This window comes from Brevibacillus sp. BC25, assembly GCF_000282075.1.
Lineage (GTDB): Bacteria > Bacillota > Bacilli > Brevibacillales > Brevibacillaceae > Brevibacillus.
This window is the reverse complement of the sequence record NZ_AKIX01000009.1, coordinates 1-50,629: the sequence shown is the minus strand read 5'-3', so window position 1 is coordinate 50,629 and position 50,629 is coordinate 1. Positions and strand designations below refer to the sequence as shown.

Here is a 50,629-nt window from a genome sequence, read left to right as displayed (position 1 = left end):
ACCCCTGTATGACAGCGTGAAAGGCTGCTGTGTTAAACCGCTTCACCAACGGGCCAAGTATGATGGCGGATGGAGTGGGATTTGAACCCACGAGACGGTTCGACACCGCCTACACGATTTCCAATCGTGCTCCTTCGGCCGCTCGGACATCCATCCATCGAGCCTGCAAGCGTTCGCTTCGGCAAGAATTAATCTATCATATTGGCAACATGATTTCAAGTGATATTTTGAAAGTTTTCCCCTTGGTCGAGCTCCTTGCAGTGCAAATCAGGCGATTATCTATCGAAACGAAAAAAGGGAGATTGCCTAAAGCAACTTCACGTTCTGTTCAATATGATACAAGTAGTATTCCTTCACAAGACGGAGTGATGTCAGTTGTCAAAAAGAAAACGCCGTTCAGTAGGCTTCCCCTGTTTGTACGGAAACTGGTGTGGGCCTGGATGCTCCGGGCCGGGTGCTCCGATTGATGACGTCGACAGATGCTGCAAGAGGCATGATGATTGCTATCAAAAGCACGGCTATTTTTCTTGTCATTGCGATCAGGAGCTCGTACGCTGCCTTCGAAATAAAGTAAATAACTCAACGGAAAAAGGGAGAATGGCCGGACTCATCTCGAATTTTTTCTCTCGAACAGGATGCTTTCCCAACAATCCCCGCTAGTTATTTCTAAATCGTTTTCCTTGTCAGTTTTCATCCAAAAAACGGTAACAACTTGGACATGAATCAGACATAATTACCTTGTTTTTCCTTGTATTTTTTTGGTACTCTATTGAATGTCCAAGGAGGGTACGCAGCGTGGAATTGCACATACGAACAGACGCCAGTGTGGCGCTGACGTTAAAGAGAGAAATTATTTGTCATGGTATTTCCCGTTTTTATGTCCGTCCATACGATGATGATCAAGTAGAATTTATATTCCTAGCACTATCAGAGCACCAGAAGAAGCTGCTGTCTTATTCACTACGAAATTACAGCTACTGTCTAACATATCTAGCTTAATCGTTCTACGGCCATTTTCCTCCCCTTTTTTTAAAGGGGAATTTTTATTGTTTTTTTTCGATGTACCCAAAACGGCGAACATCGTCTGCGGTCAAGTTATGCAAGGCATTCAAAAATTCGACTTGGAAACTGCCTGGACCTACTCCTGCTGCTTTCTCTGCTGCCAGCTGCGCAGCAACACCGTAGCATACCAATGCTGTAGCACCTGCGATCAGCTTGTCATTTGCAGTGGCTGCAAACGCTCCCATAACAGACGTTAACAAACAGCCAGTTCCGGTCACCTTCGTTAAAATTGGATGACCATTATGGATCGAGTAAGTCGTTTCTCCATCCGAAATCACATCGACCTTACCTGTAATCGCAACGATTGTCCTTAGCTTTTTCGCTGCTGCTCTCGCTAGGTCCGCGACATCTCCACCGGATTCCTTCGCATCTACACCTTTAATCTCCCAACGCTCCCCGATGACATTGGCAATCTCGGCAGCATTTCCTCTAATGAGGGTAAGATCCAGTTCCTGCGCAAGATGTTGACTTGTTTCGGTTCGGTACGATGTTGCTCCCGCTCCCACTGGATCAAACAAAACAGGAACGCCATGCTGATTCGCCGATTTTCCTGCGATCAGCATCGCTTCGATCTCATGCTCATTCAATGTCCCTATATTCAATACAAGAGCTCCAGCGATCTTTGCCATGTCTGCCACTTCTTGTTTGGCATACGCCATGACAGGTGATGCACCAAGAGCTAACAAGCCATTCGCTGTAAAGTTCGTGACAACTACGTTCGTCATGTTATGTACAAGTGGATTTTCCTCGCGCACTTTAATTAGTAATTGCCCGATTGTCTCCAGAATCATGATCGTTACCCCTTTCCTCTTGAACGGCGAATCGTGGAATCATCTTGTACACCTCGATGACTTCCCCTAATATAGAATGCTCTTGCATGACGCCAATGATGATATACGAGTGTTTTAAGAGGGGTAATTCGCGCATGTTAGCTACGATGTTCCACACTTTCCCATCATCATCCGTCACGCTAGCACTGAAGGAGACTCTTCCCGCCCCTTCTTTCAAGATGTTCAAGGCATCAAGGACTCCACATATTTTCATCCGATCATCTGGATGCATGATCCGGTTTTCCTCGACCCATTTTATCTTCATTTCTTCTACTTTTAATGTTTTCCATCGATCGAGGAACTCCCAATCTTTGGAATGCGGAAATATATGCTTCGTTTGCTCAAGGAAGGTGTTGTACTCTCCGTGCAACTGATCTACATAATCATCTACGTCCTCAGAAATCACGCGAATCGAATCTTCTCCGCATGTACGGATGTGGTGAGCCAGGTATTTGAAGGACTCGATCATGTCAAAGTTCCCCCAGCCCCAGGCCTGTTCGCCGAAAACTCCCCCCCGGGTTCGGCATTTTAGGCAGGTGAAGTAATAGTATGTAGGCATATCTGTTCCCCTATCTCCCCTATTTTGTCTCTCTTTTGGTATCGGTTGAGGAAGCAAAGCAATTTATGTTACATTCGAACCTATTTTTTAAACTTCTCACGCAATTTGTTCACATTTTAAATTCTAGTATTTAGTGTGAGTTAAATCGCAAAAGGTGGCTCCCCCAAAATTTTTCAGGAAGCCACTCTTCATTATACTCCTTTTATGGCAATAAGAGGGTTACATTTTGCTACGACTGATGCAAGATTTGCTCCCACAACCGAATCGATGATTTGATCTACATCTTTATAGGCTTGCGGGCATTCATCAAGGATGGAAGCGAGCGAACGGTGATTCACCATGATCTCATCTTCCTGTCCTACGCGCATTGCCTGCTCGAATTGATCGATGGTCACAAGCTCCTTCGTTGCTTTGCGGGAACGAACTCGCCCTGCACCATGACAGATCGAATAAAAGTTTTTGGCTCCGGCGTCCGATCCGACCATGATATAGGACGATGTTCCCATAGAACCTGGGATCAAGGCTGGATGTCCCGTTTCACGGTAAGCCTTCGGATTTTGGAAATGTCCTGCTGGCAATGCCTTCGTCGCTCCTTTGCGGTGGACGAGCATCGGTGTGTTGCGATGGAATTCTTTCAAAGCGTAATTATGCATCAGATCATACAGGACTGGTGTACGCATCTCACTACCAAAAACATCCCGAAACGCCTGCTCCACTGAAAATCCGATCATATGCCGATTCGTTACCGCAAAGTTCAGCGCGGAGTACATCAAATTCAAATACTGTTGCCCTTCCTCGCTTTGGATCGGAGCATATACCAGGCTCGGCTCGGGATTATGGATCCCCCATTTGTACATGGCTTCCTTGAAGCTTTTGGTATAATCACGTCCTAGCATTGCCCCCCACGCACGCGAACCGGAATGAATCATGATGACGACCTGGCCGTCGAACAGTCCCCACGCTTTCGCAATCTCCCTGTTCTCCTCCGCGATGTCGATATGCTGGATTTCAATAAAGTGGTTACCGCCCCCCAATGTTCCCAACTGGCCCCACCCACGACTCCAAGATTTTTGCGGTATTTGCTCCAGGAAGGAATGGTCGAATTCAAATGTGTACTTTTCCACATGCGAGAAAGAACGACGTAAGGTCTCAGGCGCTTCTTCTGTATCCGGAATGTAGTTGCTCGGCAGTCCTTTTAAGCCATGCTTCACGACTTCCTCCAAGCGAATATCTGTAAAATGCGTATTTCCCCGTTCGTTTGTCGGGACGTACGCTTCGATCGCTTCGATTAATGCACGTTTCAGGCTCTTGTCTTTGAGGTCGTCTCGATGCAACGGAGTCAGATGCACACGCATTCCACATCCAATATCTGATCCGACGATGGATGGCGAGACAAATCCATCGGCAAGATTCCAAACCGCTGTCGTCCCAATGCAGGTCCCAACGCCCACATGCGCATCGGGGGTATACGAAAAATAAACATTTCGCGGAATACGCAAATTATTGTCTGCCATTTGATATACGCGTTCACCGAAGCTCGCAAATACTTCGTCATTCGCAAAAACGTGCACATCTCCATGCTCCAGCTTCACTTCACGATGGTTATTTCCATGCAAAATTGTGTTCATCATCCATTTCTCCTGTCTCTCACAGCCTGCGCTGTTTTTCATACCCTTATTTTCCATCCGCGCATGTGGTTTGAACATGGCAAAAGTATTACGAACCTCTTTTTTCATTGACTTCTCTTCAGCCTCTTCGTAATATGAGGACTAATTTGGAAATAAATGACGAGTGAATAAGGATGAATGTAATGGCACGCGAAAGCTTTGACAAAGAGCTGCAATTGCTCCGTCTCCTGTTTTTGACCGCTGGTGCCTACAATCGGCAGCAGTTAGCCGAGCGGCTCGGGATCTCCGTTCATACGCTTGATAAAACGATAAAAAAGCTGAAGGACATCCAATCGACCTTTTATCAGCATGTCGGCGATGAGGAGAAAAAAGAGTATTACGCGCAGCTTCGTTACAACTATTTTGAGGTGACCGACAATTTCTTGATGTTTTTGTACCATGCAAAATCATTGAAGGATTCGGAAGTAGAGCGACTGTCGCACATCTTGGAAAAGCTCAGACAACAGCCTCTCTCCATTAAAGGCTTGCTGGATACGTTTGTGGACACAGAGCCCGATGAAAAAACGATTCGCCAGGACATGAAGTACCTCGAAGAGATTGGCGTGATTAAAAATGTTAGTGAGGTCAGACCATACGTTTATCATTTCGACGGTGAGCTACTGGACTCGCTGACGGACGACGAGCTATTGGATCTGTATGATTTCATCGATTTCATGGCCAATACACAGCTGCCGGCCGTCCCTGGTTATCTTCTGCAAGAAAAAGTGAAGCGTTATCTCAAATTTCGCTTGAAGCTAACCGATGCATCTGCGTTTTTATACAAATATCATTTCGTCTCACGTATTCTCGATGAATATCAAGCTTTGCTTCTCACGGAAGCCATTCGTCAGCGAAAAATCGTTGAATTTCACTACTACACGCCCAAACGCCTAAAGTTTTACGATTCCCAAAATACGAATCCGGCTTTCCAACGGGATACATCGGGGCGACATCAAAAAGTGATTCCACTCCGGGTTATTTTTGATCATCAATACGGCAGATGGTACTTGCTGGCACAAGGATGCGGCAATGGTCCGCTGCGCAAATACCGTGTGGAAGGTATGACCAAGCTCGTAACAGGTAGGTCCGTTACGCCGGAAATCTTCTCTTCCTTGCAAGCAAGTGCGGATGAGCGCATTGCCCATAGTTGGTTGATTGATACCGGAAAACTCGTAACCGTACGCCTTCGCTTTTTTCAGCCTAGGGATACGCCTCATTCCTTTATCCAAGAGCGAGTGGAGGCACAGGGGCAATGGGGGATTGTGACAGAGGAATCACGGGAAAGCTTTGTGTACGAGATAAACGTGAACAGCACGATGGAAATTACACCGTGGATTCGCAGCTTCGGTTCAAGCGTCGAAGTTCTTGAACCGCTGTTTCTTCGCAAGCAATTCCAAAAAGAATGGGAGGAGCTGCTCGCCTACTATGAATCTGTTTGATAAGATACATAATTACCAGCTAGTGACACGGCTAGATGAAGCGGGGGTTTATCCGGTTACCTCACACGAAAAAGCGTGGCTGGCCCTGATGCTGACGAATCCGTCTGCGGCAGAAATTTTCGAGCCCGCTACACTCGATAAGCTTCACCGTTTGACACACATGCCAGAAAGTGAATCGACCGAACAAGAACGATTCGTGGAAAAAGCGCAAACACAGGCCAAGCAGCTCTGGAGTCCACTCGTGCGAACACTGCGGCGAATCATTCTCGGCAAGAATCACATAAAAATAACCGCAGCCACGAACAAAGGCCCGGTTTTTCGCAATCAACGAGGGGTTCCCTACAAGCTGGAATATTCACTTGCTAAGAAGGCCTGGTACCTGATTTGGCTAAACATGTCTTCCAATCGCCTGATCACGACTCCACTGCATCTCATTCGCTCCGTCGATGAGATTTACATAGAAGATGCATGGTATGACAGTTTTTTGCCGACTATTTCGGAACAGATCCAACAGCGCAAGCAGATGGCAAAAATTGTGATCATTCGTCGTTACAACGCTGAGCTCCAGCGCATATTGTACGCCTTTTCCTGCTTTGACAAAGAGGTCGCTTTTGATCCAGAATCACAGGTGTATACGATCACCCTGCACTTTCTATCTGACGAGCAGGAGTTTATTTTATCGCGCATTCGTTTTCTCGGCCTGCGGGTCAAAGTAGTAGAAAACGATCAACTCAAACAGCGAATGGCAGAGTCAGCAACGAACGCCTTGGCAAGATATACAGAAACTCCACTTTGATTGTCCCAAAAAATCAGGAAATCATACCCTATTCGATTTCCTGCATTTCCCTTATTATAGTTCAGGTGAGATAGTAGCTAATCCAAGGCAGAGGTAGAAATGATGAAAACAACATGTAAAAAAGCGTCTCTCATATGTGGGCTATGGCTTAGTCTGTCATTGCCATTTATTACGGAGCCGGCGCAAGCAGCAGGCGTCATCCAGGCAAAAGTGGTTGCAACCTCTCTGAACGTTCGCAGTGAACCAGCTCCCAATGCTTCTGTTGTCGCTACCGTACCGTATGGAGCGGTCGTGACGATTACCGATGAAGCATACGGTTGGGCAAAAATTAGATACAATCAAAAGGTAGGCTGGGTCGCGGGGTATTACTTGCAAAAAGGAGCGGTAACAAGTGCAGGTTCAGCTTCATCACCAGCCAATACAGCCACTGTCAAAAGCAAGCAAGGAACGGTTTTGGCCGATTCGCTTCGAATGCGGAAAGGGCCAAGCACGAGCCATGAGATTATCCTTTCGCTGCCCAGAGGAACCCGTGTAGACATTTTGAAAAAGCAAGGAGACTGGATCCAGGCGCGGACTTCCAATGGACAAGCAGGCTGGGTGTCTGCGACGTATATTGGCGATGCCAAGGCCAACGCTCCAGTGTCCAAAGGCTCCAAAACGCCAGGCTTAAAAGGAAAAGTCATCGTCATCGACCCGGGACATGGTGGTTCTGATATCGGGACACAAGGAACCAAGTGGAATAGCATGGAAAAAACGTTGAATTACAAAACGTCCATGCTGCTTGCCAGCAAACTGCGACAACGCGGTGCGCAAGTCTACATGACGAGGACAAGTGACACAGAAAAGCCTTCGCTATCGCAGCGTGTCGTTTTTAGCGAATCCAAGGCGGCAGATGCCTTCATCAGCATCCATTACAATTCTTCTCCGAAGCCAAATAGCGGGACACTTACGTTTTATTATTCGCAAGACAAAGATGAGCCATTAGCTCGAGCGATTGAGTCTCGCTTGGCAGGTGGCATTGGTTTAAGAAGCAACGGCATTTCATTCGGCAATTATCACGTCCTGCGCGAAAACGATGATCCATCCGTCTTAATTGAGCTTGGCTTCCTATCGAATCCAAAGGATGAAGGTATCGTCCGTACATCGTCCTATCAGGACAAAGCTGCACAGGCGATTACAGAAGCTCTGGCTGATTACTTCGGTCGATAATCGTACGGCTGGACACTGTAGGAGAACAGCTTCCGCTCGAATTTCCCTTTGGCACCAATGATCTGATACCAGGTCTCTCCGATCAACAAGTCGGTTGCGAAATCTTTCTCCAGCAGATTGGTAATCATCTCTATGACCGCTTTCTCATTGTCTTTTTGGATTTTCAACGACAAGGCCAGGACGAAATACGCCTGGTCTTCTTCCATTTCCAACAAATGCAGACGGGCTGTACCACGACGTTTGGCGTTAAAACCATCAATCACATTCGACAGACCTTTTTTTGCCTGTACTTTATACTTTGTCGCTTCCCTCCAAGAGGAAATAACCGCATCGTACAACGAAAACGTCAGGATGAAATGGCTGGCGAAATCCTTCGGGTCAAAAGGCTCCGGTCCCATTTGCTTCTCATCCGCTGGTATGACGACGAATGCTTTGTAGTTGCTAAAAAACGGATCGCTCATGGCAGGTCCTTTCCTTGGATATTATCTGTGTTGGTTAGTATCCACTAGGAAAGCAGGATATTATGTACAAAAACGGTCATAAACGTTCAAAAGACCAAGTCGACATGAAAACCGACTTGGCCTTTTGCTTGCTTTTGTATAGGCATGTTTTTCAACTGAATATCTACTCATTACCGGTGGGTCATCGAGACGCTTCCATGCCCGTGCTCCTCTTCCATGACCTCCATTCCTGCACCATGATTGACGGTCCAGGTGATGACTTGGCTGGAAATGACAACGGCCAAAATGGTATACATCATCTCTTTCATCGGTACGAACCAGAACGACATGCAAAGCACAATGACGTCCAGTAAAAGAAAGACCGTACCAATGGACAATCCCGTGTACTTACTGATCAACAGGGAGAAAATATCGTCTCCACCTGTCGCAGCTCCATAGCGCAGAACCAATCCGGTACCCAGCCCGGTCAATACACCGGACAAGACAGACGCCAGCGGCATCATTCTGCTCATATCCATGACAATCGGTGAAAATCGTTCAAACAAATCGTAAAACCCGGTAAAAGCAAGTGATGCAAAGATCGTGTCCCAAATGAACTGGCGGCCTCTTACTAACCAAGCAACCAAAAACAGTGGGATATCCAGCAAAAGCATCACCATCGCTGGCGACAAGTCAAAGGCGTATTTCGCCAATAACCCCAAGCCAACAAACCCACCTTCAGATAAATGGTTCTGAAAGTTAATGTGATAATACGCAAAAGCAAGTAAACAAGCTCCAAACAAAATCATACTGTAACGCTTAGATAACTGCAGCGCTCTCTTCATCATGGTTTCCTCGCATTTTTGTCGGTTTAGGCACAGACGACCAACCGACTACCGAGGAACATCGCAAGTATAAGTCGCTACTCATACAAAGGGCCTCGCTTTCGTAGTAGATTAGTCGTCTTCAGTGACGATCGACTACTACGAAGCTAGATGTAGGAGAGGTCAAAACGTTTCCAGATCGTCCTATGGGGACGCATGGTATCCTGATCCCTTCCATGGCTTTTCTTGTATTATACCATAAAAAAGGTGAAAAGACGACTCGAAAGCGTCTTTTCACCGAGTTAAAATCGGAAAGCTTGTCCTTTTAGCTCCACCGGAATCCCTGCTGTGACAAGAAAAACTTGATCGGCAACCGCTGCCACGCGTTGATTCATCAAGCCCGCTAAGTCACGGAACTTACGGCCCAACGGATGTTGTGGGACGAGTCCGTCGCCTACTTCGTTTGTCACCAGCAAAACCGTCCCTGGGTAGTCTTTTAGCTTGTTTACCAGCACATCAACCTGCTGGAGCACTTGCTCAAACGGCTGCTCCTCTCCATCATGCAGCAACCAATTGGACACCCAAAGGATCAAGCAATCAACCAAAATCACTGTCTGCTGTTCTTGTATGTCCTTTTGTGCTCCCAGCTTCGCTAGCCACTCTGTCAATGCGTACGGCTCCTCGATCGTTTGCCAAGGAAAGTTGGACTGCAAGCGGCGGTCGCGATGGTGCAAGATCCGCTCTTCCATTTCCTCATCAGTGATTGGTGCGGTCGCGATGTAAACACCCGAGGAGCCCAAATGAGCCGCGTATTTTTCGGCAAACGTGCTTTTTCCGCTGCGTGCTCCGCCTGTAATAAGTACGATCATGCTTCTGTCTCCTTAAACAACCTCTTATACTTGCGATTGCAAAATAATTTGCGGCAAATGATGGACAGGATGCTCCATGACAATCGGTCTGGTTCCGTATACAGCCTCTATTCTGTCGCTTTGCAAGATGTCTTTTGGCGCGCCGACGCTTATCTGCTTTCCTTTATGCAGCATCAAAATACGATCGCAGTATAGGGAGGCCAGATTCAGATCGTGCAGCACAGCAATGACCGTCACCTGCGTCGTTTTTTGCCATTTTCGCACGATGTCCATGAGTTGAATCTGGTACCCGATATCGAGGTAAGTCGTGGGTTCATCGAGCAACAGCACCTGAGGTCTTTGGATCAATGCCTTCCCCAAAGCTACGCGCTGCTTTTCCCCACCACTCAACTGATCCAGTGTGCGCTCTTCCAAATGGTCAAGACCGAGCATCTGTACGATTTCATCAATGAGCGATGCGACATCCTGCTTCTCTTCCCCTAGCCAATTTTGGTAAGGAAAGCGACCCATCTCCAACACCTCTCGGACACGAAAACCGACTGGCGGCAGACCCTCTTGCTCCAAAACAGCCAGTATTTTGGCAAGCTCTTTGCGTGGATATGAATGAAGCTTTTTCTCTTGAAGCAAAATGTCTCCTGCATCTGCCTTGATGACGCCTGAAATCATTTTCAGCAAGGTGGATTTACCGCTTCCATTCGGTCCGATGATGCCAAAAAATTCTCCCTTGTCCACGCAAAAATCGATGCCGTGCAAAACAGGCGTATCTTGATACGATTTTTGCAAGTTGCGCACATTGATCATTGCTTACGTTACCTCTTCCTAAAGCGTTTATTTTGCTTCAATAAATAGGCGAAAAACGGTGCTCCCAGAAATGCTGTCACGACACCCAGCGGGATTTCCGTTGGACTCAGCAGCATTCTGGCAAGAGTGTCGGCCCACAGCACATAAATACCACCACAGATCGCAGCCATCGGAAGTAAAATACGATGGTCAGGACCAACCAGCATTCGGACGAGATGCGGTACCACCAGGCCAACAAACCCGATAATTCCCGCGATAGAAACCGCCGCTGCAGTCAGGAGAGTCGAGACGACCAGAACCACCAGCTTCGTGCGATCCACATGCACGCCGAGATGCGCAGCCTGCCGCTCCCCCAACGCAAATAGGTTTAAGGAACGCGCATAGCTAATGAGCACCATGCCTCCGATGATCAAGTACGGAATCAAGACGTACGTAAAGGCCCAGCCGCGAAATGACAGGCTGCCCATAAGCCAGAACACGATCTCATTAACCGTCTGGTCAGATAGCGACACCATAAAGGAAACGAGGGAGCCGAGAAAAGCCTGCACCACTACCCCAGACAAAATCAGGGTCTCCGTTTGCAGCTTTCCTTGCGTGTTCGCGAGTCCAAGTACGATCCATAAACTGAGCAGTCCCGTAAGAAAAGCGACGACAGGCGTGCTCCATGCACCCAAAAAGGTGATTTGCAAGCCAAAAAGGATCAAGAAGGCTGCTCCGACAGCAGAACCGGATGCCACGCCCATCGTAAACGGATCGGCGAGCGGATTGCGCAAAACTCCCTGAAAGCCCGCTCCCGCAAGTGACAAGCAGGCCCCAATCAAGACAGCCAATACAACGCGTGGAAAACGAACTTTCATGACAATTTGCTCAGATGACTCCGGCCACGTTACGGTGATCCACTCAGACAAGCCCGGGATTTGATGGAGCAGGATGAGCCATACTTGCGAGATCGGGAGGTGTGCCGCCCCCATCGAGATGCTGATGACTATTGATGCCAGAAGGACGAGACCGCTGACTCCTCCCCATATGAACAATCGTTTCTTCATTTTATTTCACCAAGTCAGGGTAAATCGCCTTGGCTACTTCGATCAAGCCTTGTGTAATACGCGGACCAGGACGGGACAAAATATTTTGGTCCATGCCAAAGATTTGTTTTTCACGAATTGCCTTCATTTTATCCCAGCCATTACGCTTGGCGATCATATCCTCCAGCTTGACGCCAGTCTTTTCATCGGTAATTCCGCTCGCATACAAAATGACGTCTGGATCGTTTTGCAAAATCTTTTCTTCACTGATCGGATTCCATCCCTCGGTGTCGGAGGCAATGTTTGTCGCCCCAGCCAGTGTGATGAGTTCGTCCATGAATTCGCCTTTTCCGACTGTCCACCCTGGGGAAAATTCCAGGTATACCTTTTTCTTCTCTTCCGGTTTTACATTTTTCACTGCTTCTTGAACGTACGCGATATCCTTCTTCATTTGCGCGACGACTTTTTCGGCTTGCTCCTGTGTGTTGGTGATAACGCCCATCGCCAAAACATTGTTTAGGATGTCGTCCATCTTTGTCGGATGGGTAATATAGACTGGCATTCCGAGAGATTTGAGCTTGTCAGCCACTGGCTTTTCCATCGAAATCCCACCAACGACCATATCCGGCGTTTGAGCGAGAATCGCTTCTTCATTTGGTTTGACGACTCCGCCAATTTTCGGCTTTGCCTTCGCCGCATCTGGATAATCATCATAGTCTGAGACAGCTACGATCCGATCTTCCAAGCCTAATGCGAACAAAATCTCTGTCTCGGCAGGTGATGTCGAGACGATTCGCTCAGGAGCTTTTGCAAAGATTACTTCTTTTCCTGTCGCATCCGTAACTGTCAACGGATACGTTGTTTGTTTTGCAGGCTGCTTGGCCGCATTCTCTTGTGGTGCTGTCTGCGGTGCACTTGTTTGTCCACCTGGTGCTGGCTGACTGTTATCGTTACCCGCACAACCCGCGAGGCTCGCCGCAACTAGTAGTGGGATCATGAATCGCAATGAACGTTTCATATGTAGAACTTCCTTTCTGCATGTCTGATTGACTGTACCTTCCAATAAAAAAATCGACCCTTGCTTCCATTCGGAAATCAAAGGGTCGGCACCTCAGGGCAAACAGACAGGATGGTCTGCTTCCTGAAATAGGCCGATCCTTTCCGCGAAGGCAACAGGCACTAAAACAAACAGGCAGGTCTCCTGGCTTACGGCTGAGGAACGAGCCGATTTACAGTGGCGGGACCGCGTCGGATTTTCACCGACTTCCCTTTTCACCCGATCTTTTTGTTAAAAAGACGAGGCACCTATTTGTTGTTACGTTTGAAATTGTCACAGTCCATGACTCATCCTACATCATAGCATTCCTTGGATGAAAAAAGAATGACAAACACATAAGCCAATACTTTCTTGCCTCCTAAAAATGAAAAACGCCTGAACAAAAAGTTCAGGCATATGTAAAGCTTTTTGGAGGCTATTACCCTCGTTTGTGCAAATAATCTAGAATGCCCATCGAGCATACTTGTAAATCGAGCTTGAGTACCTCGAAAACTTCGTGGTCACCACTGATGCCTTGTGACCGTAGATGATCCGAGACTCGTTCAAATAACTTACGAGACAGTTCGTCATAGGTTTGCCCAGCAGCAATCGTTGATTCTCCTTCCGCCACAAACACGGGGAGCCACTCACGTATTTGGCGGTACACGTCGTCTACCTGCTCTGACATCCCAAAATGACCAAAGTAAATCCGACTAAGCTTCCGCGCTTCAAAACGACTTAGAGACGCTAACATGGCATCCGGGTCAAACTGATTCGGCGAAGTAGATGGCAGCACGAGGTGTATGCCATCCTTTTTAAGCTGTGGATAGAGTACCCCTGCGGTATCACCTGTGAACATGCCACGGCTTACTGGATCGTAGATGCTAAAGTGATGATTGGCATGCCCTGGCGAATCCAGAAACTCCAACACGCAATTCTCTCCGATCTTTAGTGTATCCCCATCCCCGCGAATCAAAATCCGCTCCTCGAGAACCGCCTCAATCGGATCAAACAATCGATCAAAATCATCATGATACACCGCTCTCGCCCCTGCGATCAGTCGGCTCGGATCTACGAGATGACGTGCACCTTTCGGGTGGACGACAACCTTTGCGTTCGGACAATCTTTCAGAAATAGTCCTACTCCTCCTGCATGATCCAAGTGAATATGCGTCACGATGATGTATTTTACTTGTTCCGGCGTATAGCCGAGCTTGGCAAGACCGGCCTTGATGTATGGGACGGAGGGGCTTGGCCCTGTTTCGACCAATGTGAGTTCCTCTTCCGCGATCACATATGTCCCCGTGCGTTCCGCCCAGCCCATATCGAAACCGTCTATTAAATGGATGCGTTCCCCTAAGTAAATTGGCTGTGATGATTGCATGTAAATGCTCCTCCTTTTCAAAGGTCATTTTGTAGCGCGAATATTTACACTTTATCACCTATTTTGGACTACTGGGAAAAACAACACAAATTCTTCATATTTTTATCGTAATATGAGGGGAGCAAAAACAATTCCATTACCTGGAGGGGTGCAAAATGGGTCAGCTTTTTTCTGAGTTAAGACCTGAGCATGAGAAGTTTATCAAGAAGCAACGGATGTTCTTTGTTGCCTCTGCTCCTTTGGATACAGATGGTCACGTGAATCTTTCACCGAAAGGGTACGATTCTTTTCGCATCATATCGCCTACGGAGGTCGCCTATTTAGACCTGACTGGAAGCGGAAATGAAACCAGTGCACATCTACAGGAAAATGGCAGGATTACTCTCATGTTTTGTGCATTTGAGGGCCCCCCTCTCATCATGCGCCTATTCGGCAAAGGAACGGTTATTCTCCCAGATTCACCTCGGTGGGATGAGCTCGTAAAAGACTTCCCGCTTCTGCCCGGTGCTCGTCAAATCATTACCGTAAACGTACAGGAAGTTAAGACTTCTTGCGGCTGGGCTATCCCCTTCTATTCCTACTCAAAAGAACGCGACACCCTTCAGAAATGGACTTTGGCTAAAGACGAGGAGGAACTGCTTGATTATCAAAAGGAAAACAACGTAGTAAGCATGGATGGATTGCCAACACCCTTGGGACAAAAGCTTTTTCCCGCAGTAGGTGGGGATAACTAAGCGTAAACGCAAAGAAGCTGCCTTGCTCGCAGCTTCTTTTTTTGAAACCTCTTTATTTGCTCGTATAAATGACCACTGCATCTCGGAGAAACTCGGCAACACCAGGCTGCTCCTTGTCATAGTAAGCTGTGAAGCGCGGGTCATCGACATACATCTGGGCCACACCTGCGTGCGCTTCCTTACTGTAGCTGTCCCAATAAAAGCTCAGCCATTGACGGTGAAGATCAGCTGCTTTTTGCGCCAATTCATGAGCAGGATCACCTGTCGAAAAAGCCTGCGCCAACGTCTCGTGCAGCTCTGCGTTTAATTTCTCCAGCCCGGCATACTGTTCTTCTGACATGCCTTTGACCTTCTGATTCGATTTTTCGATTTGGTCATTTCCGTATTTCGCTCGAATTTCTGCCCCGTACTTCTCTTCATTCTCATCAATCATTTTTTGTTTGAAGCCTTCGAATTTTTGTTTGTCACTCATCGTTTTGGTCCCCTCTCTTTGTGCTAATGTCAAATCGACATTGGCGATTAACGCATCCAATTGCGCACGCCTTTCCAGGAGCTTCTCGCGGTGCTCCAGCAGTGCCCGTTCAGCATCAAAGGTTGGTGAATCCAGGATCTCCTTGATCTCCTCCAAGCTCACCCCCAGCTCGCGGTAAAAAAGGATTTGCTGCAATCGATCCACCTCTTGCTGTCCGTAAATGCGATACCCTGAAGAATTGATTCTCGCCGGCTTGAGAAGATCAATTTCATCGTAGTATCGGAGCGTCCGGGTGCTGACACCCGCCAGGAGTCCTAGCTTTTGCACCGTATATTCCATGTTCATTCCTCCTGACAAATTGATCGTACACATTTACGGACCGTCAATGTCAAACACAAATTCCTAAAAAATTGGCGTTACTCTATTTTTATTATTTGTTAAAATATAGGAAGGACATTACAAAGGGGGTTATGCGATGCTCTATGTCATCGGCTTTATTGTAGCCATACTTGGTGCTGGCTGGGGATTGACAGGGCTGCTCAGTCTCAAAGCCAGAGACAAACATGCCATCACCCATTACTCTGACGATGCTTACGCCCAGCAAACCTTGTTCCAAATGCACAACAACCCTACCCAAGGAATGTAAAAACAAAAAAATGGCTGCCAGCATCGTGTGCATGGCAGCCACTTTTCTTTTTTACAGAGCTTGGAACGTATCAGTCAATACCGGTACGATTTGCTTTTTACGGGAGACAACGCCCTTCAGAACGGCTTTGTTGTCTACCAATGTTACTTGGTACGCTTTTTCTACTGCTTGCGTTGCGCTACCAAGAGCGATCGCAACAGAATCGTTGTTCAAGATATCCGTTACAACAAACACGAACAAGTCCAGACCTTTTTCAGCGATGTTTGCATTCATAGCCGCTTCCAGTTCGCCTTGGCTTGCGAGTACATCATTTACATCCACTGCATTTACTTGTGCGATTTCTACTTTCGCATTGCCCATTTGGAACTCTTTTGCATCCAATGTGAGCAGTTGTGCGATTGTTTTGTCGCTCAGGTCTGCGCCTGCTTTGAGCATTTCCAGACCGTATACTTGCAAATCAACACCCGCGATTTCAGCCAGCTCATGAGCAGCAGCTACATCTTGCTCTGTGCATGTTGGAGATTTCAACAGTAATGTATCAGAAATGATCGCGGAAAGCATCAAGCCCGCCATCTCTTTTGGAATGTCTACGCCGTTTTCTTTGTACATTTTCTTCAAAATGGTTGTCGTGCATCCAACTGGCTCTGCACGGAAGTAGAGAGGATTGCTCGTCTCAAAGTTCGCAATACGGTGATGGTCGATCACTTCTACCACTTGCACTTGCTCAATGTCATTCGCGCTTTGTTGGCGCTCGTTGTGGTCTACTAGGATGACTTCATTTACTTCATTCGCCACTGTTTCTACGAGGCGCGGCTCTTTTACTTGGAAGTAATTCAACACAAATGCTGTTTCACTGCTGATTACACCCAGGCGTACAGGCTCTACATTCGCGCCCAGTTTTGTTTTCAAGTCAGCGTACACAAGTGCTGAACAAATGGAATCTGTGTCTGGATTTTTATGACCGAAGATTAATTTTTTTTCCATCATCCATACTCCTTAATCGTAATTTGGCGTCAAAATTATACCATAGCTTAGAGGATATGCCCAAGATACATTATAGGTTCAAATTGGATCGTTGGAAATAAGGTTTTGAAGATCATCCGGAAAAAAATGGGAGGCGAAGTGAAATGAGAGTGGCAGCTTTGTATGACATTCACGGGAATGTACCTGCTCTACATGCAACATTAGCAGAACTCGAAGTTGTGAAGCCTGATCTTATTGTCATCGGGGGTGATATGATCTCAGGCCCGATACCCGTCCAAACACTTGAAATACTCTTCCAATTGGATACACCGGTGCAATTCATCCGTGGTAATGGTGATCGTGAAGTCGTCCTCACTTTTGACGGTGAGGCTCAGGCCTTGGAAATGTCCGATTCTGTGCGAGAAATCACGTCATGGGTTGCGGAGCAATTGAGCCGCTCTCATCGTGACTTTCTGTCGCAACTCCCTCTTACGTACACGTTAACACGAGAGAATGATGAGGACGTACTATTCTGCCACGCCATTCCCACCAATGATGAAGATATTTTCACTCCCCTTACATCGGATGCGATCGTTGCCACTTACTTCGAGGGGACACAGCAGCGAACGGTCATCTGTGGACATACACATGTCCAATTTGAACGTCGACTTGGCGAGCTGCGTATTCTCAATGCTGGAAGTGTGGGCATGCCGTTTGCCGACGAGAATGTCCGAAAAATACCTACGGCTCAAGAAGCAATGGAATTTTTGGAGGCCGTCGCACGAAAAAACCGACCCTCTACTTATTAAAGGGTCGGTTGAGAAAGATAGCGGAATCGATTAATCGTCCCAGTCTACATCCAGTACAGCGCCTGTCGTAGCGGAAATCTCCAAATCCACTTCCTGTCCTTTAGCTGTTTTCACTTCCACTTCATACACATAGTGGTTATCGTCAACATCCAGCTTGATGGATTTGATGTTGCCGCTCACTTTAGCCAAAGCGATTTTTTTCGCTTGCTCTACACTAATTTTCACTGGTTGGTTTTTCCACTTATCGTCGTTGTCGTCGTCATAATCATCGTCATCATCGTGGTCAACTGTTTGCCACACATCTCCAGTCATCGCATCGACGTACACGTCAATCTCTTGATGCTTGTTTTTGATCTCTGCTTTGTATACGAGGAAACCGTCCTCTTCATCCAGCTTCCACTCCGTAATGACACCAGACTGTGCATCCCGAACTTTTTTCAGTGCTTTTTCAGGCGTGATGCGCACGAGCTTCGCCCAGTTGTGTTTCACATCATCGTCGATTTGCAGGTATACGGTAGAAGTGTTCTTTTGCGGTACGCTGTAGTATTGGTTGCTATGTGCAAACGCTGTTACGCTGAGGCTCCCTACAATCAGTGCTCCTACCATGGTCATGACTACTTTTTTCATATGATCTCGCTCCTTTTTTCGACTGGTTTTGTTTGATCTCCTTTATCATAAAAAGGACAGATGAAGGAAAAAAAAGAGAGAGATTAGAAATTGATGAGAAAATAGATGAGACCTCTCACAGAATTCATGTTTGCCGGTGAGCCACAGCGATTAACAAAAAGAGCGAGTGTTTTCTACTGGCAAAAATGATCCATTCCGGCTGTAAATCGACGTAAATGAAACATCCGCGCTTTTGCGTGCTTTCCGCCTTTTTCCGTATAATAAAAGCAATCGAGAGGACAACCGTCGACTCGATCACATACGAAAGAGAGCGTGAATGACAGTGTAATACATATCGTTTCTAACTACTTTCTATTTTTCTTACATGAGAAGGAGAAACGATTTTTCCGTGGAATCACCACTTTTGAAAAACATCTTTTTTTGAATCTATTTTCTCGTCACCATGCAAACGGTCGTCATGTCGGTTATGACCTTGGAAGTAAAAAACCCAGCACGTATCCAATTGACTGCACAAGCAACCCAAGCTATCACCTATGCCTATACAGAATCAGGCAATCGGAAATGAAAAAAGGCACTCTACTAATCTTGTAGAGTGCTTCTTATATTTCTGCTAGAACCATTCATGTGAAAAAGGAGTGACAGCAGGAATGGTTACGAACCTCGGGGAGAGCTCGGTAGGCGCTTGTATCGAAATTCTCAGAATGAGCAGTAGCAAATTTCTATTTTCCGAGATTGTTCTTAATGGCTTCCAATCCAGCGATTTCTCCCAGGAAGAACGTATCGCCCGCGAGTGTATCCATCGTGTATACATGGTTGTTTTTCACTGCTTTGAGGTTTTTCCAGACAGGATGATCCTTCCAGATATGAATCAACCCTTCCGGCTCCTCTGCTTTTGCCGAACGGCGGTTCTCAGCAATAAAGATATGATCGGGAGCGAGCTCACTCAACGCCTCGATTCCGATACGCCCCCCAATCTTTCCATCCTCGGGCAATCCTGCTATCGGTGTTAGTCCCACTTCCTCATAGTAAATCGGGAAGTTTTTGGGATGCATCACCGTAAAATCCTTGCCATTGGAAACGAGGAATAGCACCGTTTCTCCTTTATGCTTGTCTGCTATTGCTTTTGCTTCGTTTTTCAGCTTATCAAAATCGGCCAAAACTTGCTTCGCCTTATCTTCTTTGCCAATAACTTCAGCTATTTTCATGAGGCGGGTGGGTGCATCCACTGAGAAATCAATGACGATCGAATCAGCCATTTTGTTGAATTCTTCAAATCTGGAGCCTTTTCCGGTGCTTGTCATGACAATAACCTCTGGGTCCATCTCCAATAAAGTCTCCAAGTTCGTTTTTCCACCCAGATCCTTCACTGTTTTACCTCCCGCATACTTTGCAAAAATTGGTGACTTACTTTTCGTCGACTCAAAGCCTTCCGATACAATCGGAGCAAAATCTAGCACGAGGAAGTAATCTGTTCCCATGATATCGACAGAAGCGACACGCTCCGGCTTTTTCTCCAGTGTGACCTCCCCCATCGCATGCTTGATGGTTCGAGGATACACTGGCTCCCCTGTCCCTTTTGTATCGGGTTGTGATGCTCCTGCCTCAACCGTTTGCGTTTTATTGTTAGCGTTTGTGTCTGTAGTCGACTGTCCTGCTCCGCAACCCGCTACGACGGCTGCGGCTAAGATTACGGACAGAATGCCTGATAATTTCTTTTTCATATGGATTGAACTCCTTTTTTCATCTCCTGCTTTCAAACATGACCTACCCTTTTGTCCGGATCAACAAATACAGAAAATAGGGCCCCCCAATGAGGGAAATGACTATACCCGCTGGTACTTCTGTAGCTGGCATGATGCTTCGCCCTATCGTATCCCCGGCCAATACGAGCAATGAACCGACAAGAGCCGTAATGGGCAGCATGTATTGATGCTGGGGTCCGACCAATCTGCGCGCGATATGCGGGCCGAGCAAGCCGATAAAGCCTATGCCTCCACCTGTCGCTACACTCGACGCAGCCAGACCAACCGCTCCCGCCATCAAGGCAAGTCGCTCCCGTTGAAGAGATACGCCCAGACTTGCTGCAATTTGTTCGTTCATACTGAGCAGGTTCAGCACATTTGCCTTCCGATATACGTACGGCAGCAGAATCACCACCCACGGCAAAAGTGCCAGCACGAACTTCCAATTGGAACCCCACAACGATCCCATTTGCCAAGTGACGACAAACTCGAGGTTTCGCGGATTCAACTGAAGTGTCAAAATAATGCTGATGGCGCTAAGTCCCGCGCCTACTGCAATCCCTGTAAGCAAGAGACGGGTAGGAGATATGCCGTGCCCCTTCTTGTATGCAAGCATATAGATTATGGCTGCTGTGACAGTGGCACCGATGAGTGCGAGAAACGGCATCAAAAAAGGCGGAGCCATGTTCGTCGCGGGATAAAGAGAGACGAACAACAATACGGCCAGTCCAGCACCTGAACTGATTCCAAGAATGCCGGGGTCAGACAGACCATTGCGAGAGATTCCTTGCAGAATCGCCCCCGATACAGCCAGCCCAGCCCCAATCATGACCGCAATCACCATCCGAGGAAGCCGCAGCTCAAACAGCACGAGATTCTGCTTTTTCGAGCCCTCCCCCAGCAACGTCTGCAACACCTCGAAGGGCCCAATACTGTACGGTCCCGTGTTCAAGCTCAGGACAAAACCGACAAGCAAAAGTACCGCGAAAAGAAGGATCAGTCGGACACTACGATTTTTTCTTTTTTGGGAAAATAGATCAATGTCCACTACCACTCCCTCCTTTCCTTACGTGCCAGGTACAGGAAAAAAGGGACTCCGATGACCGCGATAATGGCGCCAAGCGGTGTCTCGTAGGGCATCGCTATCATTTTGGCTCCGATATCTGCAAAAACAACCAAAACGCCTCCCATGACTGCCGAGCAAGGAATAATCCAGCGGTAATCAACCCCGACCAGAAAACGGACGATATGTGGGACGACGAGACCGACAAACCCAACACCGCCAACCGTTGAGACCGAAGCACCTGCCAGCACCATGACGACAACCGCCGACAACCCCTTCACCAGCCTGGTCTTTTGTCCGAGTCCCGCTGCGATCTCTTCTCCCAGACTCAAAATGGTAATAGAGCGAGAAAGGATCATGGCCACAATGATTCCTCCCACAATCCATGGCATCATGACGGATACTTGAAACCACTCCGCTGTAGAGATCCCCCCTGCTGACCAGAATGCCAGATCGTAGTTGATCTGAAAGAGGAGGGAAATCGCCTGACTAATCCCTGATATGATTGAGCTGACGACTGCCCCTGCCAACGCGAGTCGCAAGGGGGTCAAACCGTTTTTGGAAAAATAGGCCAGTCCATAAACAAGCCCTACCCCCAAACCCGCTCCGATAAAAGAAAAGAGAATAATAGACTCAAAAGGGAGTCCTGGTGCAAAAGCAAAAACGAGTACAAGCACGAATCCAGCCCCTGCATTAATGCCCATCAAGCCCGTATCGGCAATCGGATTTCTCGTGACTCCTTGCATGATGGCTCCCGCTACGGCAAAAGCAGCTCCTACTAGCACTCCTGCCAAGGCACGCGGCATTCGCAGTGTTTGAATAATGACGTGATGCTCGTTGCTTGAATCATAGTGAAAAATCGAGTTCCATACGGTGGCAAACGAGATGTTCGCCACTCCCGTGATAATGGATGAACCTAGCCCGAACAAGATGGCGCAAACCCCCGCAACAATCAACACGGTCGCCATCCACGGCCTGGTTCGAAGCGAAGCATTTTTAGCGATCGGCTGTGACAGTGACATTTCCCTTCTTATCCTCCAGAGCAACGTTCGAATGAATCACGGTCAGCTTGTCGTTTGCAGCCGTTCTCGCTCGTGCTACAGGGATGACCTCCGGAAAGCCAAGCTGAAGCATGCCTACGAGTTTTTCCTCCGCACGTACCCCTACGGCTTGCAAAAATCCTGCTTGATACGTGAACGGTTCCGTTTTCCAAACGACGCCCAATCCCCGCTCCCACGCCGCTAGCTGAAAGTTTTGAATCAAAGTGCAGGCTGCCGCATAGTCCTCTTCCCGTTCTCTTTGCCGAGAGTCTTCGTTGACGATAACCAAAAGATATGCTGGGACGCGTAAAAGCAATTCCGGATCTCTTTTTTTCATGGCGTTTTGAAGAATGGCATCGACGACAACCCGCTTCCCTTCTTCCATATAAAGGACGAATCGCCAAGGCTCGCGTAGTCCGTGGTTAGGTGCCCAGACAGCTACATCCAGTAACTCACGAATCAATTCCAGTGGAATCGGGTCTGGCTTGAATTTCTTTATGGTTCTGCGGTCACGGATCGCTTGTGCAATCGGATACAATGATGACTCCATCTCGTTCCCTCCAACAATATTGATACTCATTCTCAATCATTATCACAAACTTGTGGGCGCAAGAAAATTGAAGAACCTGATTCCTTTTTTGTACATTCCTGTGACTCTGCAAGATGCGTGAGCGCCTCTGATATGGCCTGCTCATGGCCTAGTGCGGAATAATGCAGCCAAGGATATACCCCAGCTCGATGTACATTCCCTTTCAAACGATGCTTCCGTACATCCGTTCGAATTTTCCTTTCGTCGAAAAGCAGAATATGATCAGCCTGAAAATCTTGAAGCTCATCCAGGCTCTCGATATCCAGAAAGGCAAAATGATCTGTTCCCACCGGAGGTCTTACCTGAAGGTCTCCGTACAAAATATCGGAAATTTTCCGCCTTCTCGCACCAAATATACGGGCTCCACCATCCCAAGCCCTCACTGCCATAACGGTTTCATTCCCAATTTTTTTGCGGATACGCTCGCGGGCTGCAACTGCTTTCAGATCATAATAATAGAGCCAACTCGTCGCCACTTCTGCAATTCCCAGCATAGTAGCTATCTGCTGCAAATGATCCCGCCAGGTCGTTGTTTTGAAAGGAATGAGCTGTGTCGGTGCAATGGCTTCCAATTGTTCAAGCCAGGGTGCAACCTGATCTGTACCGACAATCAAATCCGGCTCCATCTGGCGCAGACGGTACAAGTCAAATTCCAGCGTGGCTGCTTCCATCTGGGAGTACGGCCTCTTTTGCCGATGCTTTTCCCAAACGGGGATCAGATGTTGGATCGAAACTCCCAATGCGAGCAGATCACCGATAATTGCTGGATGGAGTACGGCGATTTTCTTTTGTAACGATTTCTTGAAGCGATAAGGGGGAACGCCAACGATCTTTTTAAACATCCGACTGAAATAGTACACGTCCCGATATCCCACTTCACTAGCTACCTCAGGAATCATCACGTCCTCCGCCACCAGAAGCTGACAGGCCTTCTCCATTCGTTTCCGATTGATGAATTGCAAGGGAGTGAGCGAGGTGTACTCCTTAAACTGCTGATAGAAAAGGGTCGGCGTCATTCCTGAGTAGCGAGCCATCTCCTCGATCTGAAAAGTCTCCTCACAATGCTGCTCCATATGCTCTGCGATCCCTTGAAGAAGTTGCTGACGATCTGTTTTTTTCTCTTGCAGCGTAATTCCAGCCATAATAGCTTGCCATAGCTTCCAAAAAAGAATTTGCATGGTTGCCTGATCGAAGTGATCTTTTCGCCATGCCAGATGCAATTGTTCGATGTGATGGTGAATCAAGGAGATTGTTTCGATATGGTGCTTCCCCTGGATCGGTAGCATCACTTCGTCTATGAGCCAGCCATCCCTTTCTTTTCTGGCATGAGCAGCAAAAAGCGCCACGTAACAAACATAGATGCTCTCCGTAATGGGCAAAAGGGCGAGCCCTTCCTGCATATCCTCTGGAGATATGACCATGAAATCTCCCTGGTTAAGCATGCCTCCTGTCTTATCCAACCGAAACGACGCCCTGCCCTCTATTACCAAAATGATTATTTGTTCGCTTCTATCTCTCGCTTCTACAAGCTTCCATTCTTTTGAAATGGACAAAACTTGCACATCATTTACAGTGATGACATTCGGATCACTATATTTGTCTGTTTTTCCCATAGCTAGCTCCTCATAAATCATGATGTGGCAATCTGTTGATAACAATTCTCACCAATTGTACGAGAGACCTGACAAAACTGCAATTCCACTTGAATGTGAAAAAGCAAAAAAACGCCTAACGATCATCAAGATGACCACTCGACGTTTTCTCTTTCCACTTAGGCTATTCACATGACTCAAGCACTTATCTGCGGTAATAGCAAAGGGGCTTTAGTGCCCTACCATCCAAGGGCGTTTGCCCCCACGACTGTGGCTATGTCCCCGATGCGCCTGACTACCGTGACTATGGCTGCACCCTACTCCTTCATGGGAATGCACTTGTTTCCGTACAACTTTCGGTTCCACACCACGCTCGATACGTTGGCGCAGCGCTTGCGGTGTCATGATCAATCCTGGTGCAGCATACAAACGCTTTGACGGTAGCTGGCAATTGGGGCAAGCAACGCTATCTGTCAGCTCGCTCATTTTCAACCACTGTACAAATGGACCACATTCCTCGCACATGTAATCGTATCTCGGCATCGTATTTGGCTCCTTCTTTCGCGGTCTTTTTCTTGGCTACTTCGGCAAAATATCTCGATCAAAAATGCTTGTCGGGATAGACAAGGTGCAGCACGCGTTCGGAATATCTACGATCCCCGCAATTCTTCCCTCCACTGGTGCCGTCCCCAACAGCATGTATGCCTGCTCCCCCGTGAAACCCATTGCTGTTTTCAAATACTCGATAGCATTCAGGCATGCATTGCGGTAAGCCACATGCGCATCCATGTACAGCTGCTGCCCTGTCGTTTCATGGACGGAAATTCCTTCGAAAACGAGGTATTCCGTATAGCGAGGCTCCACTGGGCCTGGCTTGAATACAGGGTTGTTCACGATGTTATACTTCGCCATCCCGCCCTTGATGATGTCCACATGAAGATCCAGCCAACCAGCCATTTCAATTCCGCCGCAGAAGGTCACTTCTCCGTCTCCTTGTGAAAAATGCAAATCGCCCATCGACAGCTTCGCTCCATTTACATAAACCGGGAAGTAGATGCGAGTGCCTTTGGACAAGTTTTTAATATCGCAGTTTCCGCCATGCTCGCGAGGGGGAACTGTTCGAGCCGCTTCTCTGGCAATCCGATCAAACTCTGCTCCTTTTAGACTGCCCAACACGGCACTGTGCGAGGTCGGCAAATTCGCGAGTGGCGGCATTCGTTCAGGATTTGTCGCTACGAGGTCGCTCTCTCTTCGGTTCCAGCGATCCAGTAGCTGATGGGACGGCGCCGTACCAATCAAGCCTGGATGAAGAATGCCAGCAAATTTGACTCCTGGCAAATGGCGAGAGGTCGTGTAAATGCCGTGGAAGTCCCAGATCGACTTGGCCGCTTGCGAATAATGATCGACGAGGAAGCTCCCGCCGTTTTCTTTGGCGAAAATCCCGTTAAAGCCCCATTCCGATTGGGGGAGTGCCCCGATATCGAGAATATCGACAACCAAGAGGTCGCCTGGTTCTGCTCCATTCACCCAGACAGGCCCACTGAGCACATGGACGCGATTGAGATTGACATCGCGAATGTCGGAAGGGTCATCGTTGTTCGCGATCTGCCCGTCCGTCCAGTCCTTACATTCCATGCGAAAAACAGCTCCTGGATTCACGGAAACGGTAGCTGGAATGTCTGGATGCCATCTGTTGTGACCAGGTGTATCCTGCTCCTCCATCGGTTTGTTCAAGTCAACTCGAAATAAAACTTCTGGCATGCTGCTTCCCCCTCACATGTTCAAAATGGCGTATGCCGTACATACACCAAAAGAAGCAAATGACATGCCAATGCTTGCCGGCCCCGATAAAAATTTGATGATACCGATTCTTTTGGCTATTTTCTCCTGTATACTTATACAAAGAGCTTGTCGCAAAACAGGTCATGCCGTTGATCCGTCTTTGATCGGAAAATTCTCTCATCTCTTGTATCACTTTCGTCATTGTGTGTCGTTTGTTTCCCTGCTTCCTTGTCGGACACATGTCCCACGATCGAACAAACAAACTATTACCAAGAAAGGATGCGAGAACGATTTTTGAAGCCGGCATACTGCTCTCGTCTTTCGATTCTTCCTCCGTAATCGAGCGTTCCCATCATCGCGCGATCCCTCATGCAGTCTTTCATTCTCTCTATCAGCAATTACAGGCCTCTGCGAATCTATCACCCTATGAATTTTCTCTGATCAGAGATGCGCTAATCCACTTGCTACAAAATAGCTCTTTGCCACTTTTGCCGCTATCCCTTTCCACTACGCGACGTTCTTCTGCACTCCAAACTGATCCTATCGTTCCAGCTTTCAGGCATACCTCTCATTCTGTTCCCAATTGGAAGAGTCTTCTTTTCGCATGGGCCGAGTATAGCCAAGAATACCTCATCGCACTTAGTGACGAGCGAGTCGTACTTTTTGCTAACAAGCGGGCACAAGAACGATTTTCGTTAGTTGAAGGCCTTGTGCTCGAGTCGGACTGGGAACAAGACCGCTTAACCAATTGCTTCTTGGAGGAACTCGATCTGGGGGAAAAGACGTGGTATCGCCTCTTTTTTATTCGCCCATGCACGTCAGCCTTGTCAAAGACAGCTAGCAGTTACTCGTTTTCAGAGATTCATACGAATAGTCCCCTCTATCACGACCAACTACATACAGCGCGTATCGCAGCACAATCTCTATCAAATACGTTATTGCTCGGAGAAACAGGCTGTGGCAAAGAAGTTCTGGCACGTGCCATCCACTCCTCTAGTTCACGAAAAGACGGCCCTTTTCTTGCGGTCAATATCGCAGCACTTCCGCGTGAACTGATCGCCAGTGAGCTATTTGGATATACAGAAGGAGCTTTTACTGGAGCAAAAAAAGGAGGACAACCGGGAAAATTTGAAGCAGCAAATGGAGGAACGCTATTTCTCGATGAAATCGGGGAAATGAGCATGGAGCTACAAGTGCTTTTGCTTCGCGTCCTCGAAGAACGCAAAGTGACGAGATTGGGCTCTCACGAAGAAAAGTCATTGGACATTCGGATTATCGCTGCCACTAATCGTTCCATTGAAGAAGAAGTACGAAATGGGCAGTTTCGTGCAGACCTTTACTACAGGCTCAATGTCCTGCAAATACGCATCCCTCCCCTACGCGAACGAAAGGAAGATATTGCAACATTGGCTGACGAGTTCCTCCAGCAGCTTCATACCCAATATGCTTGCGGTCCGACAGGCATCTGTGAATCTGCCCTAGCAATCTTGCAGCAGCATTCATGGCCAGGAAATATTCGTGAGCTGCGCAATATCATAGAGCGAGCCTTTTTACATGCGTACTCCGATTCGTGGCTCACCTCTCACCATCTTCCGAGTGAATGGCAGCAACAGTACGGACTGCAAGAAGCATCCGGTGAACCTTTGCCATTATTGCGCGAATTAGAGAGACAGACGATCCAGCAAGCCATCACACAAGCTCCGTCCATCAGCGCAGCTGCCAAAAAGCTAGGAATTGCACGAAGCACCCTGTATCGAAAAATGGAAGAGTTAGGAATCGGATAAGAAATCGGGGGATGAGCGTAAGCAGCTTGTCCCCCGAAACATTTTACCGATGCCCTATTCGTCAGCGAGTGCTCGCCTTATGGTCATTCTTGCTTCTTCTGCCACTTCTTCGTCCTTGTGATCAATAGCTTGCATCCAGAGCAGCATCGGAATGTACACCGCCATCATCCTGGCCAATATTTTTGTCTCTTCATCCACTTCTCCATACGCATGAAAAAATGACTGGCGGGCTTGTGGCGGTAAAAAACTGTAGGCCACATTTAAATCCGCTCCCGGGTGACCCACATTGAGATCTCCCCAGTCGATGATGCCTGATATCCGCCCAGCTTCATCTACCAACATATTTTTAACATGCAAGTCTCCATGCAGGAGCACTTCACGCGGACTTATTCGGTCTAACACGATTTGTCCTAAATAATTCGCGATCGCATCCCGATCCTCTTCAGAAATATGTACAGCTAAGGTAGACAAGAACGTCTGCATCTTTTCTTTTCTCTGTGCAATGTCCAGGAGGTTCCTGTGATCATGTTCGATCCCGTTCTCGTGGGCACGCTGGGGCGGAAACGTGTGCAAACTTTTTAAAAACGTCGCAAGTGCCACTGCCGATGAAGCACGCTGCTCGTCGGTCAAGCCTTTTGGAAACGTTCCCGGTACATACGTGTACCCCAAAAAAGGGAATGGATAATCGTCGTCTGGTTTTCCATAAAAAACTGGCTTCGGATACGGTATCGTCAGGAATGCCGCAAGCATTGGCAGCAGCACCCCTTCCTTTTTGATCAATTCAACAGCAACATTCCGCCTGGGAAAACGGAAAACATATTCGCCCCCCACTCGAAAGACCACGTTATCCCAACCACAGCCGATCAGCTTGATGGGCATAGAAGATAGCTGCGGAAACTGACGGAAGATGAGTGCGCGTGCCAATGGTTCAGATACTTCCCAGTCAGCATCCCATGGATTCGAGTTGGTCATTGTGTTCGTTCCCTCCCATTTGTCATTTCATCTGCCGGGATGGTGCTTTGCAGCTACGATTGCGTAGCACGGATCTGATAGACACATCTCTTTCCGCCGATTGCCACACATTCCGTCCGTTCTACACTCGTCTGGAGTAACGCTCGGTAACAATTAAGCTCTCTTGTACAGATCATCTGATACCGATCTGCTACTTTAAAATAGGGACAATTGTGCTGCGTGATCACATATTCCTGATCACTTACCTGTTCCCATCTCGCCATAAATCCGTTCTCATCTTGGATGCGTGCCATCTCTGCCACCTTTTCAGATAGCGCTTTTCCTTCCATTTGTCCCTCGTATTTCTGGATAATCTTCTCTTGCTGTCTTGCGAAAAATTGATCCACTCGGTCTTCCCCGTCTGCCAGCACAATATGCTCCATCAAATCCACGGCCAATTGCCCGTAATCATTCGGAAATTGTTCGTTACCTTGCTGTGTCAACGAATAGTAGTGCATCGGTCTGCCTGCTTTTTGACGACCTACTCTGCACACAACAAAACCGTCTTTTTCCAAGTAGATCATTTGCCTGCTGACAGCTACCTTTGTGAGCTCCAGCCTGTTTTGCAAATCCTTTGTGCTGAGCTCCCCTTCCCTTTTCAGCAACAATAGAATGTAATCACGTGTTGATAGATGTCTATATCTCTCCATTTTCTCTTCGCCCCTTTATTGGAAAAGAACGATACGCTCACAGTATATGTCCTTTGTATAACTAATTCAACAAACATGTTTATAAAGTAACACTCTTTGTTCATCGCGAAACCTACGCAACTGCAATTTACTAAACATTTTAGTTGAATATATATAAAATAGTGCATATACTGTGATTGTAGTGCAAGGTGCTTTTTTCCAAGAAGGATAGGTGAAACGAATGAAACCTGTATTCTCCCTTCTCCGTGAACGACAGGTCGAAGTGACTTATCAGGAGCCTTTGGCCGCACATACTACCTGGAAAATTGGCGGACCTGCGGATTTACTGATTACACCGAGCAGTAAATCCCAACTGATCATGGTCCTACAAATGCTGAATGAACATCATGTCCCATGGATGGTGATGGGAAAGGGCTCCAACCTTTTAGTCACAGACAAGGGTTATCGTGGCGCGGTTATTAAATTAAACAAGGCTTTGGACTATGCCCGAATCGTGGGCAATCAGATTTACGCAGGGGCCGCCTACTCCTTGATCAAGCTTGCAGCATTGGCAAACAAGCACAGGCTCAGTGGCTTGGAGTTCGCAGGCGGAATACCCGGGTCTGTCGGCGGCGCTGTGTATATGAATGCAGGCTCAAACGGATCGGATATATCGAACATTTTTCACTCAGCTGAAGTGATCACGCAAGCTGGAGCCATTCGCTCCCTGCGTGCTGTAGATATGGATTTTTCTTATCGCCACTCTTCCTTGCAAGAGACTGATGTCATTATCACGGAAGCGATTTTTGAACTGACTCCGCGCGACAGCGAAAGCATCAAGCTCCAGTGGAACCACTATAAAGAAAAACGTTTAAAAACACAGCCTCTGCCTTTTGACTGTGCAGGCAGTGTATTCAGAAATCCCCCAGGCCATTTTGCTGCAAAGCTCATTGAAGATGCTGGCCTAAAGGGCATGCGGTACGGTGGCGCGGAAGTATCGAGCAAGCATGCCAATTTTATTATGAATACCGGTAATGCCACCGCACTTGATGTATGGACACTCATGAGGAAGATTCAGGAAAAAGTTCACAGCCAATCAGGGATTCACCTTGTTCCTGAAGTTGTAGTCGTGGGTGAACAGTAAGCATAAAAAGGGAGGTCTCACGATGATTCAAATTAGTGAAGCTGCCGTCACTCGTATTCAAAATATGCTCGAACAAGAAAGCTCTTCTCTCTTCATTCGTTTTGGCGTGAAGGACGGAGGGTGCTCCGGGATGACCTACGGACTCGGTTTTGATGATACTTATCAAGAAGGCGACACCACAATCGATATTGATAGTGTGAAGCTGGTCGTCAATCCAGAAAGCTATCCCTATGTCGATGGCGTCGAAATCGATTACAAAGAGACTGGAATGATGGGCGGGTTTACGATCCAAAACCCGAATGCGATCGCTACCTGCGGCTGTGGAAGCAGCTTTCGTACAGCTTTACAGCGAGGGAAAAGAGAAAAGTGTGAGTAAACCACCAGACGAAAATGACTTGTCACCGATTCCCAACAAATGCTATTCTATTGAAAAATTCCCCCTATTACTTATGTAAGGTGACAATATGCTTTCATTTTCTAGGCTAATCAAATGTAAACCCCCCATCCCGTAATCTCCCTCCTACGCTGTTTGAGATTTTCGGAATGTAGGGGGAATGGACAAGTGAATAGAAAAATCTCAACACCATCTTTGCTACTGTTGATCATCCTGGTGGGTTTTCCGCAAATTAGTGAAACGATCTACACACCTTCGTTACCTGATATCGCCAATAGCCTTCATGCCAGTAACAATATGATCCAACTGACGCTCAGTATTTACTTCCTCGGTTTTGCGTTTGGTGTATTTTGCTGGGGAAGACTCTCTGACTCTATCGGTCGACGCCCTGCCATGCTCTGGGGAATTTTCGTTTACGGACTTGGCAGTTTGGGTTGTTACCTCTCCGATTCGGCTGACTGGTTGTTATGGAGCCGGTTCATTCAAGCTTTTGGCGCGAGTGCAGGATCGGTGGTAACCCAAACCATCTTGCGAGAGAGTACCGACACCACCAAGCGTCATGCTGTTTTTGCTCAGATTTCAGCTGCTCTCGCTTTTACGCCTGCAATTGGCCCCTTAATCGGCGGTTGGGTGGATCAATCGTTTGGATATCAGGCTGTTTTCTTCACGCTGATTGCGATGAGCGTAGCGATTTTTGCTTACGCGTTTGTATCGTTGCCTGAGACCAAAACGTCTACAGCTTCAAAAATAAACACGTTCGCTGTAGCCAAACGACTTTTTACGGACAAAAGGATTTGGGCTTTTGGCTTCTTAATTGGAGCGACAAATGGCATGTTGTTCAGTTACTATGCCGAAGCGCCATTTATTTTCATTGCGTTTTTCGGCATGACGCCTGGTGTATTTGGGTTCTTGGGTATTTTCGTAGCTTTGGCTTCTGTGATCGGGGCAATACTCTCGAAAAAACTGCTAACCAAATACCCGGCTGAGAACATTATTCTAATCGGCTCGCTGGTTACGACGTTAGGGGCAGTATGCCTCACAAGCTTCACTATGTATGGCGTGAGTCCGTCCGTTGTTTCGATGGCGATCATGGTAGCCTCTATCTTTACCCTTTTGCTGGGGATTGGGATCGCGATTCCAAACTGCCTGAGTTTAGCTCTTGTCCACTACGGCGATGTACTCGGAACTGCTGGCGCTATTTTTGGTTTGGGTTACTACCTCATCGTCAGCCTCATCACGAGTGGAATGAGTTATTTTCATAACGGCTCGCTGGTTACCATGCCAATCTACTTCTTGCTATTGGCGATCATGATGGTGCTTGTTAGTAAACAAATTATGGTTAGCCATACAGCCAAGTAGCCTATTCGCTCTTTTCAGCAACTTCAACATCAAAAAGCCGATTCTCTCTTAGAGAAAATCGGCTTTTTTCCTGTACTCATCACTCCTCCCGCTTCGTCTCGATCGATAATCCTTCGACATGCTTGCGGCTCATCATTTTACGTTTCTTCCGGTTCTCTTTTGTCTCGAAAACGATGTCCATGTCATAATCGGCCGGATACAGTTCTTTGCCCTCAATATGCAAGACGAGGCGCTTTTTGTTGATTTTATATTTCTGATTTTGAATCATGACGCCAACGATACCTTTGGAGTCCTCCGCAGCAAACACAATGCCGGTTCTCCCCAGATAGGAAATGAATACACAATCACCAACAGCAAATGGTTTGACACGCTCAGGCGTGGCTGGCGTATCTGCTGCTTTTTCGGAAATCTCCTGTGAAAGTGGCTCACGTCTCTCCTCATCTCCTTCTGCTTCTACTGCTACTTCCGCTTCCGCTTCTTCCGGCTTTTCTATCACCCGTGTCTCCACATAACTCGGAGCCTCATCCGCTTCCTGCTCAACGTCTTGGTATTGTTCCAGCCTTTCCGTAGTGGTAGTTATAGTCGCGAATCCATTCCGAGTAATTTCCCGAGAACGCTGAATCATCTCAGACGGGATACCCAGCTTCAGTGCGATCAGGAATGCATAGCTCTGGCCAGCTTCTCCAATTCGCAAACGATACAGTGGCTGCAAGGTCTCCTCGTCAAATTCCATTCGTGCATTTTGGAACCCGGCAGTTGCGGAGGCAAAATTTTTGATCTCGTTAAAATGTGTATTCACAATCACCGTCGCCCCTCTTCTGTGCAGCTCCTCCAAAATCGCAATCGACAAGGCGACACCTTCTCCTGGATCTGTACCGGTAGCCATCTCATCAATCAGAACGAGGGTCGAAGCGTCTGTAACCTGCAAGATTTCCAGGACATTATGAATATGTGCGGAAAACGTGCTTAATGCTTGCTCAATGCTCTGCCCATCACCAATATCTACCGCGATGTTGCGGAAAATGGAGAAGCGACTGCCTTCCTGCACAGGTACGAGCAAACCCGACTGTACCATCATGGTTAAGAGCCCAATTGTTTTCAGCGTCAATGTTTTCCCGCCTGTATTTGGCCCTGTAATGATAAGCGATTTGTACTCTCGACCAATCTTCATATGCAGCGGCACCATTTTCGGACCGAGTAGCGGATGCCGTGCTTCTTTGACATCGATGATCCCTTTTTCGTTTAGTTCGACATTCGCGCCTCCGATTGCCAATGCGTACTTCGCTTTTGCGAAAAGGAAGTCGTACATACCAACGGTCTCGACATTCACGGTGAGTTCATACGTATATTCTTCTGCGAATGCGGACAATTGCATCAGTACTTTTGTTACTTCGCGTTCTTCCTCTGCCTTGAGTGCTGTGAGTTCAAACTGTACAGTACTGATCTCCGTCGGTTCCATATAGACGGTTTGACCGCTCGCCGATTCATCTAACACACTGCCCGCCACTTGCTTACGATGTTCTTTTTTGATGGGGATGACATAGCGTCCATTGCGTGTACTAATGACATTTTCTTGCATGATTGAACGATATTTGTTCATGATCGAATCCAGTTGTCTTTTCAGGCGCTCTTCAAATACGACAATGCGTTTACGCACCTTCAACAAGTCTTTGCTGGCGGAATCGACAATTTGCCCATGACGGATGCATTGTTCGATTTCATTTTTCAATTTTTGGACGTCGTACATCGATGCTGAGTAGGTGCTCACGCGTGGCGCCAATTGTGCTTTTGTCGCCATGTACTTCATTAACTGTGAGCAACTCGTTAGGAACAGGTACAGATTCGTAAAATCGTTTACGCCAAATACATATCCCGTCCCCAGGAGGGAAAGGATCTTCTCCATCCCTTCCAGCGCGGGAATCGGTACACTAGCTCCATTTTGCAGGATGTTCTTGGCTTCTGCTGTTTCGTCCAACTTACTTCGCACTACTTTGACAGAGTCCATCGGCATCATTTGTTCTACATGCTTTTTCCCTACGTACGATAAAGCGTATTCCATTACCTTTTCTTTGATTTTGTCGTATTCGAGACGCTGCAATGCTTTTTCATTCATGACTGATTTCTCCTTTTTTATGAAAAATAAAAAAGGGCGAAGAATGAACAAATGTCATTCTCCGCCCTTTTTTTGGGATACCTAAACAAAACGCAACCAAATAAAAAACCGCGCTGAACACAGCACGGATTTTGGGCGCAATGATAGGGTTTTCACCTAAGGCATTGTATGATATCCGTTGTTCTTAACTAATCCCAAGGCCGATTATCATCCAGCACAAAGAAACTTTGCTACATGGCAAAATTTCGAAAGATGAATCAAGACCTTCTGTATGGAATTGCTTTAGTTAAGAACGACCGCCGACATCAACATCTCTCCCTAGATATGGTTCTTTTCACTATAGCGCATGTGATCCTCTGCCGTCAATCCGCTTCGAATTTGTACACCTTTACGCCATAGCCAGAAAAAATATCGTCAAGCTGTTTACGTACCACATCCCAGTCTCCACCTGCTAATCCGCAGCCGATTCCGTATGGAATGGCGAGGGTCAGCTTTTCTTTTTTCGCGTTGGCCAGAACCTCTTATACGATAAGCGCAAAAAAAGAACGGGGCGCGGCGGTTGTTGATACTACGTTGAATAAAGTTGATATACTGTTGTTAATTGATGTACTGTGTTGTACGATGTATATACAGGAGGTAGGCGTGAGAGGCAGAACAGATATAACGTATATATGAAAAACAAACCCGTTTACAAGAGTATTTCAAGGAAAAGAAGGCATTTAGGGGGAACCTACATGTGAAAAAAGAGGAATTTACCGATTGTTAGGACAGAATGGCGTTGGTAAAACAATTATGAAGATGATTACAAACTTAATGATGAGATTTTGTCATTGGTGGAGATGATAGCTGTGTGATTAATAGGGAACAACAAGCAACCACCTATACAATATGAATAGAGAAGAGGAATGTCTTATGAAAATACATAGTCAAATTATATTTGCAAGTATGACCCTTGTAATAACTGGAAGTTCCCTGCTATACACATCGCCAACCTCAATTGTAAAAGCAGAGCCCACTCAAAATGTATCTAGTTCGTTACAAACAAGCACTCAACGAGATCATAATTCCGTCGAGCAAGCAATGCGGGAAACATTGCTACTGGGATTCCCGGGGATACTTGCTAAAACTTCTGAGGGTGGAAAAACGTGGGGTTATGCGGCTGGGGTAGCGGATCTGAGCACAAAGAAACCAATGGAAACAGATTTTCGCTTTCGCATTGGTAGCGTGACGAAGACTTTCACCGCAACGGTTGTACTTCAATTAGCTGGAGAGAACCGCTTGAATCTAGACGACTCCATCGAAAAATGGTTGCCTGGTGTCATTCAAGGAAACGGATATAATGGTAAACAGATTACCATCCGGCAAATATTGAATCATACAAGTGGGATCGCTGAATACTCAAGGTCAAAAGACGCTGATTTTATGGATACAAAAAAATCGTATACGGCTGAAGAAATAGTGAAGATGGGGATTTCTCTGCCCCCAGACTTTGCCCCAGGAAAGAGATGGTCTTATTCAAACACAGGATACGTATTACTGGGGATTCTTATTGAAAAAGTAACCGGAAACAGCTACGCGGAAGAGATTGAAAATCGGATTATTGAACCGCTTGAATTGTCGGATACATTCCTACCTGGCAATTCAAGCGTTATTCCAGGCACCAAGCATGCTCGGGGATATTCTCAACCAGACGAAGCAAGTGAGATAAAAGACGTTACTTTTTATAACCCAAGTGCAGGTAGCTCGGCTGGAGATATGATTTCTACTGCTGACGACATAAATAAATTCTTCTCTTCCTTGCTCGGTGGCAAATTACTAAAGGAACAGCAACTAAAAGAAATGCTTACTACAGTTCCTACAGGAAAAGCAGGAATGGATGGATATGGTCTTGGAATCATTGAATTTAAGCTTCCAAACGGTGTCTCGATATGGGGACACACAGGTGGCATTCTAGGGTTTTCTACTTTTGCTGGAGGTACACCTGGAGGCAAGCATACGTTGGTCGTCAGTTTGAACAGTTTAGGTAGAGATAACAGTCCTAATCCTTTTACAAATATTTTACTTGCTGAATTTAGCAAGTAGGAAAAAAGGGAAATTTTGTCATAGTTTTCATAGTTAAAAATATACCTTTCTGGTTCAAAATCCCCAACTTACTTTTAAAAAAGGATTGGGGATTTTTGGGATTTCGTCGGCAACTTTTTAAACCTTGCCCCTCTCAAAACGCGTCCGGAAAACCCGCGCTATACAAGGGCTTATGCGCCACTAATGCGTAACATTGCCCGTTGTTTCTGCTTGCGTTCGGCGGATGTTGGTACTGTATTTCTTTCAAAATATCTCTATTACGTTGAATAAAAAAATTCTGATATACTATTGATTAACGAAGTACTGTGTTGTACGATGTATATTCAGGAGGTACAATACATGAATGTAGAAGATTGGAAATCACAAATTAAGCGAGGAACACTCGATTTTTGTATTCTATTGCTAATAAAGCAACGACCATATTATGGGTATGAAATCATAAGTAAGTTAGAGCAGTATCCTATTATTGCTGCAAAAGAAAATACAATTTATCCCTTGCTTAGAAGATTATTGAAAGAAGAATATATTTCTTCATCTTGGCAAGATAGTACAGAGGGCTTGCCACCGAGAAAATATTATACCATTACAGAAAAAGGAAACGAATACTTAAACGCTATGTCCTTAGAATGGGATAATTTATTAACAGCTATATCAGAAATTAAGGGGAGTTAAATTATGGATAAAATTATGAATGACTATCTTGAAAAAATCGGAAAACATTTGAAGCCTATGTCCACTCCTGAGCGTATTGACATTGTAAAAGAAATCAAAAGTGTAATGCTTGAATTGCAACATAATGGTGTATCTTCTGAGCAAATCATCGAACGGTTAGGAAACCCAAAAGAATTAGCGAAAGCATACTTAGGTGAAGCCATTTCAAAGAACAGTACATTTAGTTGGCGTAAATTCGGCGCTGTATTTGCATTTTGTAGCAGCTTTGCAGGCGTAAGCGGTATTTTTGTTTTGCCGATTATCAGTACTCTTTCCATTGCTTTAATGATTAGTGGAGTTATTACACCAATAGGCGGAATTATTAAATTTATCGGGTATCTTATGGGACATGATATTACCGGAATAACATTCGAATTTGGAGCATTTACAGCAACCCGCCCAATGCAGTACTTGCCAATTTCTATTGTGAGTGGTGTGTTGATGTTTTTGTTGGGGAAAGTGTTATGGAAACTTACAATGAAATATATACACGCAATTAGTCAGAAAAAGATAAAATTGTAATAATAAAAAGAACGGGGCGCGGCGGTCATTCATAGACCAACCGCACCCCGTTTTTACTATGGGTATGTCACGCAGTAGAACGCTGATTTTGAGGGAAAAGGTATAAAACCCTTACCCCTTTCCTTTGCTTCCAAAATGTTGCCTGAGACGACTTGAACCCATTCAGTCATAACGATCACTTCTTGTCTCGTTACAACTGCTCACGCAAAAACAGTTCGGGATAGATCAGAACAAGTCCGTTCGAATCTACTGTAATGTTCTCCATGAATGTTCCTGCCCGGTATTGATAGACAGAAGAGTCACCTTTGCTTTCTAGCAACGTATATTGCTGCTGCACTTGTCTGTACGTCAGCTCATGGGCTGAGAAATAGGCTACTTGTATATACTGAGGTTCTAATTGGGTATACGACAACCGGCGGATCGGCAGTGTATTCGTGAAAGGTGTACAAGAAATATCAATATCGATACAGCCAAAAAGCTCGGAAATGGGCTCACCCGTTTCGTTCGTCCAATTTCCCTTGCCATCCGATGAAAGATGTAAAGCGCCTTCTTCCCCCATGATTCCCATTGAAACCTCTCGCGTGACCCAATTTGAGTCAAGGACAATTTCATACTGGATTCTTGTTAGGCTGGCGTCATCCAGCCTCCCGATCACTATGCTATTTACGTGGATTCTGTTCGAGCCCTCCCGTATTCTCAAGTGCTCATATCCGACTCCTGTCGCTGGTTTCCAAATAACATCCATTGGTAACATGCAAGCTCCTCCGATCATTTGTTCCCCTTTTCTCCATCCTATCATTTCTTGGATGAAAATGGTAGAGCCCTGTAAGATCGGCTTACACAACGCATACCTGAGTCATCCATGGAATAGGATCATAGTACCGGAAAAGAATGGAAAGGAGACAATCTATGAATAATCCCTCCTTCTCCTTAACACAACCTGACATGCTGTCCATTATTCGCAATGGTCTCCCACAAACCCACTCCCCCCTCAATATCATCATCGTCGGGGCTGGAATGGCTGGTCTTGTTTCTGCCTCGTTGCTAAAAACAGCGGGACACAACGTAACGATTTTGGAAGCAGCGAACCGGGTAGGCGGCAGAGTTTACACATTGCGCTCTCCTTTTACTCATGGCCATTATTTAGATGCGGGCGCCATGCGTATTCCTCACACGCACGAACTTACCCTAGCATACGTGACGAAATTCGCTCTTCCCCTTCATCCGTTTATCAACAGCTCTCCGAACGACATCATCTCAGTAAATGGCATCAAAACAAGACGTTGGATCTATCAACGCGATCCCGACATCCTCCGCTTCCCTGTAGCCCCACATGAAAAAGGCCGTACTTTCAATGAATTAGCCGGGCAAGCCATTAAACCAGTCATCGACTTCATCAAACTCAATCCAGCGAAGAACTGGCCCATGATTGTCAAAAAATACGATCGTTTTTCCATGGATCAGTTCCTGCGCTTCAATCCTGTTGGCCCTTCCTTATCTGCGGCCGCTATCGATATGATCAAGGTCATGACTGGCTTCGAAGGATTCCCTGAGCTCGCCTTTCCCGAAATTTTACGAGACTTCATCTTGTTCGATCCTTCTACACGCTTTTACGAAATAGCAGGGGGATTTGACCTGCTACCACAGGCATTTCTCCCTCAATTACAGGAGAATATTTACTTCCAGCATAAAATGACGCGAATCATCCAGACAGGAAATCAAATTACCATTTCTGGCGTGCGTACCGACACAGACGAACTGTTTCAGATGACTAGTGATATCGCGATTATTACCATCCCTTTTACCCGTTTGCAGTTTGTTCAGGTTGATCCGTACGACCTGTTTTCCTATCAAAAGTGGAAAGCTATTCGTCAACTCCACTATGTTTCCTCATCCAAAATAGGCGTCCAGTTTTCTCAGCGCTTCTGGGAAGCACAAGGAATAAGGAGCGGACAAACAGTAACGGATTCACCTATACGCCTCTCCTACTTTCCCAACCACGGTTTTGATCAGCCTGGAGGTGTCGTATTGGTCAGTTACACATGGGAGGATGACGACCTTCCGTGGCTCAGCATGTCGAAAGAAGAACAAGTGATGCAAGCGGTACAGCATCTGGCTGACATTCATGGGGAGCAGGTGTACAATACCTTCGTTACGGGGGTCACACATAATTGGGCATTGCAGCCTCATGCTGCTGGTGCCTTTGCTTTGTTCAAACCGTTGCAGGAGACAGAATTAACGCCCTACATTGGTGCGCCTGAAGGAAGAATTTATTTTGCAGGGGAGCACACCTCGAATGAACATCACGGATGGATTCAAGGGGCGATTGAGTCTGCTTTGCGCGTGGCTGTAGAAGTGGGGAGAAAATGAGCGGGGGTCTGTACGATGAAAAATTTCGTACATTCCCCCGCCACTTATCGACTACGATTCTGTTATGAATTCAAGTCATAATCTTTTCGAAGCAGCGCCAGCTTCACAAGATCAATGTACATCCCATTTTCAAATTCCGTTTCTCGATGGATTCCTTCCACTTGAAGGCCAAATTTTTGGAGCAAATGGATAGATGCCGTATTTCGCGTATCTGCATCTGCTTCTATTCTGTTTAGGTGCATCTGCGTAAACCCGTACGCGATAATGGGCCGCAACGCTTCCGACATGATCCCCTTATTCCACCACGAAAAATTCAGATCATAGCCAATCTCCGCTTTGTTATGTACAGCATGATAATGCTTGTAGCCGCAGCTACCAAGAAATTTTCCAGTGGAACGGTCCGTGACCGCCCACCTGAGTCCCTGTTTTTGTTCAAATAAATCTCGATACCATCGAAGTTCATTTTCAGCATCTGCTATCGATTGAAAACTCGCTATCCCTACATATCTCGCCACATCTTCATGTGACAACACTTCAAAAATATCTTCTATGTCTTGTTGATCAGGTTGTCTAAGGATCAATCTGTCTGTTTCGATGACAGGGAATTGATCGAACATAGTCGGATTACTCACGGTAAGAACCTCCTCGAAAACGTAGGATGGGAGCTTTTTGGTGCCTACTCCCTTCCATAATCTAGTTAATGATAATGGTTTATTATAGGAAGGACAAGCAGCAGAAGCAATGGGATCGTGAAGATACCTGATCAATTCAGCCCACCCAAAACGTTTACGTTTGATCCCAGTCAAGATGAGCCACGTATTTTGGCGTGGCACATTTTTGGCTACTCGCGGTTTTTCGAAATATTCATTGGGATCACATACTAACTACGTCATCCCGCCATTTGGATATTTTTTTTGAATCCGCGCATATCAAAAAGAAAAAACCTTGATTTACCAAGGTTTTAAACTTGCGCCATCTATTCGTCCTACAGAATCTTACGAAAATGATATTCCATCTCTCCAGCCAAGGCTGCCGGAGTATCACCTGTTTCACGGAAATCATGTGTATAAATCGTTTCAAACGGTCCAAAATCCGCTTGCTTATAAAACTCAAAGCAAGGGAACCCATCATGCGCTCCTTCGATTTGTACAAGCCCATCCCTTTTCGCAGTTACCGATAATAAGTAGTCAACCGGAGGCGCATGCTCATTCAGGGGATTACTGGCACTTGCGCTCATTTCAAAGCTCACTTCTTCATCCGAGTTCCATATCATATTCCTGCACAAAATGCCCACTGTACTCGCTTTTCCTTTTCGCAGCTGAATCGATCCATCAGGATTCGTGATCTTCTCTGTTGTAATTCCCGTATTCTGATAAGAAAAAATTTCTTTTTTCATAAAGTCTACGACAACCTCTTGCTCGACTCTGGACCGCTTGGTGTTAACGGCATAAGGGGTAAATTCACGCGAATCGCCTTCGAATTGAATGATTTTTCCTGTTTGCGGATCGGTCCTTGGTTCTGTCCATGACAGGGGGATAAATACACTCGCTCTAATTTTGATCAGGTTCACCATACATTGGCACCTCCATGTGTTATTGTTCTTCTAAGACAAATATGTGATGTTTTGGTGCGGAATGAACTCAATAAAGATATCTTCAAATTCTTTACAATCAGCCAAATTGGACAGATTCATGGGGGCTTGTATCCTTTCTACGCCCGTCTTCGGATTCACCAATAAATAATACGCCATGAGCAACGCTTTTCTACAATGATCCTGGTTTGGTTCACGCACGAGGAGCTCGCAGATGATAGCTGTTCTCTTCTCCTCGTCATATTGTAAGGCCAGATGATAGTCCCAAAATGGTATGGAGCTTTTACTCCCAGCAGAACAAACAATAGGAAAACGAGCATGTACAAATTGATTGATGATCTCATCTACTTCATCTGTGCTTACCTTCCTCATTTCGTTATCAACGCAGCTTATTCCTTGATGAATCACCAGATAATAAGGCACATTCAATAGATGCTCCCGAAATCTCTCTATTAATTCCCCGTGCAAAAAAATAGGACCTATCACGATAAAGTCCCCCTCATTGAGTGTGACTGTACTTCCTTCTTCGACACGTAGAAATATTATCCTATTTGTGCCTCGTTTTCTAAATCGCGTTTTCATGACTGCCATGTTATGATTCAAAAAGATAAGAATTATCCAATGATTTCCATGTATACACTCACATGACATCGAATGAGCAAGGTGGGATGATGATGTTGCAAGAGAATGCCAATCTACACGCTCCAGACAGATGTATTTTTCTCGTTACTGGGATTATGGCTTCTGGTAAATCAACAGTAGCTCAGTTACTTGCTGAAAAGCTAAATGGAGGCGTTCATCTCCGTGGTGATTCGTTTCGACGAATGATTGTAAATGGCAGAGAGGAATATATGCCCGAACCGTCAGAAGAAGCCATTCGTCAGTTGTGGTTGCGCTACAAAATAGCAGCCTCCACGGCAGACACTTTTTTTGAAGCAGGATTTAATGTCGTTGTACAGGATGTTGTGATCGGCCCTTTTTTGAGCGAATTTGTTGAAATGATTCGGAACCGTCCGTTGTATGTTGTAGTACTCACGCCAAATGAAAAAGTGGTTGAAGAGAGAGAGGCTTCCCGTTCCAAATCAGGGTATGGTGCGTGGACGATTCCCCACCTCAATAAAATCTTGCAGACCGAAACACCAAAGCTCGGCATGTGGATCGATTCTTCCGAACAGACACCTCAGGAAACTGTCGAGGAAATCTTGCGGATTGCTTGTCGAAATCCCCATCGTGCAACTCAGCTGCCTTGAAGCTGGATGATCTCCCGCTATCCATGAAAAGACCTGAGTTCGGTGAAATCCCGAACTCAGGCAATCAGATGGTCTAACTGCTTACACTGCGTACATCGTTGGCCAGAAGTACTCTACGCCCTCCGCGTACAAGAAAGCTTGGAACTTTTTCAGCTCATCAGGAGTATTTCGGACAGCGCGTGGAGTCAGGCCGTATTGCAAGCAATAAGCTGTCAAATAGCCAGCTACTTCACCGACGTTCCACTCTACTGGGTGGAGACGGAAGCAGCCATTTGTAATATGCGTAACCCCAAGATTTTTGCCCGCTGGCAGCAGGTTATTTACACGCACGGGGATTAAGCTACCCAACGGAATTTGGAACGGATAGGTAGACACATCAACGTAATTGCGGTTTGCCGTGCTCGGATGCAGGTCGATTCGGTAGCTGCCGACCCCAACGGAATCATGGAAGGCTTCTGCTTTGCCTGTATTGCGGACGAATGCACTCACATGTTGCTCCAATACGGTGAATTCGGCTTTGATCCGGCGGGATTCACGAATATAAGGATACATAGCCAGTCCATCCTCTGTTCCCATTACATCCTTGCGCAGTCGCAGTCCTGGATACCCTTGACCACCATCTGGGCGAGGAGCCTCTGTTTGCATCCAATACAGAAGGGAGAGACTCAGTTGTTTACCGCCGTAGAGGTGGCGCTGACGCTCTTCCTCTGGCACATCAATGATCGAGCCGAGCCAGTAATCATTTTGCGGCCAGTTAACGGTTGTTACGCCGCTCTTGTACAATCCGGTTTGGAAGTTTTTCGGGTCAGCAATCTGACGATACGTGAAGAGCGGAAAATATTTAGTACCCGGGAACAGCTCATATCGTACAGATTCAGCAGTATTTCGCGGATTGGAGCCTGTCCAGCTGAGCAGCTTGTCCGGCCAGAAATCTGCTTTGTAGTTTCGCCAGAAGTCATACGTTTCCGGTTTGGCAATCGTATGATTTTCTCCCTCCAAATAATCCATGGCAAAGCAATACGTAAACGCCTGAATATCATTTGGCTGTGGAGGCCCGACAACAGCATTTGGCTCTCCTGTTTGATCGACTGATTCAGCGCCAAGTACGTATTCTACCCCGGCTTGTGGGAGCACATCTCCACATTCTGTCGCATCCAAGAAATAAGGTGCTACCAGTTCATGAAAATCATGATGCTTCTGATCTTCTACCATGATCGACAGTACGTTATCGCCAGCCATGCGAACGGCATGCAACTTGTGATTCGTCAGAATAGTAAGTCTACCACTATTAATATAAGGAGCAAGCATCTGATAAAAAACAGCGAGCGCTACTTTTGGTTCATGGCAAAGGCGACTTACGGAACCATTACCAGGGTCAAGATTCGGGATGACACGTGCTTCTGCCGTCATTGGATAATGGTTGCGATAATAGTCACGCACGCTGTCACGGAATGTGCGATAGCTTCGCGTACAACCAAACTGTTCGATCCATGGATGCTCATCTGGCGGTACCGCTTGGCTCGTAAATTGACCGCCAATCCAATCGGTTTCTTCCGTCATAATGACTGATTTTCCTGATTTTGCTGCTGCCAGTGCTGCTGCGCAGCCACCAGTACCTCCTCCAATAATTACCACATCAGCATGAAGTTCTCTCATTCTTCTTCCCTCCACATTTTCTAATTTTTGGTTGTTCTTGCCAATTAATACGCAAAAAATGACAATACGTTACAATTTTCGCAAAAAAACTAAATCATTTTTCTATTAGCTTCTACTTGTGCAAACTTTGACTCTGCATCAGTGCCTCAAATTTGCCTCGGAGTTGCTGCCCCTTTTCATCCCCTTCCTGCTGTCTCTTGCCAAGCCAGCATTCCACATCTCCACCCTGAAACTTGTGTTTTTGGGTGAGATTTTCATTGCAAAGGCACCCAAAACAGGAACGTACGTTCTCATATAAATATATACGAACGAAATGCGAACGGTCAAGAAATTATTTCCTTTTCTTTCTATTATTTGTAGAATTCTAGGCGTAGATAGTAGGCCAGAGTGAACGTAAGCACAAAAAATCCCTCCAGCTCGACTTTCTCCAGCATGAAGGGATTTTTGAATCGTCTTTATTTAAACAAATTAATCGTGGTAATAATGATCGGCATCGCGAACACGTCAATCAGGAAGGCACCTACGATCGGAACGACCAGGTATGCTTTTCGCGAAGGACCAAATCTTCCCGTTACTGCCGCCATATTCGCCATTGCGTTTGGTGTAGCGCCCAGTCCATGTCCTGTAAAGCCTGCGACCATGACTGCGGCGTCGTAGTTTTTGCCAAGCAAACGGAACAGGACGAAAATCCCAAACAAAACGATGAATACTACTTGAACAAACACGGTGACTAGCATTGGAAGCGCAAGATCTGCAACTTCCCACAGCTTAATACTCATCAGTGCCATGGACAGGAAGATTCCGAGCGTCACGTCACTGATCAGGTTGATGCTCTTCATGTCGATTGCCTTTGGATTGAGCTTGTCTACGACGTTACGGACAATCACCGCTACAAACATCGCTCCCACATAACCTGGCAAAACAAATCCGGTTGCAGTCGAGAACAGCTCTCCCAAATACGTTCCCAATGCCATACAGAATGTAATCAACAGGACTTGGATGAAGAAGGTATTCGAGTTAATTGGTTGTCCTTTTTCTTCTACTGTCTCTACTACTTCTTCCGTTTCCGTCGGCTTCAGATCGTGTTTGGTAATCAAATATTTCACAGTCGGTCCGCCGACCAAGCCCCCTGCTACGAGACCAAAGGTAGCTGCTGCGATCCCAACCGCCAACGCAGATTGAATGCCCATGTCCTCAAGGGTTTGTCCAAAAGCGCCAGCCGCTCCATGTCCACCTTCCATGGAAACAGCCCCTGCCATCATCCCGATCAATGGATGAATGCCGAATACTGAAGCCAAAGACACACCGATTACGTTTTGTGCCAAAGCCAGAAATCCACAGGCGATCCAGTAAATAACGAGCAGCTTACCGCCAAGCTTGATCAACTTAAAGCTCGCTCCCAATCCAACGGTAGTAAAGAACGTGAGCATGAATAAGCTTTGCAAGGAAGTATCCAATGTAATTTGTAAAATTCCGGTCGCTTTCAAAGCCGTTGCAATGACAGCGAACAACAAGCCCCCAACCACTGGTGCCGGGATACAAAACTTTTGCAAGAAACTAGCCTTTCTTACGAGGAATGTACCTAATACGAGAAGTGCTACTGCGAGAAAAATCGTCGTTACTTGATTAAGTGCTAACGTCATAGTTGTCTCCCCTTAGTTGTTCTCTAGTAATCCCATGATGGCTTCATTCGTCAAGTAAGCACCTAACTTTACTGTTCTTCCGTTTTCATCTAAAATCGGATTCACTTCACAAATATCAAAAGAAAGCGTTTTCTTATGAGCGGCAACGGTACGGATCAAAGTGCGAACAACCATTGGTGTTAAACCAAAAGGAGATGGAGCACTTACTCCCGGTGCAAAAGCTGCGTTTAAAACATCTGTACATAGCGTCAGCATGACATGATCGTGTTTTTCGATGAATTCGCTTACAGATAAAGTAATTTCATCCATTCGTGCGTCTGTCATCTCTTCTTCATACACATAACGGACACCGAGCTCATCTGCTTTATCAAATAGCTCCTGCGTATTTCCGAAACGCTGAATCCCCAACACAAAATAGCTACTATTTTTGTCATGCTCTAGTATTTGCCGAAACATCGTCCCCGATGAAGGCTGAACTTCATAGGAACGCAAATCGAAATGAGCGTCAATATTGATGATTCCCAGAGAAGCCTCTTTTCCAATATGCTTTCGGACACCTACGTAATGACCATACAATGTCTCATGGCCTCCGCCTAAAATAATCGGCGTCATAGCTTTGGAAAAGATTGCAGAGACAGCGTTCCCCAATTCTTCCTGGGCAGCTTCTAGCTCTTCGTTTTGACAAGCAACATTCCCCACATCAACAATCCGTTTCCCTTCCTCCACCTTCCAAGGAAGGCTTGCAAGCGCTTGCCGAATTGCGTTTGGAGCTTTGGCTGCACCTAATCGTCCTTGATTGCGCCTCACTCCCTCTTCACATTCAAACCCAATGATAGCGACTGTGCGATCCTTGGCAGCTTGCAATGTATCCAAATCCGTTATTTCTACAATCTGATGGTAACGAAAACTGCTTCGTCTCTCCGTATGGTCAGTCCGGCCGGTCCACAAATCTGCTGATACATTCTTTGGCAAGCTATTCATCCTTTCTGAACCTTTTGTTTATTGATTATATAATGACAAACTTATTATTTCTAATATATAATTTAAATAAATTGATAGCTTAAAGCTATAAATAAGGGTAGGCGATCCAGTTGGACATCAAACATTTGCACTATTTTGTGACAGTTTGCGATCAGTTGAGCTACTCCAAAGCCGCACAAAAACTGCATATTTCACAGCCTTCCTTAAGTAACGCGATTAAAAATCTGGAGCAAGAAGTCGGCTCTCCACTGCTCGAGAGAAACACGAGAAAAATGGAATTAACGGATGCTGGTAAAATTTTGTATCAGAAATCGTTGGTGCTTCTTTCTCAAATGAACATGTTGAAAAAAGAGATGGAAGAAGTAAAGCTGACCGGAAGCGGAGATCTCATCATCGGCATCATTGAGTCCGTGAAGCACTGGATTCCAAAAGTCATTCGCGGATATCAGGGGCGTTTTCCCTCTATTAACATCAAGCTAATCGAGGTGTTGAGCGGGAAAGCTGTAAAGGAATCACTGCGTAAGTATCATACGCATTTACTCATAACCAACCAATTCACCGATGAAGAAGATATCGAATTATTTCCCCTGTATGATGAGCGCTTAATGCTGGTGCTGCACAAGGATCATCCGCTTGCGCAAAAGGAATCGGTTCGATTGAAAGACTTGGCTAGTGAGCCATTCATCATTAGTACAGAGGGATTTCAGACGAGAGAGGATATTCTAACTGCCTTTTCTTTTGAACAAGTCAACCCGCAAATCAAATTTGAGATTGAGCGATTTGAAACCGCGTTAACGTTAGTGAGGGAGAATCTAGGGGTTACGATTATTCCGGAGAACTATTTGTCCGGATCAACAGATGCTTCGCTTGTTCGGAAAACGATTGATTCGCCTGCGTTGGAGCGGACGGTTTATTTGGCGTATATGAAAAATCGTTATTTGTCCCCGGCGGTGCAAGCTTTTTTGGAGGAGGTTCGGGGGAAGTTTCCATCCCGATGATCGTTACGAAAATGGCTCCATAAATCGATTTCACAATTCTCTCCTCTTTATATATAATTGGGAAAGTCTTGAAAATATTCAAAAGCAGGTGATTCTTTGGTTCAAGTAAGCGATGCTCCCTCTACCTTTTTTGTGTTTCTCCCGATCCTTCTCATCTTATTTTTGAACGTGATTAATATTGTCATCAGTATTTGGGCATACCGTGATGCAAGGAGACGAGGGAACAGCAAGGAGTTCTCCATCATCGTGCTTGTTGCGTTATTATTTTTTCCGATTATAGGGTTGATTGTTTATTTGTTGATTCGGAAAGATAAGTATTGAAAAGTAAGGGATTCTATTTTCCTTACTTTTTTATTTTCTAGGAAAACCACACTCCATAGAAATATCCCCTGGAAGTGAACAATCGGTTGTAACAATGCGTTTAGGAGCTCTTCTTTTCGATAAAAAAAAAGCAGTCGAACAGGGATAACCTTCCTGCTCAACTGCTTGCTAAGAAAATATGATTAGTCTCTCGTTACATTGAGGATCAGATCATTATCAAATCCACCGATTGAGATGTCAGAATAGCACTTGATCATTTCTGTTAGCATCACCTTTGCTTCTAGTCTGGATAGTGGTGCGCCCAGGCATAGGTGGCAGCCCTTTCCAAAGGATAAGTGCTTATTGCTATTAGGTCGATGGATATCGAATTGATCTCCCTGTGCAAAAGTATTCTCATCACGATTGGCAGACCCGAGCCATGCCATGACGATTTCGCCTTTTTTCATCAGACTTCCGAACATATCCGTATCTTCTTGAACCTTGCGCATCAAAACCTGTGCTGGCGGACGGAAGCGCAATACTTCCTCGATCGCTTGATCTACCAGCTGCGGATTCTCTCTTAATTCACGATATACGCCTGGTCGATCCAGTAAAAAGCAGTAGAAAACACTAAACAAGAGCGTACTTGTCGTTACATTTCCGGCAAGCAGCAAGCTGATTGCAATATCAATAATCTCGCGGTCAGTTAGTTTTTGGCCTTTATATTCTGTTTGCGTTAAATCGGAGAGGAAATCTTTTGCCGGATTCTCTCTTTTTTCTTGAATGATCGGAGAGAGATAAACGGCCATTTCCTTCATGATTTCTTCCTTTTTGAGGTTAATATCCTCATACGTTTCGCGGGTTCCGGAAGAGATGAGAACATCGGACCATTGTTTGAACAGCATCCAATCACTGGACGGTACACCGAGCAAATCGGCAATGACAATCACCGGCATCGGGGTTGCGAGATCACCTAAAATTTTGATGCTTTGCTTTTCTTTTACTCCCTCTAGTAAATGACGTGAAATTTCTTGAATACGCGGCTCCCACTCCTGGAGTGTTCTGGTTGAAAATGCCTTTGTATAGAGAGCTCTCCTTTTTCCGTGATCAGGCGGGTCCATCTCTGTAATCCCCTTTTCTTTCAATGCGAGGGAACCAGCGATTCGTTTGCCTGTATCGCTTGAAAAGAGGTGATAATCGGTCAGTACACGCTCTACATCCGAATACAGAAATACGTTCCAAACCTGTTGCTTTTCATCGTAATGTACCGGGCTATTTTTTCTCATTTCTGCATACCACGCGTAGGGTTCGAACTGTTGTTGCAGATTCTCGGCACCTGATATTTCATTAGGGAATACTACTTTATTCATTTCATTCACTCCTTATCTAAATGGGTAAGTAATTGCTACAAGCTGGCTACCCTCGGTATGACTTGATTTCTTCTACCATGGTATCCAGGAGTTTTTCTAGTAACCCAATGTCTGTGTTCGATTCAAAGAAGGAAATGTTGAGGGTTATGCAATCTTGATACGTACTGACTCCAAGCATCAGTCCTGGTGCGTAATAGGCTGGCGATACGATATACGCACCTGCGACTTTCACATCATCGAATGATATCTGACTAGTACCAATCATACCGAAATTTGATAATATTGGTGTGCTGTTTCCATCCGCTACGATTTGTTTTCTTACATCCTGTATGATCTTCAATGTGTGTTGAAACTCAAAATTTTCCACAAAGGCAAACGTATTTACCGCATCATACAGAATCTCTTTGTTATCGCGTTGACTCTTCATGAATTCCGCCACTTCTTTCACCTTATCTGCAAATGTCCCTGTTGTTTGATTCATGGAGGCGTGAACAACGCCGGATAAGTTGTAAATGGCGTCCGCCTTGCCCGTGGGTAAGAATTTTCTTACATTAACCGTCACCATGACTTTGACCTGCTCATCTGGAACATTCTCCATTTGTTGATATAAAGCTCGCATGTAGGCAGCTAATAACACATCATTTACCGTGAACCCTTTTTGTTTAAATCCTTGCGCTAGCTCCAGCCACTCTTCGCGCGGTATTCTGCGAATGGCTTTTTT

General features: G+C 46.1%; 48 protein-coding genes, 1 tRNA gene, 1 pseudogene and 1 riboswitch. Of the genes and pseudogenes, 17 read left to right on the top strand and 33 right to left on the bottom strand.

The genetic code is table 11. The features are described 5' to 3' along the window. Window positions 1-63 precede the first annotated feature (63 nt). The 4 genes from PMI05_RS01790 to PMI05_RS01770 form a co-directional block, all read right to left on the bottom strand. A tRNA-Ser gene (locus tag PMI05_RS01790) sits at window positions 64-156 on the bottom strand. A gap of 887 nt (window positions 157-1,043) precedes the next feature. Beyond that, entirely contained in the window at window positions 1,044-1,853 is an 810-nt protein-coding gene (gene thiM / locus PMI05_RS01780) for a hydroxyethylthiazole kinase (protein ID WP_007716463.1), read from the bottom strand. Further along, entirely contained in the window at window positions 1,819-2,361 is a 543-nt protein-coding gene (locus tag PMI05_RS01775) for a hypothetical protein (RefSeq protein ID WP_238543232.1), read from the bottom strand. The genes thiM and PMI05_RS01775 overlap by 35 nt, the downstream gene beginning before the upstream one ends. Before the next feature lie 281 nt (window positions 2,362-2,642). Then, window positions 2,643-4,079: an RtcB family protein gene (locus PMI05_RS01770; protein ID WP_039960021.1), complete on the bottom strand. Its 1,437-nt coding sequence runs from the start codon at window positions 4,077-4,079 to the stop codon at window positions 2,643-2,645. Window positions 4,080-4,261: 182 nt separating this feature from the next. Between PMI05_RS01770 and PMI05_RS01765 the strand changes: the two genes are divergently transcribed. The 3 genes from PMI05_RS01765 to PMI05_RS01755 all read left to right on the top strand — a co-directional run bounded on the left by PMI05_RS01765 (window position 4,262) and on the right by PMI05_RS01755 (window position 7,562). Further along, window positions 4,262-5,557 (top strand): YafY family protein, encoded by a 1,296-nt coding sequence (locus PMI05_RS01765; RefSeq protein ID WP_007716457.1) that lies wholly within the window; start codon window positions 4,262-4,264, stop codon window positions 5,555-5,557. After that, complete coding sequence (locus PMI05_RS01760) at window positions 5,544-6,353, top strand: WYL domain-containing protein (RefSeq protein WP_007716455.1); 810 nt, start codon at window positions 5,544-5,546, stop codon at window positions 6,351-6,353. The genes PMI05_RS01765 and PMI05_RS01760 overlap by 14 nt, the downstream gene beginning before the upstream one ends. Before the next feature lie 102 nt (window positions 6,354-6,455). Next, complete coding sequence (locus tag PMI05_RS01755; RefSeq protein WP_007716453.1) at window positions 6,456-7,562, top strand: N-acetylmuramoyl-L-alanine amidase; 1,107 nt, start codon at window positions 6,456-6,458, stop codon at window positions 7,560-7,562. Here PMI05_RS01755 and PMI05_RS01750 read toward each other — a convergent pair. From PMI05_RS01750 to PMI05_RS01720, 7 genes are all read right to left on the bottom strand, one after another. Then, window positions 7,547-8,023, bottom strand: a complete 477-nt coding sequence (locus PMI05_RS01750; protein ID WP_007716451.1) for a hypothetical protein — start codon at window positions 8,021-8,023, stop codon at window positions 7,547-7,549. The two genes, PMI05_RS01755 and PMI05_RS01750, sit on opposite strands and share 16 nt — an antisense overlap. Before the next feature lie 170 nt (window positions 8,024-8,193). Further along, window positions 8,194-8,850 carry a YitT family protein gene (locus tag PMI05_RS01745; RefSeq protein ID WP_007716449.1) on the bottom strand — a complete coding sequence of 219 codons (657 nt, stop codon included), beginning with the start codon at window positions 8,848-8,850 and terminating at the stop codon, window positions 8,194-8,196. Window positions 8,851-9,128: 278 nt separating this feature from the next. Beyond that, window positions 9,129-9,695, bottom strand: a complete 567-nt coding sequence (gene cobU / locus PMI05_RS01740) for a bifunctional adenosylcobinamide kinase/adenosylcobinamide-phosphate guanylyltransferase (RefSeq protein ID WP_007716447.1) — start codon at window positions 9,693-9,695, stop codon at window positions 9,129-9,131. Window positions 9,696-9,719: 24 nt separating this feature from the next. Beyond that, entirely contained in the window at window positions 9,720-10,496 is a 777-nt protein-coding gene (locus tag PMI05_RS01735) for a heme ABC transporter ATP-binding protein (RefSeq protein ID WP_007716445.1), read from the bottom strand. 8 nt (window positions 10,497-10,504) lie between these two features. Next, window positions 10,505-11,542: an iron ABC transporter permease gene (locus PMI05_RS01730; protein WP_007716442.1), complete on the bottom strand. Its 1,038-nt coding sequence runs from the start codon at window positions 11,540-11,542 to the stop codon at window positions 10,505-10,507. A 1-nt stretch (window position 11,543) separates the two neighbouring features. After that, window positions 11,544-12,539: an ABC transporter substrate-binding protein gene (locus PMI05_RS01725; RefSeq protein ID WP_007716441.1), complete on the bottom strand. Its 996-nt coding sequence runs from the start codon at window positions 12,537-12,539 to the stop codon at window positions 11,544-11,546. A 155-nt stretch (window positions 12,540-12,694) separates the two neighbouring features. After that, a riboswitch (cobalamin riboswitch) is annotated at window positions 12,695-12,845 on the bottom strand. A gap of 151 nt (window positions 12,846-12,996) precedes the next feature. After that, window positions 12,997-13,941 carry an MBL fold metallo-hydrolase gene (locus PMI05_RS01720; protein ID WP_007716440.1) on the bottom strand — a complete coding sequence of 315 codons (945 nt, stop codon included), beginning with the start codon at window positions 13,939-13,941 and terminating at the stop codon, window positions 12,997-12,999. Window positions 13,942-14,096: 155 nt separating this feature from the next. Between PMI05_RS01720 and PMI05_RS01715 the strand changes: the two genes are divergently transcribed. Beyond that, on the top strand, window positions 14,097-14,675 hold the full coding sequence (locus PMI05_RS01715) for a pyridoxamine 5'-phosphate oxidase family protein (protein ID WP_007716439.1): 579 nt from the start codon (window positions 14,097-14,099) through the stop codon (window positions 14,673-14,675). A gap of 52 nt (window positions 14,676-14,727) precedes the next feature. Here the strand turns inward: PMI05_RS01715 and PMI05_RS01710 are convergent, their stop codons facing one another. Beyond that, the gene (locus PMI05_RS01710) at window positions 14,728-15,486 is read right to left on the bottom strand and encodes a MerR family transcriptional regulator (protein ID WP_007716438.1); all 759 of its coding nucleotides are present in this window, start codon (window positions 15,484-15,486) and stop codon (window positions 14,728-14,730) included. A 136-nt stretch (window positions 15,487-15,622) separates the two neighbouring features. On the opposite strand from PMI05_RS01710, the gene PMI05_RS30920 reads away from it, so the two are divergent. After that, a complete protein-coding gene (locus tag PMI05_RS30920; RefSeq protein ID WP_007716437.1) occupies window positions 15,623-15,793 on the top strand; it encodes a hypothetical protein in 171 nt (56 codons plus the stop codon). A gap of 51 nt (window positions 15,794-15,844) precedes the next feature. Here the strand turns inward: PMI05_RS30920 and PMI05_RS01705 are convergent, their stop codons facing one another. Continuing rightward, a complete protein-coding gene (locus PMI05_RS01705) occupies window positions 15,845-16,777 on the bottom strand; it encodes a manganese-dependent inorganic pyrophosphatase (RefSeq protein WP_039960012.1) in 933 nt (310 codons plus the stop codon). A 143-nt stretch (window positions 16,778-16,920) separates the two neighbouring features. On the opposite strand from PMI05_RS01705, the gene PMI05_RS01700 reads away from it, so the two are divergent. Next, window positions 16,921-17,565, top strand: a complete 645-nt coding sequence (locus tag PMI05_RS01700) for a metallophosphoesterase (protein ID WP_007716429.1) — start codon at window positions 16,921-16,923, stop codon at window positions 17,563-17,565. A 30-nt stretch (window positions 17,566-17,595) separates the two neighbouring features. Here PMI05_RS01700 and PMI05_RS01695 read toward each other — a convergent pair whose 3' ends face one another. From PMI05_RS01695 to fmdA, 8 genes are all read right to left on the bottom strand, one after another. Then, window positions 17,596-18,192 carry a PepSY domain-containing protein gene (locus PMI05_RS01695; protein ID WP_007716427.1) on the bottom strand — a complete coding sequence of 199 codons (597 nt, stop codon included), beginning with the start codon at window positions 18,190-18,192 and terminating at the stop codon, window positions 17,596-17,598. Between the two features lie 719 nt (window positions 18,193-18,911). Beyond that, entirely contained in the window at window positions 18,912-19,913 is a 1,002-nt protein-coding gene (locus PMI05_RS01690) for an ABC transporter substrate-binding protein (RefSeq protein WP_007716425.1), read from the bottom strand. Window positions 19,914-19,956: 43 nt separating this feature from the next. Further along, window positions 19,957-20,982, bottom strand: a complete 1,026-nt coding sequence (locus tag PMI05_RS01685; protein WP_007716423.1) for an iron ABC transporter permease — start codon at window positions 20,980-20,982, stop codon at window positions 19,957-19,959. Continuing rightward, window positions 20,982-22,019 carry an iron ABC transporter permease gene (locus PMI05_RS01680; RefSeq protein WP_007716421.1) on the bottom strand — a complete coding sequence of 346 codons (1,038 nt, stop codon included), beginning with the start codon at window positions 22,017-22,019 and terminating at the stop codon, window positions 20,982-20,984. Before PMI05_RS01680 ends, PMI05_RS01685 begins: the two co-directional genes overlap by 1 nt. After that, window positions 21,994-22,587 (bottom strand): nitroreductase, encoded by a 594-nt coding sequence (locus tag PMI05_RS01675; protein ID WP_007716419.1) that lies wholly within the window; start codon window positions 22,585-22,587, stop codon window positions 21,994-21,996. Before PMI05_RS01675 ends, PMI05_RS01680 begins: the two co-directional genes overlap by 26 nt. A gap of 32 nt (window positions 22,588-22,619) precedes the next feature. Beyond that, window positions 22,620-24,239 carry an AraC family transcriptional regulator gene (locus PMI05_RS01670; protein ID WP_007716417.1) on the bottom strand — a complete coding sequence of 540 codons (1,620 nt, stop codon included), beginning with the start codon at window positions 24,237-24,239 and terminating at the stop codon, window positions 22,620-22,622. Between the two features lie 210 nt (window positions 24,240-24,449). Continuing rightward, window positions 24,450-24,761 (bottom strand): FmdB family zinc ribbon protein, encoded by a 312-nt coding sequence (locus PMI05_RS01665; protein WP_007716415.1) that lies wholly within the window; start codon window positions 24,759-24,761, stop codon window positions 24,450-24,452. A gap of 36 nt (window positions 24,762-24,797) precedes the next feature. Further along, window positions 24,798-25,979, bottom strand: coding sequence for a formamidase (fmdA, locus tag PMI05_RS01660; RefSeq protein ID WP_007716413.1), 1,182 nt, complete (start codon window positions 25,977-25,979; stop codon window positions 24,798-24,800). A 260-nt stretch (window positions 25,980-26,239) separates the two neighbouring features. Here fmdA and PMI05_RS01655 point away from each other — a divergent pair, with 260 nt between their 5' ends. Further along, window positions 26,240-27,784, top strand: a complete 1,545-nt coding sequence (locus PMI05_RS01655; protein ID WP_007716410.1) for a sigma-54-dependent Fis family transcriptional regulator — start codon at window positions 26,240-26,242, stop codon at window positions 27,782-27,784. A gap of 54 nt (window positions 27,785-27,838) precedes the next feature. Here the strand turns inward: PMI05_RS01655 and PMI05_RS01650 are convergent, their stop codons facing one another. Continuing rightward, window positions 27,839-28,756, bottom strand: coding sequence for a phosphotransferase (locus tag PMI05_RS01650; protein WP_007716408.1), 918 nt, complete (start codon window positions 28,754-28,756; stop codon window positions 27,839-27,841). Between the two features lie 53 nt (window positions 28,757-28,809). Beyond that, on the bottom strand, window positions 28,810-29,445 hold the full coding sequence (locus PMI05_RS01645; protein WP_007716406.1) for a metalloregulator ArsR/SmtB family transcription factor: 636 nt from the start codon (window positions 29,443-29,445) through the stop codon (window positions 28,810-28,812). A gap of 220 nt (window positions 29,446-29,665) precedes the next feature. Here PMI05_RS01645 and murB point away from each other — a divergent pair, with 220 nt between their 5' ends. From murB to PMI05_RS01630, 3 genes are all read left to right on the top strand, one after another. Further along, window positions 29,666-30,568 (top strand): UDP-N-acetylmuramate dehydrogenase, encoded by a 903-nt coding sequence (gene murB, locus PMI05_RS01640; protein ID WP_007716401.1) that lies wholly within the window; start codon window positions 29,666-29,668, stop codon window positions 30,566-30,568. A 22-nt stretch (window positions 30,569-30,590) separates the two neighbouring features. Next, window positions 30,591-30,944, top strand: coding sequence for an iron-sulfur cluster assembly accessory protein (locus tag PMI05_RS01635; protein ID WP_007716399.1), 354 nt, complete (start codon window positions 30,591-30,593; stop codon window positions 30,942-30,944). 186 nt (window positions 30,945-31,130) lie between these two features. Beyond that, window positions 31,131-32,321 carry a multidrug effflux MFS transporter gene (locus PMI05_RS01630; RefSeq protein ID WP_007716398.1) on the top strand — a complete coding sequence of 397 codons (1,191 nt, stop codon included), beginning with the start codon at window positions 31,131-31,133 and terminating at the stop codon, window positions 32,319-32,321. 79 nt (window positions 32,322-32,400) lie between these two features. Here the strand turns inward: PMI05_RS01630 and PMI05_RS01625 are convergent, their stop codons facing one another. Further along, the gene (locus tag PMI05_RS01625) at window positions 32,401-34,434 is read right to left on the bottom strand and encodes a DNA mismatch repair protein MutS (RefSeq protein WP_007716396.1); all 2,034 of its coding nucleotides are present in this window, start codon (window positions 34,432-34,434) and stop codon (window positions 32,401-32,403) included. Between the two features lie 912 nt (window positions 34,435-35,346). On the opposite strand from PMI05_RS01625, the gene PMI05_RS01620 reads away from it, so the two are divergent. The 3 genes from PMI05_RS01620 to PMI05_RS01610 all read left to right on the top strand — a co-directional run bounded on the left by PMI05_RS01620 (window position 35,347) and on the right by PMI05_RS01610 (window position 37,749). Beyond that, the gene (locus PMI05_RS01620; protein ID WP_007716394.1) at window positions 35,347-36,516 is read left to right on the top strand and encodes a serine hydrolase; all 1,170 of its coding nucleotides are present in this window, start codon (window positions 35,347-35,349) and stop codon (window positions 36,514-36,516) included. A gap of 339 nt (window positions 36,517-36,855) precedes the next feature. After that, window positions 36,856-37,188 (top strand): PadR family transcriptional regulator, encoded by a 333-nt coding sequence (locus PMI05_RS01615; RefSeq protein WP_007716392.1) that lies wholly within the window; start codon window positions 36,856-36,858, stop codon window positions 37,186-37,188. Window positions 37,189-37,191: 3 nt separating this feature from the next. Continuing rightward, window positions 37,192-37,749: a DUF1700 domain-containing protein gene (locus tag PMI05_RS01610; RefSeq protein ID WP_007716388.1), complete on the top strand. Its 558-nt coding sequence runs from the start codon at window positions 37,192-37,194 to the stop codon at window positions 37,747-37,749. Window positions 37,750-37,939: 190 nt separating this feature from the next. Here the strand turns inward: PMI05_RS01610 and PMI05_RS01605 are convergent, their stop codons facing one another. After that, window positions 37,940-38,503 carry a putative glycolipid-binding domain-containing protein gene (locus PMI05_RS01605; protein WP_007716386.1) on the bottom strand — a complete coding sequence of 188 codons (564 nt, stop codon included), beginning with the start codon at window positions 38,501-38,503 and terminating at the stop codon, window positions 37,940-37,942. A 155-nt stretch (window positions 38,504-38,658) separates the two neighbouring features. On the opposite strand from PMI05_RS01605, the gene PMI05_RS01600 reads away from it, so the two are divergent. After that, window positions 38,659-40,119 carry a flavin monoamine oxidase family protein gene (locus PMI05_RS01600; RefSeq protein ID WP_007716384.1) on the top strand — a complete coding sequence of 487 codons (1,461 nt, stop codon included), beginning with the start codon at window positions 38,659-38,661 and terminating at the stop codon, window positions 40,117-40,119. A 62-nt stretch (window positions 40,120-40,181) separates the two neighbouring features. On the opposite strand, the gene PMI05_RS01595 is transcribed toward PMI05_RS01600, so the two are convergent. From PMI05_RS01595 to PMI05_RS01585, 3 genes are all read right to left on the bottom strand, one after another. After that, window positions 40,182-40,751 carry a GNAT family N-acetyltransferase gene (locus tag PMI05_RS01595; protein WP_007716382.1) on the bottom strand — a complete coding sequence of 190 codons (570 nt, stop codon included), beginning with the start codon at window positions 40,749-40,751 and terminating at the stop codon, window positions 40,182-40,184. Between the two features lie 353 nt (window positions 40,752-41,104). Next, complete coding sequence (locus PMI05_RS01590) at window positions 41,105-41,692, bottom strand: DUF3238 domain-containing protein (RefSeq protein WP_007716380.1); 588 nt, start codon at window positions 41,690-41,692, stop codon at window positions 41,105-41,107. Between the two features lie 30 nt (window positions 41,693-41,722). After that, window positions 41,723-42,196 carry a hypothetical protein gene (locus PMI05_RS01585; protein WP_007716376.1) on the bottom strand — a complete coding sequence of 158 codons (474 nt, stop codon included), beginning with the start codon at window positions 42,194-42,196 and terminating at the stop codon, window positions 41,723-41,725. 182 nt (window positions 42,197-42,378) lie between these two features. Between PMI05_RS01585 and PMI05_RS01580 the strand changes: the two genes are divergently transcribed. Next, complete coding sequence (locus PMI05_RS01580; protein ID WP_369751179.1) at window positions 42,379-42,960, top strand: AAA family ATPase; 582 nt, start codon at window positions 42,379-42,381, stop codon at window positions 42,958-42,960. Window positions 42,961-43,041: 81 nt separating this feature from the next. Here PMI05_RS01580 and PMI05_RS01575 read toward each other — a convergent pair whose 3' ends face one another. From PMI05_RS01575 to hutG, 3 genes are all read right to left on the bottom strand, one after another. Further along, window positions 43,042-44,616, bottom strand: coding sequence for an FAD-dependent oxidoreductase (locus PMI05_RS01575; protein ID WP_007716372.1), 1,575 nt, complete (start codon window positions 44,614-44,616; stop codon window positions 43,042-43,044). Window positions 44,617-45,071: 455 nt separating this feature from the next. Beyond that, window positions 45,072-46,259 carry a sodium/glutamate symporter gene (gltS, locus tag PMI05_RS01570; RefSeq protein ID WP_007716370.1) on the bottom strand — a complete coding sequence of 396 codons (1,188 nt, stop codon included), beginning with the start codon at window positions 46,257-46,259 and terminating at the stop codon, window positions 45,072-45,074. Between the two features lie 12 nt (window positions 46,260-46,271). Next, on the bottom strand, window positions 46,272-47,240 hold the full coding sequence (gene hutG / locus PMI05_RS01565) for a formimidoylglutamase (protein WP_007716368.1): 969 nt from the start codon (window positions 47,238-47,240) through the stop codon (window positions 46,272-46,274). 110 nt (window positions 47,241-47,350) lie between these two features. Between hutG and PMI05_RS01560 the strand changes: the two genes are divergently transcribed. Beyond that, the gene (locus PMI05_RS01560; protein ID WP_007716366.1) at window positions 47,351-48,238 is read left to right on the top strand and encodes a LysR family transcriptional regulator; all 888 of its coding nucleotides are present in this window, start codon (window positions 47,351-47,353) and stop codon (window positions 48,236-48,238) included. 96 nt (window positions 48,239-48,334) lie between these two features. Continuing rightward, window positions 48,335-48,559 (top strand): PLDc N-terminal domain-containing protein, encoded by a 225-nt coding sequence (locus PMI05_RS01555; protein ID WP_007716364.1) that lies wholly within the window; start codon window positions 48,335-48,337, stop codon window positions 48,557-48,559. 182 nt (window positions 48,560-48,741) lie between these two features. Here PMI05_RS01555 and PMI05_RS01550 read toward each other — a convergent pair whose 3' ends face one another. Together PMI05_RS01550 and PMI05_RS01545 are read right to left on the bottom strand one after the other, a co-directional pair. Next, window positions 48,742-49,908, bottom strand: coding sequence for a cytochrome P450 (locus PMI05_RS01550; protein ID WP_007716360.1), 1,167 nt, complete (start codon window positions 49,906-49,908; stop codon window positions 48,742-48,744). Window positions 49,909-49,954: 46 nt separating this feature from the next. Further along, a pseudogene (locus PMI05_RS01545) lies at window positions 49,955-50,629 on the bottom strand (hypothetical protein); the annotation flags it as partial.

What these genes read in the sequence shown, in the direction of transcription:
- PMI05_RS01650 (WP_007716408.1), bottom strand. Translation starts at nt 28,756, where the DNA reads ATGACCAACTCGAATCCATGGGATGCTGACTGGGAAGTATCTGAACCA.
- PMI05_RS01665 (WP_007716415.1), bottom strand. Translation starts at nt 24,761, where the DNA reads ATGCCGAGATACGATTACATGTGCGAGGAATGTGGTCCATTTGTACAG.
- PMI05_RS01775 (WP_238543232.1), bottom strand. Translation starts at nt 2,361, where the DNA reads ATGATCGAGTCCTTCAAATACCTGGCTCACCACATCCGTACATGCGGA.
- PMI05_RS01635 (WP_007716399.1), top strand. Translation starts at nt 30,591, where the DNA reads ATGATTCAAATTAGTGAAGCTGCCGTCACTCGTATTCAAAATATGCTC.
- thiM (WP_007716463.1), bottom strand. Translation starts at nt 1,853, where the DNA reads ATGATTCTGGAGACAATCGGGCAATTACTAATTAAAGTGCGCGAGGAA.
- PMI05_RS01720 (WP_007716440.1), bottom strand. Translation starts at nt 13,941, where the DNA reads ATGCAATCATCACAGCCAATTTACTTAGGGGAACGCATCCATTTAATA.
- PMI05_RS01700 (WP_007716429.1), top strand. Translation starts at nt 16,921, where the DNA reads ATGAGAGTGGCAGCTTTGTATGACATTCACGGGAATGTACCTGCTCTA.
- gltS (WP_007716370.1), bottom strand. Translation starts at nt 46,259, where the DNA reads ATGACGTTAGCACTTAATCAAGTAACGACGATTTTTCTCGCAGTAGCA.
- PMI05_RS01645 (WP_007716406.1), bottom strand. Translation starts at nt 29,445, where the DNA reads ATGGAGAGATATAGACATCTATCAACACGTGATTACATTCTATTGTTG.
- PMI05_RS01575 (WP_007716372.1), bottom strand. Translation starts at nt 44,616, where the DNA reads ATGAGAGAACTTCATGCTGATGTGGTAATTATTGGAGGAGGTACTGGT.
- PMI05_RS01770 (WP_039960021.1), bottom strand. Translation starts at nt 4,079, where the DNA reads ATGAACACAATTTTGCATGGAAATAACCATCGTGAAGTGAAGCTGGAG.
- PMI05_RS01765 (WP_007716457.1), top strand. Translation starts at nt 4,262, where the DNA reads ATGGCACGCGAAAGCTTTGACAAAGAGCTGCAATTGCTCCGTCTCCTG.
- PMI05_RS01755 (WP_007716453.1), top strand. Translation starts at nt 6,456, where the DNA reads ATGAAAACAACATGTAAAAAAGCGTCTCTCATATGTGGGCTATGGCTT.
- PMI05_RS01735 (WP_007716445.1), bottom strand. Translation starts at nt 10,496, where the DNA reads ATGATCAATGTGCGCAACTTGCAAAAATCGTATCAAGATACGCCTGTT.
- PMI05_RS01680 (WP_007716421.1), bottom strand. Translation starts at nt 22,019, where the DNA reads ATGTCACTGTCACAGCCGATCGCTAAAAATGCTTCGCTTCGAACCAGG.
- PMI05_RS01715 (WP_007716439.1), top strand. Translation starts at nt 14,097, where the DNA reads ATGGGTCAGCTTTTTTCTGAGTTAAGACCTGAGCATGAGAAGTTTATC.
- cobU (WP_007716447.1), bottom strand. Translation starts at nt 9,695, where the DNA reads ATGATCGTACTTATTACAGGCGGAGCACGCAGCGGAAAAAGCACGTTT.
- PMI05_RS01605 (WP_007716386.1), bottom strand. Translation starts at nt 38,503, where the DNA reads ATGTTACCAATGGATGTTATTTGGAAACCAGCGACAGGAGTCGGATAT.
- PMI05_RS01625 (WP_007716396.1), bottom strand. Translation starts at nt 34,434, where the DNA reads ATGAATGAAAAAGCATTGCAGCGTCTCGAATACGACAAAATCAAAGAA.
- fmdA (WP_007716413.1), bottom strand. Translation starts at nt 25,979, where the DNA reads ATGCCAGAAGTTTTATTTCGAGTTGACTTGAACAAACCGATGGAGGAG.
- hutG (WP_007716368.1), bottom strand. Translation starts at nt 47,240, where the DNA reads ATGAATAGCTTGCCAAAGAATGTATCAGCAGATTTGTGGACCGGCCGG.
- PMI05_RS01615 (WP_007716392.1), top strand. Translation starts at nt 36,856, where the DNA reads ATGAATGTAGAAGATTGGAAATCACAAATTAAGCGAGGAACACTCGAT.
- PMI05_RS01590 (WP_007716380.1), bottom strand. Translation starts at nt 41,692, where the DNA reads ATGGTGAACCTGATCAAAATTAGAGCGAGTGTATTTATCCCCCTGTCA.
- PMI05_RS01610 (WP_007716388.1), top strand. Translation starts at nt 37,192, where the DNA reads ATGGATAAAATTATGAATGACTATCTTGAAAAAATCGGAAAACATTTG.
- PMI05_RS01600 (WP_007716384.1), top strand. Translation starts at nt 38,659, where the DNA reads ATGAATAATCCCTCCTTCTCCTTAACACAACCTGACATGCTGTCCATT.
- PMI05_RS01750 (WP_007716451.1), bottom strand. Translation starts at nt 8,023, where the DNA reads ATGAGCGATCCGTTTTTTAGCAACTACAAAGCATTCGTCGTCATACCA.
- PMI05_RS01675 (WP_007716419.1), bottom strand. Translation starts at nt 22,587, where the DNA reads ATGGAGTCATCATTGTATCCGATTGCACAAGCGATCCGTGACCGCAGA.
- PMI05_RS01730 (WP_007716442.1), bottom strand. Translation starts at nt 11,542, where the DNA reads ATGAAGAAACGATTGTTCATATGGGGAGGAGTCAGCGGTCTCGTCCTT.
- PMI05_RS01655 (WP_007716410.1), top strand. Translation starts at nt 26,240, where the DNA reads ATGTCCCACGATCGAACAAACAAACTATTACCAAGAAAGGATGCGAGA.
- PMI05_RS01710 (WP_007716438.1), bottom strand. Translation starts at nt 15,486, where the DNA reads ATGGAATATACGGTGCAAAAGCTAGGACTCCTGGCGGGTGTCAGCACC.
- PMI05_RS01745 (WP_007716449.1), bottom strand. Translation starts at nt 8,850, where the DNA reads ATGATGAAGAGAGCGCTGCAGTTATCTAAGCGTTACAGTATGATTTTG.
- murB (WP_007716401.1), top strand. Translation starts at nt 29,666, where the DNA reads ATGAAACCTGTATTCTCCCTTCTCCGTGAACGACAGGTCGAAGTGACT.
- PMI05_RS01690 (WP_007716425.1), bottom strand. Translation starts at nt 19,913, where the DNA reads ATGAAAAAGAAATTATCAGGCATTCTGTCCGTAATCTTAGCCGCAGCC.
- PMI05_RS30920 (WP_007716437.1), top strand. Translation starts at nt 15,623, where the DNA reads ATGCTCTATGTCATCGGCTTTATTGTAGCCATACTTGGTGCTGGCTGG.
- PMI05_RS01620 (WP_007716394.1), top strand. Translation starts at nt 35,347, where the DNA reads ATGAAAATACATAGTCAAATTATATTTGCAAGTATGACCCTTGTAATA.
- PMI05_RS01580 (WP_369751179.1), top strand. Translation starts at nt 42,379, where the DNA reads ATGATGATGTTGCAAGAGAATGCCAATCTACACGCTCCAGACAGATGT.
- PMI05_RS01670 (WP_007716417.1), bottom strand. Translation starts at nt 24,239, where the DNA reads ATGGGAAAAACAGACAAATATAGTGATCCGAATGTCATCACTGTAAAT.
- PMI05_RS01695 (WP_007716427.1), bottom strand. Translation starts at nt 18,192, where the DNA reads ATGAAAAAAGTAGTCATGACCATGGTAGGAGCACTGATTGTAGGGAGC.
- PMI05_RS01760 (WP_007716455.1), top strand. Translation starts at nt 5,544, where the DNA reads ATGAATCTGTTTGATAAGATACATAATTACCAGCTAGTGACACGGCTA.
- PMI05_RS01550 (WP_007716360.1), bottom strand. Translation starts at nt 49,908, where the DNA reads ATGAATAAAGTAGTATTCCCTAATGAAATATCAGGTGCCGAGAATCTG.
- PMI05_RS01725 (WP_007716441.1), bottom strand. Translation starts at nt 12,539, where the DNA reads ATGAAACGTTCATTGCGATTCATGATCCCACTACTAGTTGCGGCGAGC.
- PMI05_RS01705 (WP_039960012.1), bottom strand. Translation starts at nt 16,777, where the DNA reads ATGGAAAAAAAATTAATCTTCGGTCATAAAAATCCAGACACAGATTCC.